Annotated in this window: 40 protein-coding genes (1 of these 40 cut by a window edge); 28 read left to right on the top strand and 12 right to left on the bottom strand. The window is 58.2% G+C overall.

Going from position 1 to position 57,671, the window contains the following annotated elements:
* The 6 genes from BM155_RS15745 to hutC form a co-directional block, all read right to left on the bottom strand.
* A protein-coding gene (locus BM155_RS15745; protein WP_067156366.1) for a 3-hydroxybutyrate dehydrogenase crosses the window boundary here: on the bottom strand, positions 1–346 show its start. The gene continues 443 nt to the left of window position 1, outside the view; the window shows 346 of its 789 coding nt (coding positions 1–346); its start codon is at positions 344–346; the stop codon falls past the left edge of the window.
* A 193-nt stretch (positions 347–539) separates the two neighbouring features.
* On the bottom strand, positions 540–935 hold the full coding sequence (locus tag BM155_RS15740) for a hypothetical protein (protein ID WP_067156362.1): 396 nt from the start codon (positions 933–935) through the stop codon (positions 540–542).
* Positions 936–1,028: 93 nt separating this feature from the next.
* On the bottom strand, positions 1,029–1,316 hold the full coding sequence (locus tag BM155_RS15735; protein WP_067156359.1) for a hypothetical protein: 288 nt from the start codon (positions 1,314–1,316) through the stop codon (positions 1,029–1,031).
* A 162-nt stretch (positions 1,317–1,478) separates the two neighbouring features.
* Positions 1,479–3,020, bottom strand: coding sequence for a histidine ammonia-lyase (hutH, locus tag BM155_RS15730; protein WP_067156356.1), 1,542 nt, complete (start codon positions 3,018–3,020; stop codon positions 1,479–1,481).
* Between the two features lie 35 nt (positions 3,021–3,055).
* A complete protein-coding gene (gene hutU / locus BM155_RS15725) occupies positions 3,056–4,732 on the bottom strand; it encodes a urocanate hydratase (RefSeq protein ID WP_074904178.1) in 1,677 nt (558 codons plus the stop codon).
* A 119-nt stretch (positions 4,733–4,851) separates the two neighbouring features.
* Positions 4,852–5,586: a histidine utilization transcriptional repressor HutC gene (gene hutC, locus BM155_RS15720; protein ID WP_074904175.1), complete on the bottom strand. Its 735-nt coding sequence runs from the start codon at positions 5,584–5,586 to the stop codon at positions 4,852–4,854.
* Between the two features lie 344 nt (positions 5,587–5,930).
* On the opposite strand from hutC, the gene hutI reads away from it, so the two are divergent.
* The 16 genes from hutI to BM155_RS15640 all read left to right on the top strand — a co-directional run bounded on the left by hutI (position 5,931) and on the right by BM155_RS15640 (position 33,751).
* Positions 5,931–7,175 carry an imidazolonepropionase gene (gene hutI, locus BM155_RS15715; protein WP_074904173.1) on the top strand — a complete coding sequence of 415 codons (1,245 nt, stop codon included), beginning with the start codon at positions 5,931–5,933 and terminating at the stop codon, positions 7,173–7,175.
* Positions 7,159–8,130: a formimidoylglutamase gene (gene hutG / locus BM155_RS15710; RefSeq protein WP_067156345.1), complete on the top strand. Its 972-nt coding sequence runs from the start codon at positions 7,159–7,161 to the stop codon at positions 8,128–8,130. Before hutI ends, hutG begins: the two co-directional genes overlap by 17 nt.
* A gap of 300 nt (positions 8,131–8,430) precedes the next feature.
* Positions 8,431–10,362 carry a TonB-dependent receptor domain-containing protein gene (locus BM155_RS15705; RefSeq protein WP_067156342.1) on the top strand — a complete coding sequence of 644 codons (1,932 nt, stop codon included), beginning with the start codon at positions 8,431–8,433 and terminating at the stop codon, positions 10,360–10,362.
* Positions 10,363–10,848: 486 nt separating this feature from the next.
* Complete coding sequence (locus BM155_RS15700) at positions 10,849–12,213, top strand: isochorismate synthase (protein WP_074904170.1); 1,365 nt, start codon at positions 10,849–10,851, stop codon at positions 12,211–12,213.
* Entirely contained in the window at positions 12,210–13,877 is a 1,668-nt protein-coding gene (locus BM155_RS15695; protein ID WP_217641557.1) for a (2,3-dihydroxybenzoyl)adenylate synthase, read from the top strand. Before BM155_RS15700 ends, BM155_RS15695 begins: the two co-directional genes overlap by 4 nt.
* A gap of 19 nt (positions 13,878–13,896) precedes the next feature.
* Positions 13,897–14,757, top strand: a complete 861-nt coding sequence (locus BM155_RS15690) for an isochorismatase (RefSeq protein ID WP_067156339.1) — start codon at positions 13,897–13,899, stop codon at positions 14,755–14,757.
* Between the two features lie 3 nt (positions 14,758–14,760).
* A complete protein-coding gene (gene dhbA, locus BM155_RS15685) occupies positions 14,761–15,564 on the top strand; it encodes a 2,3-dihydro-2,3-dihydroxybenzoate dehydrogenase (protein WP_302848373.1) in 804 nt (267 codons plus the stop codon).
* A gap of 330 nt (positions 15,565–15,894) precedes the next feature.
* Positions 15,895–17,037 carry an efflux RND transporter periplasmic adaptor subunit gene (locus BM155_RS15680; RefSeq protein WP_074904195.1) on the top strand — a complete coding sequence of 381 codons (1,143 nt, stop codon included), beginning with the start codon at positions 15,895–15,897 and terminating at the stop codon, positions 17,035–17,037.
* On the top strand, positions 17,034–20,222 hold the full coding sequence (locus BM155_RS15675) for a multidrug efflux RND transporter permease subunit (RefSeq protein ID WP_074904167.1): 3,189 nt from the start codon (positions 17,034–17,036) through the stop codon (positions 20,220–20,222). Before BM155_RS15680 ends, BM155_RS15675 begins: the two co-directional genes overlap by 4 nt.
* 246 nt (positions 20,223–20,468) lie before the next feature.
* Complete coding sequence (locus BM155_RS15670; protein ID WP_067156330.1) at positions 20,469–20,810, top strand: hypothetical protein; 342 nt, start codon at positions 20,469–20,471, stop codon at positions 20,808–20,810.
* 3 nt (positions 20,811–20,813) lie between these two features.
* Positions 20,814–22,472, top strand: a complete 1,659-nt coding sequence (locus BM155_RS15665) for a PepSY-associated TM helix domain-containing protein (RefSeq protein ID WP_067156328.1) — start codon at positions 20,814–20,816, stop codon at positions 22,470–22,472.
* Positions 22,469–23,749, top strand: coding sequence for an enterochelin esterase (gene fes / locus BM155_RS15660; protein ID WP_074904164.1), 1,281 nt, complete (start codon positions 22,469–22,471; stop codon positions 23,747–23,749). Before BM155_RS15665 ends, fes begins: the two co-directional genes overlap by 4 nt.
* Before the next feature lie 32 nt (positions 23,750–23,781).
* Positions 23,782–24,015 carry an MbtH family protein gene (locus tag BM155_RS15655; RefSeq protein ID WP_067156322.1) on the top strand — a complete coding sequence of 78 codons (234 nt, stop codon included), beginning with the start codon at positions 23,782–23,784 and terminating at the stop codon, positions 24,013–24,015.
* On the top strand, positions 24,012–31,355 hold the full coding sequence (locus tag BM155_RS15650) for a non-ribosomal peptide synthetase (protein ID WP_074904161.1): 7,344 nt from the start codon (positions 24,012–24,014) through the stop codon (positions 31,353–31,355). The genes BM155_RS15655 and BM155_RS15650 overlap by 4 nt, the downstream gene beginning before the upstream one ends.
* A 304-nt stretch (positions 31,356–31,659) precedes the next feature.
* Positions 31,660–32,952 carry an enterobactin transporter EntS gene (entS, locus tag BM155_RS15645; RefSeq protein WP_074904158.1) on the top strand — a complete coding sequence of 431 codons (1,293 nt, stop codon included), beginning with the start codon at positions 31,660–31,662 and terminating at the stop codon, positions 32,950–32,952.
* Positions 32,953–33,001: 49 nt separating this feature from the next.
* A complete protein-coding gene (locus BM155_RS15640) occupies positions 33,002–33,751 on the top strand; it encodes a 4'-phosphopantetheinyl transferase family protein (RefSeq protein WP_074904155.1) in 750 nt (249 codons plus the stop codon).
* A gap of 40 nt (positions 33,752–33,791) precedes the next feature.
* On the opposite strand, the gene BM155_RS15635 is transcribed toward BM155_RS15640, so the two are convergent.
* From BM155_RS15635 to BM155_RS15620, 3 genes are all read right to left on the bottom strand, one after another.
* Entirely contained in the window at positions 33,792–34,823 is a 1,032-nt protein-coding gene (locus tag BM155_RS15635; protein WP_074904193.1) for a lipid A deacylase LpxR family protein, read from the bottom strand.
* 444 nt (positions 34,824–35,267) lie between these two features.
* Complete coding sequence (locus BM155_RS15625) at positions 35,268–35,696, bottom strand: organic hydroperoxide resistance protein (RefSeq protein WP_074904150.1); 429 nt, start codon at positions 35,694–35,696, stop codon at positions 35,268–35,270.
* 190 nt (positions 35,697–35,886) lie between these two features.
* Complete coding sequence (locus BM155_RS15620; protein WP_067156302.1) at positions 35,887–36,348, bottom strand: MarR family winged helix-turn-helix transcriptional regulator; 462 nt, start codon at positions 36,346–36,348, stop codon at positions 35,887–35,889.
* A gap of 252 nt (positions 36,349–36,600) precedes the next feature.
* On the opposite strand from BM155_RS15620, the gene BM155_RS15615 reads away from it, so the two are divergent.
* Entirely contained in the window at positions 36,601–38,283 is a 1,683-nt protein-coding gene (locus tag BM155_RS15615; protein ID WP_074904148.1) for a phytoene desaturase family protein, read from the top strand.
* A gap of 116 nt (positions 38,284–38,399) precedes the next feature.
* Positions 38,400–39,059, top strand: coding sequence for an RluA family pseudouridine synthase (locus tag BM155_RS15610; protein WP_067156297.1), 660 nt, complete (start codon positions 38,400–38,402; stop codon positions 39,057–39,059).
* Here BM155_RS15610 and BM155_RS15605 read toward each other — a convergent pair.
* From BM155_RS15605 to BM155_RS15595, 3 genes are all read right to left on the bottom strand, one after another.
* The gene (locus BM155_RS15605) at positions 39,056–39,616 is read right to left on the bottom strand and encodes an imm11 family protein (protein ID WP_067156294.1); all 561 of its coding nucleotides are present in this window, start codon (positions 39,614–39,616) and stop codon (positions 39,056–39,058) included. The genes BM155_RS15610 and BM155_RS15605 overlap by 4 nt on opposite strands.
* Entirely contained in the window at positions 39,613–40,227 is a 615-nt protein-coding gene (locus BM155_RS15600; protein WP_074904145.1) for an AHH domain-containing protein, read from the bottom strand. Before BM155_RS15600 ends, BM155_RS15605 begins: the two co-directional genes overlap by 4 nt.
* Before the next feature lie 307 nt (positions 40,228–40,534).
* Positions 40,535–42,874 carry a Tex family protein gene (locus BM155_RS15595; protein ID WP_067156288.1) on the bottom strand — a complete coding sequence of 780 codons (2,340 nt, stop codon included), beginning with the start codon at positions 42,872–42,874 and terminating at the stop codon, positions 40,535–40,537.
* A gap of 242 nt (positions 42,875–43,116) precedes the next feature.
* Between BM155_RS15595 and BM155_RS15590 the strand changes: the two genes are divergently transcribed.
* From BM155_RS15590 to BM155_RS15545, 10 genes are all read left to right on the top strand, one after another.
* On the top strand, positions 43,117–44,325 hold the full coding sequence (locus BM155_RS15590) for an efflux RND transporter periplasmic adaptor subunit (protein ID WP_074904190.1): 1,209 nt from the start codon (positions 43,117–43,119) through the stop codon (positions 44,323–44,325).
* 2 nt (positions 44,326–44,327) lie between these two features.
* Complete coding sequence (locus tag BM155_RS15585) at positions 44,328–47,465, top strand: efflux RND transporter permease subunit (protein ID WP_074904142.1); 3,138 nt, start codon at positions 44,328–44,330, stop codon at positions 47,463–47,465.
* A gap of 203 nt (positions 47,466–47,668) precedes the next feature.
* Positions 47,669–48,784: a CRISPR-associated ring nuclease Csm6 gene (gene csm6, locus BM155_RS15580; protein ID WP_074904187.1), complete on the top strand. Its 1,116-nt coding sequence runs from the start codon at positions 47,669–47,671 to the stop codon at positions 48,782–48,784.
* A gap of 86 nt (positions 48,785–48,870) precedes the next feature.
* Positions 48,871–51,531 carry a type III-A CRISPR-associated protein Cas10/Csm1 gene (gene cas10, locus BM155_RS15575; RefSeq protein ID WP_074904138.1) on the top strand — a complete coding sequence of 887 codons (2,661 nt, stop codon included), beginning with the start codon at positions 48,871–48,873 and terminating at the stop codon, positions 51,529–51,531.
* A gap of 14 nt (positions 51,532–51,545) precedes the next feature.
* A complete protein-coding gene (csm2, locus tag BM155_RS15570; protein WP_074904135.1) occupies positions 51,546–51,983 on the top strand; it encodes a type III-A CRISPR-associated protein Csm2 in 438 nt (145 codons plus the stop codon).
* 14 nt (positions 51,984–51,997) lie between these two features.
* Complete coding sequence (csm3, locus tag BM155_RS15565; protein ID WP_074904132.1) at positions 51,998–52,717, top strand: type III-A CRISPR-associated RAMP protein Csm3; 720 nt, start codon at positions 51,998–52,000, stop codon at positions 52,715–52,717.
* A 14-nt stretch (positions 52,718–52,731) separates the two neighbouring features.
* A complete protein-coding gene (gene csm4, locus BM155_RS15560; protein WP_074904129.1) occupies positions 52,732–53,706 on the top strand; it encodes a type III-A CRISPR-associated RAMP protein Csm4 in 975 nt (324 codons plus the stop codon).
* 4 nt (positions 53,707–53,710) lie between these two features.
* Positions 53,711–55,423 (top strand): type III-A CRISPR-associated RAMP protein Csm5, encoded by a 1,713-nt coding sequence (csm5, locus tag BM155_RS15555; RefSeq protein ID WP_074904126.1) that lies wholly within the window; start codon positions 53,711–53,713, stop codon positions 55,421–55,423.
* Positions 55,420–56,346, top strand: a complete 927-nt coding sequence (gene cas6, locus BM155_RS15550; protein ID WP_074904124.1) for a CRISPR system precrRNA processing endoribonuclease RAMP protein Cas6 — start codon at positions 55,420–55,422, stop codon at positions 56,344–56,346. Before csm5 ends, cas6 begins: the two co-directional genes overlap by 4 nt.
* Positions 56,347–56,367: 21 nt before the next feature.
* Positions 56,368–57,513, top strand: a complete 1,146-nt coding sequence (locus tag BM155_RS15545) for a Card1-like endonuclease domain-containing protein (protein ID WP_074904121.1) — start codon at positions 56,368–56,370, stop codon at positions 57,511–57,513.
* Positions 57,514–57,671 lie beyond the last annotated feature (158 nt).

The following is a 57,671-nucleotide window of genomic DNA, read 5'->3' as shown; positions in this document are numbered from 1 at the left end:
TGATGGCGATAATTCTGTGCCACTGTTCGGTGGGAAAATCCTGGGCTTGGGAAGTAAATTGAACCCCGGCATTGTTGACCAGAATTGACGGCTGGCCGATGGCTTCACGAGTTTCGGCCACCAGCTGCGCGCAGCCTTCCTCTGAGGCGATATTCGCCGCGCTGAAACCGCATTCCACGGCGTATTTTTCGCGGAATTGGCGCTGTAATTGCGCGCCCTGCGCAGGTTCCATCAGCCCGTGCAACATGACAGGGTGGCCGGCTCCCGCCATGCGGTGCGCGATTGCAAGGCCAATACCACTGGTGGAGCCGCTGATTAAAACCGGTTGTTTTTGTTCCTGCTGCACTGAAAAACCCCCGCAGTTGTTTTCCGGTCCGGCCTATCCGCCGCGCACCGGCATTTAGAGTCTTGTGTTTGTTTTTAAAAATGCTAGCAGCGGTGCCGGGGCTGGTCTGTATGACCAAGGTATGAGAACAGTGATGCGATGGGCTGCCGCCGCCGGCGCGATACCGGCAGCGGCGGGAGGAAGTGTGCCCTTATCAGCGGCGATGAGACGAGCGGTGTCCGCTGGAGCGGTGTATTGACCGGCTCGGGCTGCGGTAATAGGAACGACCACTGTGATAGCTGCGGCCACGGTAATAGGAGCGGTTGTGATAGTAGGGACGGGTGCGGTAGTAGGGACGGCCGCGATATTGGTAGTGGCCGCGATAGTAGGGGCGTCCGTAGTAACGGTAGCGCGGGTGGTAGCGATAGCGGTAGTAGCGCGGAGATGAGTAATAGAGATAGACGTTACTGGATGGATAATAGTAAGGGTAAGAGTAGGGATAGGTGGAATAGTAGCCGCCGCTGTAGTAGCCGTCGGTTACACAGGCGCCTAAGGTAAGGGCGGAGCCGATGGTGGTGGCAATCAGCCCGGTTTTGAGGAGTCTGTTCATAGCACAATCTCCGAGTTGGGAAAGCTCCATTGGTTACGGCATTCCCTGCGGCACCTCTGTGTCGCTCGCCTGGGATTGGTTGGTGCCCGCCGGTTAGTAGGGGATAAGCCGCGGCGCCACCGGCGGCCAGTAGTAATAGGGCGGCCGCGGACGGTAGTAGCCCCCGCTCCAGTAGTAGTCAGGGTGGCGTGCGTTATGGCAGACGCCGTCCGGGTGGCAGTGGGAATAGGGGCCGCCGAACCGGTAATAAGCCCTGCCGGTTACAGTGGTACTGCGGGGGGAGTACCCGCTACCGCTGCAGGCGGACAGCGTCAGGACACTTGTGGCCATCACTACACAGCAGGTGGCGGACGCCAGCACCCTTTCACACAGCCTGCTCATTCAGACCTCCGCGCCGGTTGGCGGCTAAAACATCTAATAGTCAGCCTAGCAGGGATGGCGCAAATTTCATCAAATTGCGCGGATTTCGATCTCTTTTGTCGAGAGGAGGGGGAACAGAAAAGGCGCCGAGCGGATACGGCGCCTCAGAAGCGGGATGGAGATTCAGTGGCAGCTGGGCAATAGCTCGTTATTGACAAGCTGCAGGTAGAGGGCGCTTTTCAGCAGCTGTTTGGCTTCTTCGATATCCGGCGCGAAGTAGCGGTCCTTGTCGTAGAAAGCCACCCGCTCGCGCAGCATCGCCTTGGCCGCTTCCAGTGTTTCTGTGGTCTTCAAAGGCGCGCGGAAATCCAGTCCCTGACAGGCGGCCAGCAATTCCACCGCCAGAATACCGCAGGTGTTGTCGGCCATATCCCGCAGGCGGCGACCGGCGAAGGTGGCCATGGAGACATGGTCTTCCTGGTTGGCGGAAGTCGGCAGTGAGTCGACACTGGCCGGGTGGGCGAGGGTTTTGTTTTCGCTGGCCAGCGCGGCGGCGGTTACCTGAGCGATCATAAAGCCGGAGTTGACCCCGCCGTTTTCCACCAGGAAGGGCGGCAGGCCGGACAGGTTGGTGTCGATTAACAGGGCCATGCGGCGTTCGGAGAGGGCGCCAATTTCCGCCAGCGCCAGGGCCAGGTTGTCGGCGACCATGGCCACAGGCTCCGCGTGGAAGTTGCCGCCGGAAATAATGTCGGTGTCTTCCCCGTCGGCGAACACCAGCGGGTTGTCGGACACGCCGTTGGCTTCCGCCAGCAGCACTTCGGCGGCAAAGCGGATCTGTTGCAGGCAGGCGCCCATCACCTGGGGCTGGCAGCGCAGGGAATAGGGGTCTTGAACCTTTTCGCAGAATTGGTGGGAGTCGCCGATCTGGCTGCTGTCGCCGAGCAGTGCGCGGTAGGCGGCGGCCACGTCGCGTTGTGCTTTTTGTCCTCGCACCTGATGAATGCGGTCGTCGAAGGGACGGCGCGACCCCTTGGCGGCCTCCAGCGCCAGAGCACCGGTGACGACAGCGCCGGCAAACAAGTCTTCAGCCGCGAACAGCCCCTGCAGCGCAAAGGCGGTAGAGGCCTGGGTGCCGTTCAGCAGCGCCAAGCCCTCTTTGGGGGCGAGGGTTATCGGTGTCAGGCCCGCTTTTTTCAGGCCGTCTATGGCGGGGCGGCGTTCGCCGTTGATAAATACTTCGCCCTCGCCCAGCAGCACCACGCTCATATGGGCCAGGGGGGCGAGGTCGCCGGAGGCGCCCACTGAACCCTTTTCCGGAATCGCGGGGATAACACCGGCGTTGACCAGTTGGATCAGCGCGTCGATCAGTTCCGCGCGCACGCCGGAAAAGCCGCGCGCGAGGGAATTGATTTTCAGCACCATCAGCAGGCGCACTGTGGCCTCGTCCATAAAGTCGCCGGTACCGGCGGCGTGGCTCAACACGATTGCACGCTGCAGAGTTTCCAGATCTTTTTTCTCGATGCGCGTGTTTGCCAGCAGGCCGAAACCAGTGTTGATTCCGTAGACGGTGCGCCCCTCGCTGAGCACCTGGGCAACGGTTTTGGCGGCGGCCTCGATGGCTGGATAGGCACTTTTGGCCAAGGACAGGGTTACCGGCTCGCGCGCGACGCGGCGCAGTTGGGCGAGGCTCAGCTGGCCGGGGTCAATTTCCAGTTGGTACATAAAACTCTCACCAAATTGTTATTTTCGAAGCGGTTTCAGTCTTTCAGCATCGGCAAGTCCAGGCCCTGTTCCCTGGCGCATTGCTTCGCAATTTCGTAGCCCGCATCCGCGTGGCGCATCACGCCGGTGGCCGGGTCGTTCCACAGCACCCGTTCAATACGCTTGCGCGCCGCTTCGGTGCCGTCACAGACAATCACTACGCCGGCGTGCTGGGAAAAGCCCATGCCTACACCGCCGCCGTGGTGGATAGAGACCCAGGTGGCGCCGCTGGCGGTATTCAGCAGGGCGTTGAGCAGGGGCCAGTCGGATACGGCATCGCTGCCGTCCAGCATGGCTTCGGTTTCGCGGTTGGGGCTGGCGACGGAGCCGGAATCCAGGTGGTCGCGGCCGATTACCACCGGCGCCTCCAGCTCGCCGCTGGCCACCATGTCGTTAAAGGCCAGGGCCAGGCGCGCGCGGTCTTTCAGACCCACCCAGCAGATTCGCGCCGGCAGGCCCTGAAAGCGGATGCGTTCGCGGGCCATATCCAGCCAGTTGTGCAGCTGGGGATTGTCCGGGATCAGTTCTTTTACCTTGGCGTCGGTTTTGTAGATATCTTCCGGATTGCCGGACAGGGCCGCCCAGCGGAAGGGGCCTATGCCTTCGCAGAAGAGCGGGCGGATATAGGCGGGTACAAAGCCGGGGAAATCGAAGGCATTTTCTACGCCTTCTTCGAAAGCCATCTGGCGGATGTTGTTGCCGTAGTCCAGGGTGGCGGCGCCGCGCTTTTGCAGTTCCAGCATGGCCTGTACCTGGATGGCCATGGATTTTTTCGCTTCCTTTACCACCAGTGCCGGATCTTTTTGGCGCATTTCTGCGGCCTGTTGCAGGGTCCAGCCCTTGGGCAGATAGCCGTTTAACGGATCGTGGGCGGAGGTCTGGTCGGTGACTGCGTCCGGCTGGATATTGCGGGCGACGATTTCCGGAAAAATTTCCGCGGCATTGCCGAGCAGGCCGACGGAAACCGCTTCGCCTTTGTTTTTGGCCTCTTCGATAATTTGCAGCGCCTGATCCAGACTGTCGGTTTTGCGGTCCAGATAGCCGGTGCGCAGACGAAAATCGATGCGGCTTTCGTCGCACTCGACCGCGATCATGCTGAAGCCGGCCATGGTCGCCGCCAGCGGCTGGGCGCCGCCCATGCCGCCGAGACCGCCGGTGAGAATCCAGCGGCCTTTGGACTGGCCGCCGAAATGCTGGCGTGCCACTGCGGCGAAGGTTTCATAGGTGCCCTGCACAATGCCCTGAGAGCCGATATAGATCCAGGAGCCGGCGGTCATCTGGCCGTACATCATCAGCCCTTTTTTATCCAGCTCGTTGAAGTGTTCCCAGTTGGCCCAGTGGGGCACCAGATTGGAGTTGGCGATCAGTACTCGCGGCGCGTCGGCGTGGGTTTTGAATACACCCACCGGTTTGCCGGACTGCACCAGCAGGGTTTCGTCCTCCTCCAGGCGCTTTAATACCTCGACGATCTTGTCGAAGCACTCCCAGTCCCGTGCGGCGCGGCCGATGCCGCCGTAGACAACCAGTTCCTCCGGGCGCTCGGCTACGTCCGGGTGCAGGTTGTTCATCAGCATGCGCAGCGGCGCTTCGGTAAGCCAGCTTTTCGCGTTGAGCCGGGTGCCGGTGGGGGCGGTGATTTTACGGTTGGGATCGCGGCGTTTATTGGTCGTCATGGTTGCCTCGCAAGGTATTTTCTCGGAGTCGCCCGTTTGTATTTCTTTATCGGGTGTGTAGTTGTCTTAATCCGTGGGTGCGAAAGTTATTTTGGCGGTGGGGTACGCATGCCAATTCTTCAGAACCTGAGCTGCGCGCCCAACCGATAACGATTCCCCGGGTGCACCAGCCGCGCAAAACTCACGGTGCCGGCGCTGCTCTTGGTGCGGCGCCAGATCTGCAGGCATGGGCTGTTTACTTCAATTGCCAGTGCCGCGCTGATGGCCGCATCCGCGGCAATCGCCTCCACCGTGGTGTCCGCCTCGACCAGCGGTGCCACCCGGGACAGATAGGCGTTGGGGGTGGTCGCACTGAAATCCTGTTGCAAGTAGTCTGGCGCCAGCGCCGGATTGGTAAAGCGCTCTTCCCACTGAATCGGCAGCCCGTTATCGCAGTGCACAATGATCGAGTGGAAGATGAGCGCGCCCTCGGGCACGTTCAGGGCGTGGGCCACTTCGGGTGTGGCTTCCCCCCCCTGCAACAATAGAACCCGGCTGCTGTAGCTGTGGCCGCGGGCGGAGATCTCGTCGGCGATATTGCGCACTTCCAAGAGCGAGCCCGCCGGCACCGGCTCGGCGACGAAGGTGCCCAGCCCTTGGGAGCGTTTCAGCACCCCTTCGTCTGTCAACTCACTCAGCGCCCGGCGCGCCGTCATGCGGCTGACATTGAACTCCTGTGCCAGTTGGTTTTCCGAGGGCACCTGAAAGTGCACCGGCCAGTTGCCCGTCTCTATCTGGCGGCGGATATGGCGCTTGATGGCTGCATAGCGTGGCTCGCCGGTGTTGGGGCCCGAGGGCTCTCTTGCAGTATTCATAGACTTCGGTCAATTGCTACGTCAGCTTGTATATGGTTGTATATACAAGATGGTGGGTACTATGGTGCCCACTCCGAGTGCTGTCAAGCCGAGTGCGGCTTAGGTGGGATTAGTGGGTGGGGTCGGGATGCCTGTCAGGCAGAGGCCGCGCCCGCGCCGCCAGCTCGGCGAGTCTCTGATGAGTTTGCCTGAGTGCCCCGGGATTAATTTCGGCGCTCACTCGAATTAATCAGAGGTTCCTTAGAGAAACCGCTCGGTCTACCGGGCGACCGTCTATGGTTAAAAGAAGAAATTCGCGCCGTCCGTGTCATGTAAAGGCCGTTTCGGCGTTGGGAAAAGTATCTATGACAGAACGCTGTGACTTGTTGATCACCAATATCCACGCCGCCACCATGGACCCGGCGATCCGCGGGGGCTACGGTGCCGTGGAGGACGCCGCAGTGGCGGTGACCGGCGGCAAAATTGTCTGGCTGGGTTCGCGCAAAGAACTGCCGGATTGCAGTGCGGATGAAGTTGTAGATGGCGAGGGCCAGTGGCTGACACCGGGCCTGATCGACTGCCACACCCACCTGGTTTACGGCGGCCACCGCGCGTCGGAATTTGCCCGCCGCCTCGGCGGTGAAAGCTACGAGGAGGTGGCCCGGTCCGGCGGGGGGATTTTGTCGACGGTACGCGCCACCCGCGCCGCCAGTGCCGAACAGCTCTACGCCGCTGCTGTGCCACGCCTGCAGGCGCTGATGTCCGAAGGCGTGACCACCGTGGAAATCAAATCCGGCTACGGTTTGGAGTTGGACACGGAACTGAAGCAGCTGCGCACCGCCCGCCGCCTGGCTCAGCACTACCCGGTGGAGATTGTCACCAGCTGTCTTGCGGCCCATGCCCTGCCGCCGGAATACGACGGCCGCGCGGATGAATATATCGATCTGGTATGCGAGCGGATACTGCCTGCGGCGGCAGGGGAACAGTTGGCCGATGCGGTGGATATGTTCTGTGAGTCCATCGCTTTTTCTGTCGAGCAGTGCCAGCGGGTTATCGACTGTGCGAAGAAGCTCGGCCTGCCGGTGAAGGTACACGCGGAGCAGATGGCGCATACCGGTGCCACCGCCATGGCGGTCAAGGCCGGCGCTCTCTCGGTTGACCATATTGAGTACACCACTGATATGGATGTGGCGGCCTTGGCCGAAAGCGGCACCGTCGCAGTATTGTTGCCGGGGGCCTTTTACACGCTGCGTGAAACGCGTACACCCCCGGTGGAAAAGCTGCGCGCCTCTGGCGTCCCCATGGCTCTGGCCTCTGATCTCAATCCAGGCAGCTGCCCCCTGGCATCGCTGCGCCTAATGATGAACATGGGTTGTAATTTTTTCGGGCTGACGCCCGCGGAAGCCCTGGCAGGCGTCACCCGCGCCGCGGCAAGGGCGTTGGGACTCAGTTGCTCCCGTGGATCACTGCGTGTGGGACTGCGGGCGGATATGGTCCTCTGGCCAATGGATACTCCCGATCGGCTGGCTTACGAAGTAGGCGCGCTGAATCCAGCGCGGGTATTTTTTGCCGGCAAAACCGTAGGAGGCAGCGATGTTGCAGCTGGCTGATATGCGCCTGTGGCGCGGCCGCACTGACACAGAGGACGGCAGAGCCGGTGAGCGCTGGCACCAGAGGATTGCGCCCTTGCAGCTGGACAGCCCGCCAGGGGTGGCGATACTCGGTTTTGCCTCCGACGAGGGCGTGCGCCGCAACAAAGGCCGCATCGGTGCTGCCAAGGGGCCGCGCGTGTTGCGCCTGGCCATGGCCAACCTGCCCGCCACTTTTGATGCGCCCCTGTACGATGCGGGTAACGTCAGAGTTCAAAAAGACGACCTGGAGTCCGCGCAATCGCTGCTGGGCGCGCGCATCGCCGAACTGCTCTCTGGCGGCCATTTTCCGCTGGTGCTCGGTGGCGGCCACGAGATTGCCTTCGGTAGCTATTTGGGTATCGCCCGCTGGATGCGGGAACAACACAGAGATAAGACGCTCGGCATTATCAATTTTGACGCCCATCTGGACTTGCGTATCCCTGCGCCCAAGGGCTCATCGGGTACACCCTTTTATCAGATCGCCGAGCAGTGCGAGATCAATGGTCGCCCGTTTAATTATCTGTGTGTCGGCGCCGCCGACAGTGCCAATACACCCGCGCTCTACCAACGCGCCAATGAACTGGGTGTGAGGGTGATTCGCGACCGCGAAATTACCGCCTGGAACCTGGAGTCGGTGCAAGAGCGGATTCGGGAATTTATCCGCGGTGTGGACATTGTCTACCTGACCGTGTGCCTGGATGTTCTGCCAGCGGCGGTGATGCCCGCCGTCAGTGCCCCGGCGGGGCGGGGTGTGTCACTGGAGTTATTGGAACCGCTGCTGGATACGGTTTTGGCATCGAAAAAGGTGTGCCTGGCGGATATGGCGGAGTACAACCCCTATTTCGATATTGAAGATCGCGCCGCGCGCACGGCGGCGATTATCGCCTTCCTGATCGTCAACGGCATTTCCGCGCTGCCGCAATCCACAATTTGATCCCAGTCCATTCCGTTTGAGCGGCACAGGCTGGCCGCTCCCCTTCGCGTGGCAATTCTGCTGCGCACGCAAATTGTTCAACACCCAATTGCCGCCACCTGCCGTCGATTCGCGCGCTGTCACTGGCTTTCGGCTGTCGGCCCGCGCTGTGCGAAAACAAATTGACGCGAATTACCTGCCCAGCTTGGGGTTAACCATTGTTTAGTATTGTAAAGCTAAATAAGAATCTATATCATTTGCATCAATTGGACGTTACACGCGGGTGGCGTTAACTCGCAGACTGGGGGAGAGTTTTGACAAATGTTTAAAAAAAATACGCTTGCTGCACTGATCGCAATGAACCTGGCGGTACCGGTATACGCCGCTGACGCTGAGAAGGGGGATATGGAGGAAATGGTCGTGACGGCAACGCTGACCGCTCGCGATAGCGCAACCTCTCCCGCCTTTACCAGCGTCATTACCTCCGAGGAAATCACACGTACTTCCGTCAACAGTCTCGCCGATTTATTGCGGGATACGGTGGGGGTGAACAACCGCTCGGACTCACTGGGGCGGGATGAAATTCAGATCCGCGGGATGGGCGGGCGCTACACCCTGATCCTAGTGGATGGAAAGCGGGTGTCCTCCATCGGTGCCCTGTGGCGAGGCGGAGATTTTGATTACAACTCCGTACCCCTCGGCAGTATCGAGCGCGTGGAAATCGTGCGCGGTCCTATGGCTGCGCTGTATGGCTCTGATGCTATTGGGGGTGTGGTGAACATTATCACCAAGGCGCCGTCACAGGAGTGGCACGGCAATGTCAACGTGGAATTCCGCGGGGTCGACGGCGGTGAAGAGGGTGCGCAGCAACGTGTGAATGCTTCCATTTCCGGTGCGCTCAGCGATCGCGTGAGCCAATCCCTGAGCGCGGAAATTTATCAGCGCGATGCCTGGTACCGCAACGATGCCGATGATCTGACAGAGGTGCCCGGATTGGAGGAAAAAGAATCTTCCAGTTTGGTGAGTACCACCCGGATCAAGCTGACCGACAATCAAAATCTCGATGTGGACCTGGGTTATAACAATGATGAGCGCCCCTACGGCCGCTACAGTGCTGGCGATGGCTGGGCTGACTATCGGGAGCAGTCAATTGAGCGCTTTTCCTACGGCTTGACCCACGATGCCAAGTGGGGCTGGGGTAAAAGTGTTGTCTACCTGAAGCAGGAAGACAGCGAAATCGAGGACTACAACAGCCGCTACGACGATCCGCAAGATCGGATACTGGAAGAGCAGAATACCTATTTTAAAGCGTATGGCATTACCGAGCTGGGTATTAACGCCGTAACAGCCGGAATTGAGTACCGGGAACAGGAAGTCACTGACAAAGTTTCCTATGCAGATACCGGCTCTGAATCCGTCAGCACTACTTCTCTGTTCGTTCAGGATGAAATCGCCTTCACCGAGCGATTGAACCTCACTCTGGGGGGGCGCCTCGATGATCACGAGCTGTTCGGAGATCATTTCACCTCAAAGCTGTTCGTGACTTATGCATTGACGGACGCAATTGTATTGAAAGGCGGTATCAGCGAGGCATTCAAGGCGCCGGATGTTTATCAGTTCAGTGAACAATACCAACTGCTCAGCTGTGGAGGCTCTTGTTATATACCTGGAAATCCCGATCTGGAGCCGGAAACAAGCACCAATATGGAAGCGGGTATTGAGGCGCGTGAAGACGGCTGGCACCTAAGTGCGGTGGTCTTCGATAACGATGTCGAAGATAAGATAGAGGCCAGTTATATCGAGTCCCTCGGTGCCCGCGCCTGGGTGAATCTCTCCACCGCCCACACCCGGGGCATAGAGCTGGATGGCAGTGTTACGCTGACGCCAAGCGTTTTCCTTTCCGGCAATTACACCCATATGTTCGATGCGGAATACAGCTACGGCGGAGAAGATATAGACCTGGAGAATCAGCCGGAAACGCAGGCAAACCTGGCGCTGAATTGGCAGATCACCGATGCGCTAAATGGCAACGTTTCCGCTAACTATGTCGGCGAACAAGTAGATTATTACGGGGAAACCCTGCCTTCCTACACCCGCCTTGACGTAACCGGGTCCTATGAAATAACGGACGCATTCGGACTGCGATTTGGAATAAAAAATGTTACGGATGTCGACCTGGAAGAGGAAAATGAAAGCTATTACTCAAGGGAATTGGGCCGAAATTATTATCTGAGTGCCCACTATAGCTTCTAAGGATGCGCCCATGTGCATCCATCAAGCGCGGTTCTGCTTGTAACTGCATTCAGGTGCCCACTGCTGGGCACCCTGTCTTCGGCCCGATTCCGGGCTGGATAGCGCACGGATGCGTGCCGGGGCTATATGCAAAGGAGTTGCTGATACTGGTCCCGGCTTATTGCACTGATGTCCGGTGGAAACTCATTCCAAAAACTCCTCGGGTTCACTAAAGAATCTCTGTTTGATTCGCGCGAGCGCTGCAGTTGATTGAGGGGCACACAGGTAATGAAATGGATATTTCAATAATGTATGACTAGGCCGCTATAGATTCCGCCCGTACATATAACGATATTCTAAATATCCATAGCTTTAATTGAGCACCATATCTGCGTGCAGCAACGATTGCCCTGAAGCGAATTAATCAGATTCTTTTCAATATCCAATAGCGCCCGTGGGACCATTTTGGAAGTGGTCAGATGTTCCTTTACTCGCGAGGAGAATGCGATGAACGAACTGGCTGAAGCTGCAGAGTTCAAGGGGGTGGATTCTGAGCTGGCAAACGCGGAATACCTTTTTATGTCATCCCACTGCGGCATTCGTGGAAATGGGATATTTGAACAATTGCTACTGCCGGTAAAAAGCGGGGATAAAAGTCACCAATGGATTCTGGGGGGCAAGGATGGAGATTCGGACAACGATTTCTTCCATCATAAGTTGCGAGCCGCATTTCAACGGGCGCGTCAGGCAGGGATAGCCAACCCGATTGCCATTGGCGCTATTCCCTTTGATCAGACACAGCCGGCGGAGATTACAATACCGTGCAGTTATGAAATTTTCTCGCGTTCACTGCGGATTAAGCCTTTTATAGCTGTTAAAACAAAACAGGGTGAGTGTAAATCCCCCCGGTTGCTGCACCAAAAGAGCCTGCCAGAAAAACAACGCTTTAAACAGGCGGTTAAGCAGATCATTGCGAACTTTTCCCTCAGTGATATCCGAAAAGCCGTTCTTTCCCGCATGCTGGAGTTGGAATTGGATGGCCCTGTGTGCCTGAACACATTTTTTAGTCGTCTGGTTGCGCTCAACCCCTCTGCCTATCATTTCCGCTTTCCGCTATCCAGCGGTGCGCAATTGATAGGGGCAAGTCCGGAGCTGTTGCTGCGGCGCCAGGGAGCGCAAGTGTATACCAATCCCCTGGCTGGCTCGGCCAAGCGGCAGGGCGATACGGCGATGGATAAAAAGGTCAGTGAAAATCTCACCGAGTCCGCTAAAGATGCCTACGAGCACCGGCTGGTGATTGAAGATATTCGCGCGCAATTGACGCCGCTGTGCAGCGAACTAAGCATTCCCGATAGCCCTCAATTGATGCAAACCAGCACCATGTGGCATCTCTCTACGCCAATTTGTGGAACGCTGGCTAACCCGGATATGACAGTACTGCAGTTGGCCTGCCGCCTGCATCCAACGCCGGCTTTATGTGGATTCCCGACGGAAGCTGCGCAGAAACTGATTCAACTGGTGGAACCATTTGACCGGGGAATGTTCGGTGGCATCGTCGGCTGGTGTGATGCCCAGGGCAATGGCGAATGGGCGGTGGCAATTCGGTGCGGATTCTTTTCCGGACGCCGTGTACAGCTTTTTGCGGGTGCAGGCATCGTGGCGGACTCGGACCCGGAAAGTGAGTGGCAGGAAACACAGGCAAAACTTAAGACGATGTTGAATGCCCTCGGCGTTGACGCGGACATGGAAAAAGACGGGGAAAAAGCTGACGTTATCGGCGAAGACAATGTAAGGGCGAACAAAAATAACAGCGGAGAAATTGCTCGGGCCGCGCGCAAGCCGTTGGACACCAGGTCGGAGGTGTCGGCATGACTACAGAGGCTATGGGTGCGATTTCCGCAATTGAATACACGCAATGGCCCGAGGAGCTGCAACGTCGCTATCGGCAGAGTGGCTACTGGATAGACCGCCCCCTGACTGATTTGATACAGGGGAGTGACTCTGCAAAAAACGTGGCTGTAATTTGTGGCGAGCGGGCCTTTACCTACGCGGATCTTGACCGGCTGTCATCCCATTTGGCGGCAGAGCTTGGGCAGCGCGGACTGTGCCGGGGGCAGACTGCGCTGGTCCAGTTACCCAATATCGCCGAGTTTTATATTGTCTTTTTTGCCTTGCTGAAACTTGGCGTGGCGCCGGTCAATGCGCTGTTTAGCCATCAACAACTGGAACTCAATGCCTATGCGGAACAACTGCAACCGGCGCTGGTAATCGGCAGCGCGCGTCACAAGCTGTTTCGAAGTGCAGATTTCACTGAACAGCTGAAAAAGAAATTCCCCCAGGTGCACGTATTGGTGCTGGGGGCCACAGATTACACAGACGATCTGGAACAATGTCTCCACAGCCCTGAGGGCCCCGCCGGACGGGCGTTTTGTTCTCCCTCGGCGGCACATCAAGTGGCATTTTTCCAATTGTCCGGAGGCAGCACGGGAACACCAAAGCTGATCCCGCGCACACACAATGATTACTACTATAGTGTGCGCCGCAGCGCGGAGATTTGCCGCCTGAGCTCGCACACCAGATACCTCTGTGCATTGCCCGCACCGCATAATTTTCCCCTCAGCTCCCCGGGCGCTCTCGGTGTTTTTCACGCGGGGGGCACCGTGATCCTGGCCGAATCAACGGAGCCCGGGCAGTGTTTTGCACTGGTGCAGCGCCACGGCGTCACCATGGCCGCCTTGGTCCCTTCAGCGGTAAACCTCTGGCTGTCTGCAGCTGAGCGCGCGCAGGCGCGCGGAGAGAAGCCTCTGAACAGTTTGCAATTGTTACAGGTGGGCGGGGCGAATTTTGCCGAGACAGTGGCCCGCCGTGTTCCCACTGTCCTTGGGTGCCGTTTGCAACAGGTTTTCGGAATGGCCGAAGGCCTGGTGAATTACACGCGTCTGGACGATAGCGATGAAAAAATTTTCACCACTCAGGGGCGCCCGATGAGCGATGGCGATGAGGTTCGGGTGCTGGACGAAAAAGGCAACCCAGTAACCGTGGGGCAGCCCGGTCTGCTTTATACCCGTGGCCCATACACCTTTCGCGGTTATTACAAGGCACCGCAGCAAAACGCACGGGTATTCGACAAAGAGGGATTTTACTGCTCCGGAGACATAGTGCAGCAGGATGAAGACGGCTATTTAAGAGTCGTGGGGCGGGTCAAAGACCAGATCAATCGCGGTGGAGAAAAAATAGCCGCGGAAGAGGTGGAAAACCTACTGGTGAAACACGGCGACATTGAACAGGTAGGGTTGATTGCCTTGCAGGATGCCAATCTTGGGGAGAAGAGCTGCGCCTGTATCGTCACACGCAACGCAAAATTAAAACCCGTACAGCTGCGCCGTTTTCTTAGAGAGCAGGGGCTTGCCGACTACAAGATACCGGACCGGTTCCAGTTTCTCAAAGCGCTGCCGCTGACGGCGGTGGGAAAAATTGACAAGGTGGCTCTGCGTGCTCAGGTGGGGCGCCGCTTATTGGCCGAGGAAGCTATTTGAAGGAGGCTGGGAAGCAAATATGAGTATTCCATCTATCCGCTCTTATCCAATGCCACAGCAGATGCCCGAGAACAGGGTTCGGTGGAATCTGGATGCCGAAAGAGCTGTGCTTTTGATTCACGATATGCAGGAGTATTTCCTGCACTTCTATGGTGAAGAAAGTGCGCTTATCGACACTCTGCTAGCGAACCTCATCGCACTGCGTTCTTGGGCCTGGGAACATAAAGTCCCCGTGGTGTACACCGCCCAGCCACCCAGTCAGACGGCGGAAGAGCGCGCGTTGCTGACGGATCTGTGGGGGCCGGGAATAACCGCGAGTGATCCAGAAGCGGCAAAAATTGTTACGCCACTGACACCGGAGAAAAATGACACTGTGCTGGTGAAGTGGCGCTACAGTGCTTTTCAGCGTTCGCATCTTGAAGCCCTGATGCGCGATTGGGGGCGGGATCAGCTGATTATTGGTGGTGTATATGCCCACATCGGCTGTATGACTACAGCGCTCGATGCATTTATGCGGGATATTAAGCCGTTTCTCGTTGCGGATGCTGTCGCCGACTTTTCGCCCCGGGAGCATCAACAAGCACTTGATTTTGTCGCTGGTCGCTGTGGGTCGGTGACGACGGTTGAAGAGATTTTAAATCCAGTAGCGAAAGTGGACTTTCCCTGGCTGACCGCGCAAATCACCCCCTTGTTAGAGGAGGATGCCGGAACACCGGACCCCGAAGACAACCTTCTGGATTATGGGCTCGACTCTATTCAGGTAATGCAGCTGATCGGTCGCTGGCAGCAGCTAGGTATACATCTTAGTTTCGAAGAGCTTGCAGGTGAGCCTACCCTGGCCAATTGGTGGAAATTGATTGAGCAAAAACAGGCAGCTTGATTAGTGAATATCGTCGATAACAGTAGCGGTTACAGTTTCCAGCAACAAACTGTCTGGGTCACCGGTGCCGCGCGCGGGATTGGGCGCGTAGTCGCAGATCGCTTTGTGCATCTCGGCGCCCGGGTACTGGGGTTGGATTGTCGTTTTGAAGGCAGGGGATATGCCTTTACAACCCGTCACCTGGACGTATCTGATCCGGAGCAGGTCCGTGTATTAGTTGAGGAAATGCTTCACGAGGGGATGGGCCCAAGAGTTCTTGTTAATGCCGCCGGTGTATTGCGGCTCGGAGATATCGACAAGACAAGTCGCAACGCCATGTCGCTGAAAGATTGGGAAAAATGCATGGATGTGAACGTCAGTGGCGTTTTTTATTTGCTACGCGAATTGTCGCACCATTTCAAAACACAACGGCAGGGCGCCATTGTTAATATCGCTTCCAACGCGTCCAGGGTGCCGCGCATGTGCATGGGGGGCTATTGTGCTTCCAAGGCGGCTTTGCAAAGCCTGAGTCACTGTGCCGCTTTGGAGCTTGCGGAATTTGGCGTGCGTTGCAATCTGGTTTCTCCCGGCTCTACGGATACAGAGATGTTGCAATCCATGCTGATGGATAAGCGTGGAAATGTTGAGGATGGCTACCAAAGAACAATTGCCGGAATTCCGGAGCAATACAAATTGGGAATACCTTTGAAAAAGATTGCAAAGCCAGAGGAAATTGCCAATACGGTGATTTTTCTTGCTTCCGATCAGGCGAGTCACATCACCATGCAGAATATCGTTGTCGATGGTGGAGCGACATTATCTGCCTGAGAAAAATAGATAAATTAAAGCAGGTCTTTTATCGGGTGACTAAAGATTTATCCATGTGCCATGTCAGAGAAGGGTTGTGGAACCTCTGATTAATTTGCATGAGCGCTGTAGTTGATTGCGTAATACGTATCTGGATGAAAATAATCTTTGTCATCAAGTAGAAAACTATTCAGAGGTTCGGCAATTCAAATTAGTTGAGTTTTTAATGTTGTTGGGAAATGGATTTGGCTTCAGGCGGGTGGGAACCTGGAGAATGCTATTGACTGGATTAAAAATAGGAAAACAGTAGTGAAAAATAAAATATTAGTAAAACTTATCGTTCTATTTTTCATGCTGTTTGGCTGTGCAGAAAGCATGCCGGATCGAGAGATAGATGGAAAAAAATCTCCACAAGTTGCCGTGACAAAGGTATCCGTTGGTCCTATGCCTGTGGAGTATACGCTGCCAGCCCGGGTTGCTCCTTTGAGAATTGCGGAAGTTCGCCCGCAGGTTAGCGGCATATTGGAGAAGCGCTTGTTCAAAGAGGGGGCCTTTGTCAATGCCGGTGACCTGCTCTACATCATTAACTCAGACGATTACCAGATACAGGTTGCGCGGGCCAGGGCGGAGGTAATGGCTGCGAAGGCAGAACTGGAAACATTAAAAAATGAAGCTTCGCGCCTGAAGAAATTGTCCGAAGATGACGCAATCAGCCGGCAATTAAGTGAACGTGCGCAAGCGGAGTATTTGCAGGGACTGGCCCGTGTGCAGGTGGCTGAGGCAGCACTGAACCAGGCTGAACTGGATTTAAAGCGCACAGAAATCAGGGCTCCTATCGCAGGTGTGATCAGCCGGGCATGGATTACTGAAGGTGCACTTGTCGCAGCGGACCAGAACCAGCCCCTGGCCAGTATTCAGCAGTTAGATCCCATTTATATCGATATAGTCCAATCGGGAGAGCAAATGCTCTTGGTCCAGCAGAAACTGGCCAGCGGTTGGATGAAACCCGGTAATCGAGAAGTAGAGCTTATTATCGGTGATCAAGTTTATCCGCATACCGGTCAGATTAAGGCCACGGAGCGGAATATTGATCTTCAGACTGGTGTACTCACTCTGCGCGCAGAAATCCCCAATCCCGACGGATTGTTGCTGCCGGGTATGTTTGTGCGTGCCCGGGTGCAGCTGGGTGTGGCCAGAGCAGTAGCTCTGGTACCACAACAGGCTGTGCATTTTAACGGTCGTGGCGAGGCGCAGGTGTGGGTTGTCGGAGATGATCAGAGCGTATCTCTGCGCCGCGTGGAGCTGCTGGCCAGCAAGGAGCATCAGTGGGTTTTGGGTGAGGGATTGGCCGAGGGCGAGCGTGTACTGGTAGAGGGAAGTTTGCGCGTATATCCAGGATTGGTGGTGGACGCTGTGCCGTGGACGAATACGGGTGAAGCCTCAGAGCGCACAGCCTTGGTCAGGGTGGAGAATGCAACGGAGGCGCAACCTTGAACACCAAGCGCGGTACCAGCGCAACCTTAGCGCACTTTTTTCTCGCACGGCCGGTACTCAGCTGGGTTTTGATCCTTGTGATGATACTCTGCGGGGCAGTGGCTTTGCGTCAACTCCCCGTTGCGCAATACCCTCCTGTCTCTCCGCCTACGGTCAATGTATCCGCTGTTTATTCCGGTGCCTCCGCGGAAGTGGTCGAGGCCAGTGTGACTCAGGTATTGGAGCAAGCGCTGAAAAACCTGGATCACCTGTTGTATTTTTCATCCAGTAGCAGCTCAGCTGGTGAAGCGCGGCTACGTCTCACTTTTGCCCAGGGCACAGATCCGGAGGTAGCACAGATGCAGGTGCAGAATCGGGTCAATGAAGTGAGCTACCGCTTGCCGCCGGCGGTGCGCCAGGCCGGGCTTAATGTTTCGGCTCAGCAGGGCAGCTTTTTGATGGTGGCTGTTTTTTATGATGAGAGCGGTGTGCGCAATGATTCCGACCTCTCCGACTGGATCAACAGCCAAGTCGCTGATGCAATTAGTCGCGTACCCGGAGTCGGGCAAATCGAACCCTTTGGTTCACCTTACGCGATGCGTATCTGGTTGCAGCCGGAAAAGCTAACCGCCTATGGCCTGATGCCCGAGGATGTATCCCGGGCAATAGAGGCTCAGAACACAGAAGTTCCGGTGGGAGAATTGGGGGCGCGGCCATCCAGACCCGGACAACAGTTGAACGTCTCAGTAACCGCGCTATCGCGTCTGCGCACTGTAGAGCAGTTCCGCAATATTGTGCTCAAATCGTCTGTGGATGGTGCTGTCGTGCGCCTGGCGGACGTGGCCAGAGTGGAGATCGGCAGCGAGGATTACACCACCACTTCCCGTTTTAATGGCAAGCCGGCATCTGGACTTGCCATTAATCTCGCACCCGGCGCGAATGCCGTAGCGACTGCAGATGCGGTGCGTGCACGCATTGCCCAGTTACAGCCCAGTTTTCCGCCTGGTGTGAAAGTATTTTACCCGGAGGATGCGTCCCGTTTCGTAAAGCGCTCCATAGGAGAGGTGGTAAAAACCTTATTGGAAGCGGTGCTGCTGGTTATTCTGGTGATGCTCGCCTTCCTGCGCGATTGGCGCGCCACGCTGATTCCGGCCGTTACCATTCCCGTAGTGGTACTGGGAACTTTCGCCATCCTCGCTTCGGCCGGTTATTCCATCAATACATTGACCTTATTCGGGTTGGTGCTCGCCATAGGCCTGTTGGTTGACGATGCTATTGTGGTGGTTGAAAACGCCGCGCGGATCATGGCGGAACGCGGACTGGATGCCGCGGCGGCTACCCGCCAATCAATGGAGGAAATTACCCCGGCACTGGTGGGAATCACTATGGTACTGGGTGCGGTATTTTTGCCTATGGCATTCTTCCCCGGATCTGTGGGGGTTATTTACCGTCAATTTTCTATCACCTTGGTATCAGCAATGGCGCTTTCGGCTCTAGTGGCGATTGCATTGACGCCAGTGTTGTGCGCGCAACTGCTCAGATCCGCCCCACGAAATCAGCGGTGGAAAACCCGGGGAGACGGGCTTGTCGTCACCGGGCTCAATTATGTGCTGTCACGTCCGGGCCGCTTTGCTCTGATTTATGCAGTCTTGATTGGGACTGTATTTTGGGGATATCAACGTTTGCCGGATTCGCTGGTGCCGGTGGATGATCAGGGAACGGTAATGGTCCGCTACACACTGCCGCCTGGAGCGACCTATACCCGCACCGCCGGATTGGTGGAAGGCATTGAGAAATATTTCCTCGAAGAAGAGGCCGATAACGTCGCAGGGATTTATACCGTTTCCGGATTCAGTTTTGGTGGCGCCGGGCAAAATGCCGGCATCGCATTTATACCCTTGGTGGATTGGGAGTTGCGCTCGAGCGAAGAGAATAGCGCTCAGGCTATTGCCGCGAGGGCCACAGAAGCGCTCAGCCACTTAATGGATGCGCGAGTCTTTGCCACCGTGCTACCCCCAATCGACGGTCTGGGGGAGAGTGACGGGTTTGAGTTCTGGCTGCAGGACGGGACCGGGGAAGGTCAGCAGGCGCTCGCCGAACGCGCGCGAAACCTGGTTCAGGCACTCAATGAGAAACCGGAAATTTTATTTGCCGATAGTGATGCCTTAGAGCCAGGTCCAGTGCTGCGAATTGATATAGATCGTCCCAAAGCGGCGGCGCTGGGGCTGGATCTTGACAGTGTTAATTCAACGCTCAGCACTGCATGGGGCAGTGCTTATATCAACGATTTCGTGCACCAGGGGCGTTTGAAGAAAGTGATACTCCAGGCGGATGCCGGAGCCCGGGCTGTACCGGAAGACCTGCAGCGGTGGTACGTGCGCAACCGACAAGGTGAAATGACACCATTCGCCGCCTTTGCCTCTAGCCGCTGGGATACGGCGCCCGTTGAGCTGGCCCGATTCAACGGTATGCCGGCAATCCGTATTAGCGGTGTCGCCGCACCGGGGGTGAGTTCCGGTGCGGCGCTCGCCGCAGTGGAACAGCAGGCAGAGGCGCAGGGGGAGGCTCACTACGCGTGGAGCGGCCTGTCTTATCAGGAGAAAATATCCAGCGGCCAGGCGCCGATGATGTATGCGGTATCCATTCTGTTTATTTTTCTTTGTCTGGCCGTTTTATATGAGCGCTGGACTATCCCTCTCTCTGTATTGCTGGTTATTCCCGTAGGGCTTTCAGGAGCGGTACTGGCAGCCAATTTGTTGGGCCTGGCTCACGATATTTATTTCCAGGTCGGTGTAATTGCCACCATTGGCCTCACAGCAAAAAACGCCATTCTGATCGTGGAGTTTACAGAGCAGGCGCGTGTCAATGGCGAACCTCTACTTACAGCGATTTGTTCGTCTGTGCAAAAACGCCTGCGTCCTATTCTTATGACTTCACTAACATTTGGTGCCGGCGTGATTCCACTGGTATTGGCTTCAGGTCCAGGCTCTGCCGCGCAGCGAGCGATTGGCACAAGTGTACTTGGTGGTGTGGCCTCCGCGACAGCAATGATTTTATTTTTGACGCCTTTGTGCCATCTGTTGCTGGTGCGGTGTGAGGTTCTTGTGAAAGAACGAATCGAAAAGTCCACAAGATTGAAGAGGTACACTGTAAGTGGCGGGAAAACCCCTTCTGATTCGCTGAGAGAGGCCAGCCCGGAATGCTAATACTCCTAGTCATTTTTTTTCATATCGGCGCAACGCTGATGTATCTGGGTCATCGGAACCAGTGCTGGATAAGTCGCTCTTTGTCTCCAAAGTGGGGTTGGTGCGGTACCACATTAACAGTGGCCACGTTGCTGGTTGCCTGCAATGTATATCCGGTCAATACCGCTATTTTCACCTGGTTATCGGGACTAATGCTGTTATGGGGACTTTTGCCTTTTGTGTCACTGCTATGGAAAACCGGAAATCATGACTAACCAAAGCCCAGGGAATGCGATACGCCGGAAAAACCGTGCGTCGACAAAACTTCAACCTGATTGGTGGAGCAAGAGCTTCGCAGGTGCTGTTCTCGGTTTGACGCTGGCGTTGGCGCTGGCGGGGCTGTTTGCGTGGGTTGGTCCCGGCGGTTTGTATGCGCCGGACAAGCGGCAGTTTGTGATGTGGATGATCGCTCCGCTATGGGTGACCGTATTCAGCTTGGTTTATCTCATTCCAACCGGAAAGCGGGCGCTGTTGATTCTTGGCGGGCTTAACCTGCTGGCATTTGGTTTGTTGTTTCTTGTGCGATTTATTTCTGAGGGGAGGGTGTAAAACATGAAAGTTCGCAGTGATATTTTGCGAATTTACCGCAGCCTCCATACCTGGGTCGGTATAACTTCTGGACTTTTATTGCTGGTTGGTTTTTTCGCCGGTGCTTTGACCATGTTCAAACAGCCGATGGACCGCTGGATAAATCCGCCTGAGAAACGCATGCCATGGATTCAGGAGTCTTCTCTAGATCAACTTGTGGCGCAGGTCATGGAGCAGTATCCCAGTGCGCGAAGGGAATTCACGCTTTATCCCATCGAGCGCGAGGATCTGTCCGCTCCTATGGTGTGGACGGAAACCAGTGGTGGAAGAGAGCTCGACCTTTCCGCTGAGCAGCGCATTGCCAGTCTCGACAGCAACGGCAATCTTAAAACCGATATACAAATGCCCTCCCGGTTTGGAGACTTGGTTGATATGTTGCACCGCACTGGCGGAATACCGGGCTTTACGGGTGATGAATACCTGGGTGTCTATATTTTAGGTATTGCCGGCGTGCTCTATTTTCTCGCTCTGATATCCGGTGTCATTTTGTTGTTGCCAACCCTGGTTAAAGATTTTTTTGCACTTCGGTACGGAAAGAATAAAAAACGTTTTTGGCTTGATTCCCATAACGTTGTTGGTATCACCAGCCTGCCTTTTCACATCGTCATCAGCCTTACCGTTATCGTGTTCGCTTTTCATGGAGAATTTTACGAGGCGCTCAAAGAGGTGGTTTACCCGAATCAGGAGCGGGCGCAAGAAATGGGCGAGTCACAGCATCGGAACCCGCAGGACATTCTCCCGCCCTCCCAACTTTTGCAGAAAGTGCGTGCGGAGGCTCCCGGCTTTGACGTCACGGAAATGTTGTATATGCGCCTCGATTCGCCGAGACCACTGGTGCGGATTGCGGTCTATAAGCCGGAAGAGCTCGTCCACGGGCCAGTAACCGGCTACGTTGGCGTCGATCCTTATAGCGGAGAATTCCTCCTAACAGCCATGTTGCCGGGCAAGGCCGAAGGCTGGGGCGCTATCGTTAACTATTTCTTTGCCCTCCACTTTGGCAGTTTTGGCGGAAGCCTGGTGCGCTGGATTTATTTCTTTTTAGGGCTGAGTGGTGCCTTCTTGTTTTATTCCGGTAATCTGCTTTGGATTGAAAGCCGGAGGAAAAAGCTGCGCAAAAACGCAGCGCCGGATACATTGGTCACGCAGCCTAGGAACTTGCAGTGGATGGCCGCAATTACCGTAGGCGCTACCTTTGGCTGTGTAATCGGTGTGTGCCTGGCCATGGTATCCGGTAAGTGGATGCACGCGGTTAGCGATAATATCAATTACACCTATGTAAACATCTACTACATCTGTTTTGCGGTAGCGATTGCATACGCGCTATGGATTGGGGTGGGGCGGGCCACCTGGCACTTGTTGCTTGCTTCTTCACTGAGCTGCGCGCTTATTCCGCTCACTTCCTTCGCTTCATGGTTGATTCCCGGGCTCGGCTTGTGGGCATATACCAGCCTGCCAGTGTTGATGGTGGACCTTACCGCCGCCGCCTTTGCCGTTGTGTTGATGTTTGCTGCCGTGCGCAGCCGACGCCGTGCTTTTTCCGGCAACACAGATAGTGTTTGGTCCGCTTACAAAGACAAGAAAAGCCAGGCGCCGGGGTTGGATCGCAAGGAGTTTCCAATATGACGTCTGTAAAGGAGTCCACACTTCCAGAAGTATTTTTTGCCGATGGAGAACAGCCAGGGAGCGAGGCGTGGTGGCTAGGCATGGCTCACCGGGGGCTGCCTATGGTGATCTCAGAAAGTAACGGCCTGAAACATACTCTGTTTCTATGGCGGGAACGGCCGCAACAAAAGCTCAGAACAGTATATATCGATGTGTATTCACACACCCCGCATCCGGTACGCGAAGCGCCTACACAGATGCAGCGAGTGGGAAACACCGATATCTGGTACTGGCAGACGGCGCTGCCGAAGAACTGGTGTGGAAGTTATTTTTTTATGCCGCTAGAGGAGTCGGATGCTCCGATGCCGACTTCTTCGGGCGAGCGGCGCCGATGGTGGAAAGACATGATAAAACACCGCGCAAGTGCCGATCCCTTCAATCCCATACCGCCGCACAACGGTGCCTGGGTGGAGCCGCTTTCCGGTATCTATCCCGATAACGTGCACTGGCTGCACCTGGAGCCACAGGGTGCATTGCGCAAGATAAGGTGGTCTAGCCCCCGACTGGGAAATACGCGTGACATATGGCTGTACCGTACTGGTGATGATCAATCATCAGAAGCGGAAAACTTACCTTTGGTTATTCTTTTGGACGGCAATTACTGGTCTACCCAGGATCATTTATTCGGCGAGTTGGATATTCGTACCAGGGCCGGCGATCTGCCCGCTGCCCTTTACTTGTTGATCGATAGTGTGGCCCCGGAAACCAGAGATAGAGAATTGCCGTGTAATCCTGAATTTTGGTTAGCGTTGCAGGAGGAGCTTTTACCCGAGGTTTCCGCGCTGGAGCCTGTCACTGATAAAGGGGAATTGACTTTGCTTGCCGGCCAGTCTTACGGCGGTCTTTCCGCTTTGTGGGCCGCGTTGCGCTGGCCACATCGTTTCGGTCTCGCCCTCAGTCAATCGGGCGCTTTCTGGTGGCCTGTGGCGGCGGTGGCGAACAGTTCCCGAGAAAGTGAGCAAGGAAACCGCAGGGAAAAAAGACTTTCCGACTGGGTGCAGAATAGTTTTCGCGGCGATCCGCAAAGCCGTAAGCAGCCGCGTTTTCTGGTGGAAGTCGGGAGTTATGAAGACCTGCTTATAGACGATAACCGGGCGACGCGGGATGTACTGCTTCAGCAAGGTTTCTCTGTTGAATATCGAGAATTTCCAGGCGGTCACGACTGGCTTTGTTGGAGACGATCCCTAGTGGAGGGCATTGTCGCGTTAATTGGAAATACAGCTGTACCCCACCATTGATATTCAGGATATGTGCATTCACGGAGGCCCCGATGAGAGAAGACGAGTATAACAATCCATTCGACAGCGAGGATAAGGATTTCCTGGTGCTTAAGAATGCATACGGGCAATACAGCTTATGGCCAGACTTCATGGCGATACCCACGGGCTGGGAGTCTGTGTATGGGCCGGAAGCTCGCCGGGCCTGCGATGAATTTATCGAAGCGCATTGGCAGGCCATAAATCCTTTTTCTGTCTCCGGTAAACAACCGGAGGCGCAATCATGAGTGAAGTGGAAAATTGGATACCGCTAACTCACGCACAAGAAGGCATCTGGTACGCGGATAAGGTATCGGAAAGCAAGAGCCGCTATGTGATCGCTCACTGCGTGGAATTGACCGGTGAGGTTGATATGGAAGTATTGCGGTCCGCTATCCGCATGGGGCTGAGCGAGGTGGACACGGTATCCGCACACTATTGCAGTGAACAACCGCGGCAGTCGCTGCGGAATTTATCTGCAGACTGTGTGCCAGAAGTGGAATACACGGATTATCTGCATGATCCTCAGGGGTGGGAAAAAGCGTGGAACACAATTTGGCACGCGACGGAAAGCCCCGCGGCCAGTGTTGATCCAGTTAGCGGATATCAAGCATGGATATGCCAGAAATTGTTTCGGGTAAAAAACGGCCGTGGCGAATCCCGGATTCTCTGGTACCAGCGATTTCACCATATTATGCTGGATGGATTCAGCTTCGTTTCGCTTACCCGGCGGATAGCGGCTATCTATACCGCATGGGTTCGCAACGAGGATTTACCGCCTGCAAACCTTACCAGTGTAGAGGCGGTGGTTGCGGAGCAGCGTGCCTATCGAGCGTCCGAAAAATGGGAAAAAAGCCGCATTTTCTGGCAAAAAACACTAAACGCCTGCCCGCGCCCGGCGCCGCTAGCGCCGCCTTTGCAACAGGACTCTGAGCAGAATGTTTTGCGCCACCATTTTTGTCTCGCTGCAGAGACGCTCAAGCGTATGCAGATAGTGGCGGAGTCGAATAACCAAGTGAGTGCGCCGGATCTTGTCCTCGGAATGCTGGCTGCATATTTAAGTCGTGTCAGTGGTCGGAGTCACCAGCTAATCGGCGTGCCTTTTATGGGGCGCATGGGATCGGTAGCGATATCCTCTGCTGCGCCAGTCGTCAATGTGCTGCCAGTACCGGTTCAATTGGGGGGAGAGATGCCCCTTGCTGCCTGTGCGAGGGCATTTAAGCAGGCATTGGCACGGGTTCGCCCATATCAGCGTTACCCGGCGGAGCAGATCCAGCGCGACCGGGGACAACTGGCGGCGGAAAACCCACTCTACGGTCCTGTCATTAACTACAAACCGTTTGATTTCGCGCTCGATTTTGCCGGCACTCCCGGCATTACCCATCAGCTGGCGACGGGGCCGGTGGATGACATTGAAATCGGTTTGTTATTTGCTGCGGATGATACAGGTGAGCAGACAGTTCAGTTCGACTTGCGCGCCAATGGGAGCCGCTATTCAGAACGGGATCTGATTCGTCACGCTGAGCGGATTTCGGCTCTCCTGGAGCGCTGGCTGGCGGCGCCGGAAACGCCGCTTGGGCAAGTGGATGTGCGCGCACCGGGGGAAATTGCTGAAATCGCGCGCTGGTCAAAGGGCCGGCAGATTTATCGGGATGCCAGCCGCAATACCATCGCGGACTGGTTGCACTTTCAGGCGGAAATAAATCCGCGCAGAAGAGCGTTGATTTGGGGCGATGACGCTGCGCAGAAGTCCCTGGATTTTCAGGGGCTGTCGGCTTCGGTGGCACAGCTGAGCCGGCTGTTAATCGACGAAGGTGTGGGCCCCGGCACGGTGGTGGCGCTGGCACTGCCCCGCACAGTTGATGCGGTAGTGTCCATCTTCGCAGTACTCAACAGCGGGGCGGCGTTGTTGCCCATAGACCTGGATTATCCGGCGGAGCGCATCGCGCAGATGTGTGAGGACGCCAGCCCTAGCATTCTCCTCAGCAGGAGCGAGGTTAAATTGTTATGGCCAGCGTCCGTCAGGCGCCTGGACTTGGATAAATTGGACGAGCGCTTGCGGTCATTTTCCAGTGCGCCGCTGCAGGTGGGAGAAAGGTTGGGTGAAATTGGTAACGACGCCATTGCCTATGTGATCTTTACCTCCGGAAGTACCGGGCGTCCCAAAGGTGTGATGAACACCCACGGTGCTTTGCTGAACCTTTTCCAGTCACACCGGGAACAGCTTTTTCTGCCGGTGCTGGAGAAAGTGCAAAAGCAGCATCCGGGGCGTAGTCTGCGCGCCGCTCACACACATTCCTTCTCGTTTGATTCCTCCTGGGTTCAGTTTTTCTGGCTGCTGCTAGGCCAGGAATTACATATTTTTGACGAAGAAGCGCGGCGGGATGCCTGGGGATTGGTGCAGTCCATACAACGGCGTCAAATCGATGCCCTGGATCTACCGCCTTCGCTGTTGGCACAGATGATCGGCAATGGACTTTTCGCCGCCGGCCGCCACCACCCCGCTTATATCGCCATCGGCGGTGAGGCGGCGCCGGAAGCGCTGTGGAGGATACTGCGCGCACAACCGGGGCTCTTTGCGCAAAACCTCTACGGGCCTACGGAATATACCGTCGATGCGCTCGGTGCATCTCTGTCCGCCTGTGAAATACCAGTGATAGGGCGCCCCATTGGCAACACCCGCGTTTATGTACTGGACGCTTTTCTGCAGCCGGTGCCCCAGGGAACCGCGGGCGAGCTGTACCTGAGCGGTGCCGGGTTGGCACTGGGATATCTGGGCCGGGGCGCTCTGACCGCCAGTCGCTTTGTGGCCGACCCCTTCACCGCGGACGGCGGGCGTATGTACCGCACCGGGGATTTGGTGCGGTGGAATTCTGCCGGGCAGCTGGAATTTCTCGGCCGCAGTGATCATCAGGTAAAAGTCCGCGGTCACCGGGTAGAGTTGGGGGAGATCGAAAATGCGCTTTCGATGTTGCCAGCGGTGGAGGCCGCGGCGGTTATTACCCGTCAGGTCAATGGCAGTGCCCGTTTGATTGGCTGTGTGGCTATACCCGGATTGGGAGAGGCGGAAAAGCGTGAGCGGCCAGTGGACCTGCTGGCGCAGCTGCGCCACCGCTTGCCGGATTACATGGTGCCCGCGCAACTGCTGGTACTCGACAGCCTGCCGCAGAATATGAGCGGCAAAATAGACCGCAGAGCACTGGCGGAACTGGCGCAGCAAGCATTACAAGAAGCGCCTGCGCAGGGGACTGAACGCCCCCGCAATGCGCGGGAGGAACTGCTCTGCCAGGCGATGGGCGAAGTGCTTCAACTGTCCGCCGCCGTAGGAGCCGCAGATGATTTTTTTGCCCTCGGCGGTGACTCTATCAGTGCCATCATGCTGTGCACACGGATGCGCGAAAGCGGCTATGGGTTGAAACCCAGCCAGGTATTTGCCCACCGCAGCCCGCGCCAACTCGCCCCTCTTTTGACGGAGACTCACGCTGCTCCTGTAGCTTCCGGGACCTGGTCGCTGCCGCCGGCGCAGCGGGAAGCTCTGCGCGAGCGCCACGGCGAATTTGCCGCGGCAGCGCCGGTGCTGCCGCTGCAGCAGGGAATGCTGTTCCATATTCAGGCCCATACCCGTGCGGTCGCTTCCGCGGGGGACGCCGGGGACAGTTACAACGCCTTTACCCGCCTGCGGATTTGCGGTGCCCTGGATGAAGACAGGTTACGGCGGGCGCTCAATCGCGTACTGGAGCGTTATCCCCAGCTGGGCGGACTGTTTGACAGCGACGGTGGGGACGGTACCGCACCGGTCTTCCTGCTGCCGCAAAAGGGCAGTGTGCACTGGCCCTGGCGCAGCCTGGATCTGAGCGACCTGCCGGAAAAAAAGCGCGCAGATAAAGTCGTACAGCTGGAGCGGGAAATGCTCCAGCGCAATTATCCCACCGACCGTTTCGGCGGCATGCTGGGCGCGGCACTGGTGCGTGTGGGCGTGCGGGAATACCGCTTGTTACTGGTCACCCATCACCTGGTGATCGATGGCTGGTCCACGCCATTGCTGCTGCGGGATCTGTTGACGGCCTATCGGCAAGATCCCCAGCCTCTGCCTGCACAGCGCGTGGATTACCCGCAGGTGGTGCGCGCCCTGGTGGGGCGGGATCTGTCCGCCAGCCGCGACCTGTGGCGACAAGTGCTTACGGATGTGCGGCCCTGCGTCTTGTTTGGCGGAGGACAGAGCGAGCAGGCCCCGGTTTCTGAGGCGGAGTTGCGTCTGCCGGCGGCACTGACTGCCCGTTTGAATAGCGAGATCCGGCGTCGGGGATACACCCTTAACGCAGTGATGCAAGGCGTGTGGGCACAAGTTTTGTCGGGTATCAGCGGTCGCCGGGATCTGGTGTTCGGCACGCCGGTATCCGGCCGCACCGCCGCCATTCCCGGTATAGAGGAACAGGTTGGCCTGTTCCTGAATACACTGCCGATACCGGTTTCCCTGTGCCCGGAGCAAAGCCTCTGGCAACAGTTGCCGGAAATCCAGGCCCGCCACAGCCAGCTACTGGAAAACGACGGCTTGGGGTTGGCGGAAATTCAGCAGCTGTCTGGCGGTGAGCCTTTGTTCGATACGCTGCTGGTTGTGGAAAATTATCCGGACAGTGCTTATCTGGAACAGCAGCTCACCGGTACCGATGGTGAGCCACTGGTTTTCGGAGATATTCACAACCGTGGTTACAGCCACTACCCGCTGGCGCTGCTGGTGATTCCCGGCGAAGCCTTAACGCTGCTGGTGGAGAACCGCGGCGCTGTGGCGGACCCGCGCTGGATCGCAGAACGGGTGGCTGAGGCGCTGCGGGATCTATTGGAGATGCCGGAGCGCCCCCTGTGCCGAGCGCCGCTGTTGTCAAAACCGGAAGCTCAGTTGATCGCTTCAGTAAACGACACGGCGCATTCGCTCGGACAGCAGCAGGCCGCAACACTGCAATCCCTGCTGGCGGCGCAGGCCGCGCGTACACCGGCGGTGCCCGCGCTTTTGGACAGCCGCGATACATTGGACTATCGCCAGCTGCGCGCACAAGTACAGGCCCTGGCACAGGAGATCATCGAGGCCGGCGTAGTGCCCGGTGCTATCGTAGCGGTGGCACTGCCGCGTTCCGTGCGTCTGAGTCTTGCGCTGATGGCGGTCATCGAAGCGGGGGCCGCCTATCTGCCGCTGGATCTCGGTTATCCGGACGAGCGACTCGGATTGATGCTCACCGATGCGGCACCGCAACTGTTAATTACCGACAGCGATCACCGCGCGCGCTTTGCCGCGCTGGCGGATACCAAGCTGCTGGCATTCGACCGGCTCGCGGATAGCGCTGCGCTGCCATCACCCGGCGCCGCGCCACTGCGCCCGGTGACACCGGAACACCCGGCCTATGTGATTTATACCTCTGGTACAACCGGCCGCCCCAAGGGCGTACTGGTCTCCCACCGCGCGATTGTGAACCGCATTCTGTGGATGCAGCACGAATACGCTTTGTGCGCCAGCGATGTGGTACTGCAGAAAACCCCCTGCAGTTTCGATGTGTCCGTATGGGAATTTTTCTGGCCGCTCATTGTGGGCGCGCGGCTGGTGATGGCGGAGCCGGAAGCACATCGGGATCCGCAGCAACTGGTGGAGGCCATCGAGCAATTCGGTGTGACCTGTCTGCACTTCGTGCCCTCAATGCTGGCGCTCTTTACCGAGCACGCAAACACCCAATACCCGCAAGAGCGCAACCTGTGTCCGAGTCTGCGCCTGGTGTTCTGCAGCGGAGAGGCGCTTTCCCAAGTGCAGGTAAACGATTTCTCTACGCGTTTTAACGCCTGTTTGCACAACCTCTACGGGCCCACTGAAGCCGCGGTGGACGTATCCTATTTCCCCGCGTCGAGCGGTGATCTGCGTTGTGCCGGGGACGGCGTGCCCATCGGGCGCCCGGTGTGGAATACCCAACTGCGCATATTGGACGACCGGCTGCGGCAGGTGCCTGTCGGTGCTACCGGCGAGTTGTACATAAGCGGAGTGCAGCTGGCCATGGGCTACCTCGGCCGCGCAGCGCTGACCGCATCCCGTTTTGTGGCCGACCCCTACGCTTCCGAACCGGGAGCGCGCATGTACCGCACCGGAGACCTGGTGCGCTGGCTGCCGGACGGCAATATCGAATATCTCGGCCGCGCCGACGACCAAATCAAAATTCGCGGCCAGCGGGTGGAACTGGGGGAAATCGAAAGCCAGCTGCGCCAGTTGCCCGGCGTGGCCAATGCGGCAGTCTGCGCTATGACACTGGGAGTGGAAAATCCCGCATCGCAGATGGACAGCCGCCAGCTGGTGGCTTACCTGATCGCGGCCGAAGGCGCGGACCTGGATACCCGATCCATCGCCGAAAGTCTCGCCGCCCATCTGCCCGCGCATATGCTGCCGGTGGCCTATGTCACCATGGAGGCTTTTCCCTTAAGCGCCAACGGCAAACTGGACCGGCGCGCTCTGCCGAAACCCGATTGTGTGCGCGCAGAAGGGGGTAGGGCTAACGAGCGGCGGTTGCCGGCGCGGGGGCTGGAGTCGCGTTTGGCGGCAGTCTTTGCGCGGTTATTGCAGCGCGAACAGGTATTCGCAGACGACGACTTTTTTGCTCTCGGCGGCCATTCACTGCTGGCCATGCGCCTGGCGGCTGAAATCCGCCGCGAGATTAAGCGTCCGGTGAGCGTGGGGCAGATTATTACCGCTCCCACCGTCGCTCAGCTGGCCGCGGTACTGAACCGAGCAGGCATGCTGAATGATTTCGGCAGCGAGGGCTTCGATGAAGTGCTGCCCCTGCGCGGCGGCGAGGGCGCGCCGCTGATCTGTTTCTACCCCGGCTCCGGCTTCGCCTGGCAGTACTCGGTGCTCTCCCGTTATCTCAGCGGCGGTCGGCCGATCATCGGTTTGCAATCCCCCCGCCCCAATGGGCTTATCGCCACCAGCGCGGACATGGAAACCCTGATCGAACGGCAGCTGGCGGTACTGCGCCGCATCCAGCCTGCGGGCCCCTATTACTTGCTGGGGTATTCCCTGGGCGGTTCCGTGGCGTATGGCGTGGCGGCGGCGCTGCGAAAAGCCGGCGAGGAGGTGGCCTTTCTGGGGCTGCTGGATACCTACCCGTCGGAAGTGCACGACTGGGATGACCCGGATGGCGCCGAGGCGGCGCTGGGTGCGGAACAGGAGCAGACCCGGCTGTTAAACGAGGCATTTACCGCAGGGGGCGAAGCGCGGGAAGACGAGCTGATGCGGCGGGAGCGGGAAGCCATGCTGGCGCAGATTTTTGCCAACTACCAGGATGCGGTGCGGCTGCTGTCCAGTGCCCAGACGCCGGTTTACGAGGGACGGGTGACGCTGTTTGTCGCCGAGCGATCGCTGCCGGACTACGTGGACCCGGTGGGGGATTGGTCGCCTCTGGTTGGCGAGCTGGATGTCCACCGGCTGCCGGAGCGCGCGCACGATGACATCCTTGCGCCGGAATCACTGGAAACACTGGGGCCCTTGATTGATCGGTTGCTCCTTGCGGCAGATGGGGTTGAGGCCGACGGTGCCGAGCTTTCCGAGACCGCTTAAAGGGAAGAATCTCTAATGGCGGTAAAGAAACTGCGCGGCTAGATAAGAAGCTCAGGTAATGGGGTTGGTATTTCGAAACCGCCGGATACAGGGAGATATCCGGCGTAGTTACAGGGAATTTTTCGTGTATTTTCGCAATGCCGGCCCGATTGCCTGAGCGCCCCGCAATCGGCGATTTTTCAATGTACTTCTGAGCCAGTCGCTTCGAAGCCGAAAAATCATTCCAAACCTGAAACCAGCAACTTTTCGTTTTAATCGCGCCCGGGCGCGGCTTTGCCCGGGAGCCACAACCGATTAAAAAACTATGTCTAAAAAATCCCTTTTTGTGGATTTCAGTATCCTGAAGTCCAACCGTCACTTTCGCCATGTATTTATCGCGCGCACCATCTCTCTGCTCGGGCTCGGTATCCTCTCGGTGGCGATTCCGCTGCAGACATACGAACTGACAGGAGACAGTTTTCATGTGGGCTCGGTAATGGCTGTGGAGGGCGCAGGGTTATTTGTGGGGCTATTGTGGGGCGGTGTTTTGGCGGACCGCTACGACCGCAAAAAACTGATTCTGTTTGCCCGCACTATTTGTGGTGTCGGTTTTCTGGGCATGGCGATCAACGCCTGGCTGCCGCAGCCATCGCTGGCGGTTGTTTACGGATTGGCGCTATGGGATGGCTTTTTCGGTGCCTTGGGTGTGACAGCACTGCTGGCCGCGATGCCGTTTATTGTGGGGCGGGAGCATTTAATCCAGGCGCGCGCGGTGTCTATGGTGAGCATGCGCCTTGCGTCGGTGATTTCTCCGGCCTTGGGCGGCGTGATTATCGCGTTCGGCAATCTCGGCTGGAGTTATATGCTTGCGGCGCTGGGAACCGGGCTGACTTTAATACCTCTGCTCGGCTTGCCCACCATGAAGCCGGATACGGCACAGGACGGTGGCCAGAAGCCGTTGTGGGCACTGGCGGAAGGATTCGCTTTTGTATTTTCCAACCCATTGATTCTCGGCGTGGTGGGGGTCGGTATCTTGGTCACGCTGGCAACAGGCGTGCGGGTACTGTTCCCGGCCCTGAATGCATCGCAGTTTGGTGGAGGTGCCTTCGAACTGGGACTACTGTATTCGGCGGTTCCGGTCGGCGCGGCGCTGGGGGCGCTGCTGAGTGGCTGGGCGTCGCACCTGCGGCAGCCGGGGCTGGTCATGGCGGGAGTGAGCTTGGGGGCCTTTACCTGTCTGATGTTGTTCAGTTTGAGTAACGCCCTGCCAATAGCCTTGTTCATTCTGGCGGTGTTCGGTTATCTGGTTGCCATAGCCGGACTGCTGGAGTACGGCCTGGTTCAGGATGCAACCCCAGACCATTACCTGGGGCGGGTAAACGCTATCTGGACGGCGCAAGATGCCTGTGGGGATTCGGTGGGCACATTGGGGGCGGGGCTATTGGGTAAATGGCTCTCCGCCACCGGTGCTGTGTTCGCTGTCGGCGCGGGCAGTTTTGCCGCCGGGTTGTTGCTGTTGTTGGGGTGCCGCTCTCTGCGCGATGTATCAGGGCGAAGGCAAGGGGAGGAAGCTGCAGTGGAAAAAGAAGGCGCAGAAGGGGATTGCGCCTCCACATAATCGCTGGTGTCTGGTGGTGATTGCAGTGACGAACCCAGGGTTTTCCAGTATGACGGACAGCGCGGCGCCGGCATTCATTTCTGATGTCCACAAGGCGTTCGACGTGGACACACAGATTGTTACTGTGTCGTGCAAATTCGATGTCTCCTTATTTCAGCCGGCGGATTACGCTGTCCTGAACTTGCTTATGCCGGCGTCCATCGCCGCTTCGGTGCGCAAGCGTCAGGCGGAGTTTCTGGCCGGCAGATATGCGGCATCCCTGGCATTGGCCGCCCTCGATATTGATGTTCGGGCCTGCGGGCCGGTCGGCATTGGCCCGCGGCGCAATCCGGTTTGGCCGCAAGGGGTTGTCGCCTCCATTTCCCATGCCGCGGGGCGGGCTGTCTGTGCCGCCAGCCGCCGTGCGCACAATGATTTTCTCGGTGTGGATATAGAGTTGCTCTCACCTGAAATGGATTGTGCGGATGTGCAGCAGGCCGTCATGGGGGAAAGGGAGTTGGCGCTTTTGGTTGATGCCGGTTTGGCGCCGTCTCAGGCCGTGTTCCTGACCTTTTCCGCCAAGGAAAGTTTGTTTAAGGCACTGTACCCAACCGTGGGTGATTATTTCGGGTTTGAGGTGGCCTCGGTGACTGGCTGCAATCCCCGGGCCGGGAGACTCAGCTTGACGCTGGCGGGGTGGTTCGCGGACAAACACCAGCTGCCTGTGCACTATCAGTGCCGCTACTGGCTCGAAGCGGATGGCGGGTCCGCAGCGCGGATAAAAACCTTAATTGCCAGCTGTTATTCCACCACTGCTTGATCTTCCGGAAGCGTAGGCCGCGCTCACGCGCAGACGCGCCCTAAAAATTGCGTTGGATAGTCACGCTGCCCAGCTGCGGCTTTTCCGATTGGCCTGCAAATTCCCGCGTGCGTACAAAGCGGGCAAAGGCGAATTGCCACATGCCGTAACTGCCCGCCACACCCACGCCCAGTTGTGCGACAAAGGGTTCCCGGTCGACACTGTGGCTGTCTTTCCACAGGTTGCCGTCGAGGGTGATGTCATGGGCGATCAGCTGCAAGTCCAAGCTGACGAAGCCGTGTAGTTTCAACCTGCGGGAATAGTCCGCTGATCGCTCCGGCGCCGTGTTCAGGGCCGCGGGCAGCAGTGGCGCGCTGCCGAAGTTGTCCGGCAGCTGGGGGCCGAAGCGCCATTCCACGCCGGTGTTGGCGGAAGTCAGCAGGTTGCCGATGTTGCCGCCGCCGTGCAGGATCAGGTCTGATTTCCAGTTTTCGCGCGGCGCGCGGCGCAGCTGATAGCGGTGCAGCCAATGGGAGTGCAGGCGGAAGACCACCTCATCCGACAGCTGATTGTCCCAGCCGCGGAAGCGGTCTGATCCCAGCAGACTGTGCACTGCTCGCTGCAGCTCCTCCGCCTGTGCGGAAGGGCCGACAATACCCAGCGAGATGCCGGTGGCTCGCATCGTATTGTCATTGCGGCCATTGTAGTTGGCTTCAAAAATCAGCGCCCCGGCATAGGGTCTGTCGTCTTCGATCAGCGCTTCCTCCTCCCAGTCCGTAGGGGTGAATATGCCGTGGCTTACGCTTACCGTCATGTTGTAATCGGTATACCCCTGCGGCTGCAGCCAGCCCGTGACGCGGTTTAGCAGGCGGTAGCTGGATGGCAGGCGTGCATCCTGAAAGCTGTCGACTGTTTGCGACACGAATCCAACCTCGACGCCGTTTGAATAACCCCGGTCCCTGCCGGCAAAAAAATCGTTGTCGATACGCACGGTGATGGCCTGCAGGGATGTATCCGCCGGTTCCGCCTCCGCCGCCGGCGCCGCGCCAGAGAAAGAGACTGCACCTGCGAACAGCAGGCTGCACCAGGTCATACCCATCCGGCGGCGAGACGGCTGATGTGCGGGAAACTCAAGGAAAGAGGACTGCTTACTGCGGCGATACATTGCTTTTTCGGCTACTGCTGCTGTTATTGGGGGGCACAATTTGCCAGCTTGATGCGCAATCATCCGGATGGGGCCGGGTTATCTGCGCACTGAGCGGCTCGCGCTGAAGGCGGATTTTATGATTGGGATAAAGATTTCGGGTATCGGCAGACTGCGCAATAATTGCCGGATTCTGTGGGGCTTTTATTGTGACTGTATTTTATTTTTAAGTCCCTTATTGAGATATCTATTTTGTATGAATTGCGCGAGTTCCGGCGCTGCGTTTGCGATCGGAGCGGGTGCAGAAAGCATTCCTGGCGGGCACCTGGCCCCAGCGGGGCCGGGTGCTATGCGTTGCTGGGCACATTGTGCCCGGGCGGTGCGGCGTCTTGATTAGGTCTCCAAATGCAGGCGTACATCCACATTGCCGCGGGTGGCGTTGGAATACGGGCAGACTTCCTCGTGGGCGCGTTGGATCAGTTTTTCCGCACTCTCCCTCTCCAGCCCCGGTAGGCTGATAAACAGATCGATGTCCAGACCGAAGCCCTTGCCACCATTGATCGGGCCTATGCCGATCTCGGCGCGCACTCGGATATCGTCCGGCAGTTTGACCTTCTCCTGTCCGGCGACGAACTTGATGGCGCCAATAAAGCAGGCGGAGTAACCGGCGGCAAACAGCTGCTCCGGATTGGTGGCATCGCCGCCGGGGCCGCCCAACTCCTTGGGAATGGCGAGTTTGACATCCAGGATGCCGTCGGAGGATTTGGCTTGGCCGTCTCGGCCTCCGGTGGCGGTGGCCACGGCTTTATAAAGTACTTGCATGATGGTGTCCTCGGTTGTTTTGCTGCAAAAGTCTAGGGAACCTCTGGATACTTCGCTTCCCGGTGGTGGTGCATTCGCCAGAGGTGTCTTGCCTTGTGGGCGAAAATAAAGTTATCGCGATAACTGTTATTGCGATAATTAGTTTTATCTATGGCGGTAATAGCCATGGGGGGAGACCGCTGGGTGAGTCTTATTGGTCGCCGGTGTCTGCGGGGGTGTCCAGTGAGCGGCGCAGGGCGTCAATTTGCGCTTTCAGTTGCTGCGCGGATTTGCGGTCCAGGCCGCCGGCGCACAGAACCTGCCGGGGGATAGATTCCGCCTTGCGGCGCAGGCTTTTTCCCTCGGTTGTGAGCTGCAGGTGAACCCGGCGCTCGTCATTGGCGTCGCGCCGGCGTTCGATCAACCCCTGGGCCTCCAGGCGTTTGATGACTGGGCTCAAAGCGCCTTTGTCCTGCCTCAGGCGGTGGCCGAGCTCCGTGGCGGTGATACCGTCTTCTTCCCAGAGCACCAACATCATCAGGTACTGCGGATAGGTAAGCCCCAGTTTCTCCAGCAGGGGCTTGTAGGTCTTGCTCATCGCCAGGGAGGTGGAATAGAGGCTGAAGCAGAGCTGATTGTCGAGTTTCAGGTCTTCGATGTTGGATTTTGCCATGGGCTCGCTCAATAACAGGCTGGCGAATGTGCGCAGTTTAACGCAACAGTGAAGCTGGGTTTATCGCGGCTTGCCAACTCCTTGCCTGAGTGAATGAACCAGAGGCGCCCGGGATTCCGTCAAACGTCACTCGAAGCGGCGCCGGCTTGTCGGAGTGAACACAGAGCTGCATATGCAACTAGTTGCATATAGGGGCGTTCGAGGCTAAGGTTGCGTTACAACAATAATTAATCACCTATTGAGAGGCTCGATATGGCGGAAGCAACCGCGAGCGCGCGCAAGGCGCCCCAACCCAGCCGGCTCCGAATTGGGCGGCGCTACAGACCCGGCCGCCTGCAAGGGCCTTACGATGCCGTTGTGATCGGCTCGGGAATGGGCGGTCTCACCACGGCGGCCCTGTTGAGTGCGGCGGGCAAGAAAGTACTGGTGCTGGAGCAGCACTACACTGCCGGCGGTTTCACTCACGCCTACGACCGCAACGGCTATGAGTGGGATGTGGGGGTGCACTATATCGGCGATGTGGGCCATCACCCGACGGTAACGAAAAAACTGTTCGACTTTCTCACTGCCGGGAATTTGCACTGGGCGCCGATGGATAACTGCTATGACCGCATTTGTATCGGCGACGAGCAGTTCGACCTGTGTGCGGGGCGGGAGCAATTCGCCGCCGAAATCCTGAAACATTTCCCCGGGGAAGAGAAAACCATCGAGGCCTATCTGCAGCGGGTATCCGTGGCGGGCAGGGCCATGCGCCTGTTGGCGATGGAGAAACTGCTGCCGCAGTGGTGCGGTCCGCTGCTGGCACTGTGGAAGAAATTCACCTGGCCGGATTACCTGAACAAAACCACTTACGAGGCCCTGCGCGAGCTGACCGACAACGAAAAGTTGATCGCCGTGCTCACCGGACAGTGGGGCGACAACGGTATGACGCCGCAGACCGGCAGCTTTATCATGCACGCCCTTATCGCCAGGCACTATCTCTACGGCGGTTACTATCCCGTGGGCGGTGCCAGCAAGATCGCGGAGACGATCATCCCGCAGATCCAAAAAGGCGGCGGCGAGGTGTTCACCTATGCGAAGGTGGAAACCATTCTGCTCGACGGAAAGCGCGTGCGCGGTGTGCGCATGGCGGACGGCACGGAGATAGCGGCCCCGCTGGTGATCTCCGCTGCGGGCGTATTTAATACTTTCGAGCGCCTGCTGCCACGCAGCGCCAGCGAGCAGGCCGGTTACTGCCGCGATCTGCGGCGCGTGCGGCCCTCCATGGCCCACCTCTGCCTCTATATCGGCCTGCGCAAAACCGCCGCCGAGCTGGGGCTGCCGAAGACCAACTACTGGCTCTACCCCGGAACGGATTACGAAGGTGCGGTGCGCGAATTCACCGCTGACAGCGAGGCGGAAATACCACTGGTATACATCTCCTTTCCATCCGCCAAGGACCCGAGTTTCAACCAGCGCTATCCAGGCCGCGCCACCATAGAAATTGTCGCGCCGGCCAAATACGAGTGGTTCCAGCAGTGGCACGATAAGCCCTGGGGTAAGCGCGGAGAAGACTATGAAGCACTGAAGGAAAAATTCAGCCAGCGGTTGCTGGAGCACCTGTACAAACACTTCCCACAACTGCGCGGGCAGATCGATTACTGCGAGCTATCCACACCCCTGTCCACCGATTATTTCTGCTGTTATTCCCGCGGCGAAATCTATGGTCTCGAACACGACCCGGCGCGCTTCAAGGAATCTTGGCTGCGGCCGCAAACCCGAATCAAAGGGTTGTATCTGACAGGGCAGGATATTTTGATCTGCGGTGTTACCGGGGCCATGATCGGCGGCGTGGTCACAGCCCAGAGTGTGCTCGGCTGGCGCAGGGGCCTGGGCATAATGCGGCGTATAATGGCGGCACCGCGCGAGCGTGTCCGCGAACTGCCGGCGGACTAGGGAGGCTCTGAATCCTCCGCTTCTCGGTACAGACTCCTGGGGGTCGATATTGACCACAAGGCTCGCGCAAATGACACAGAGACCGCCCCCCATTGTCAGATAGCGGGAGAGAGAAATTGCGCGCATACCGCCCGCCCGCCGAGCCCTTCCTCAGCGTGGTGTACGAGGACGAAGCACTTCTGGTGCTGGACAAACCCAGCGGCCTGCTCAGCGTGCCCGGGCGCGACCCGGCGCACCGCGACAGCCTGGCTTCTCGCGCCCAGGCGCGTTATCCGGGGGCGCTGACTGTGCACCGGCTGGATATGGACACCTCTGGGCTGGTGGTGATGGCGCGGAATCCGCAGGCGCATCGCAAGCTCAGCGCGCAGTTTCAAAACCGTCAGGTGGAGAAGGTCTACTGTGCGAAGGTGTGGGGAGAGCTGGCGGACAATTCCGGTGAAATCGATTTGCCCCTGATCTGCGACTGGCCCAACCGGCCCCGGCAGAAGGTGGATTTCGAACTGGGCAAGCCATCTTTGACCCGCTGGGAAAAAATCTCCGCATGTGCCGGTTTCAGCCTAGTGTGCCTGCGCCCGGTAACCGGGCGCTCCCATCAGCTGCGGGTGCATCTGCAGGCCATAGACCATCCGATTCTCGGCGATCCCTTCTACGCCCACCCGCAGGCCCGGACCGCCGCACCGCGACTGTTGCTGCATGCGACGGAGCTGGCATTTACCCATCCGGAGAGCGGGGAGCAGCTGCGGTTTAGCAGTGCGCCGGAAACGCAGTTTTTTTAAAAAATTGATGCGAGGTCCATGGAAAACCTTAATCCTTTTAGGTTGGAGGACTCTATTAACGCTTTAAACCTTTCCGTACAGTAGATATTTTTATAACCACTGAACTCGGTTTTGAATATCAATATGTCTTTTAGCCGATCTTCCAGAAATTTCAGATTATGTACATCAATGAACCCGCCTTCCTCCACTGTGCGCTTGCTATTTTCAAGATCTACGGTATCCATGCCCGTTTTTTGTGTAACGTGTAAAACCCAATAAGGTATTCCCTCACACGTTGCAGGTAAAAGCTCTCCATAGGGTTCAATTTCATGACCAATTTTATTGACAGCTAATTCGTTGAGGATTAAGTCATCAGTAAACCAACAGGTGATGTCTGGGGGATTGGTAACATTCTTTTTGTCGCTTTCGTCTGTGAAGACAATTTCTGGGGGGCGCCAGATTTCAGACCAGCAATCTCTGTCCAGTGCAAAATAATCTCCCATCTTAGCTTTTATTTCGTCTAGGGATATATCGCCTACCAGGTAATTTTCTCGATCAAATCCAAGTCTATATATCATTGTGGAAACCTCGCGCCGCTGGGAAGGCCAGCTCCTTTTTTCAGCATGACATATTCGGGGATATTTCCTTCTTGTAGATATTTGGCTATTAATTGCAGGTTTTTTCTGAATATTTGACTGCTTCTTATTCCTCTAAGCCGGGAGAATAACCAGAAAAAGTAATTGAATCTATGGATTCTGCTGTGTGGTATAGCAGCAGGGAACGCGGGGTGAGGCGTTGCAGCTGTGTTTTCCGGAAGCCAGCATACATTGTCAGGATCATCAATACGTATTTTAAGTGCGGCCATAATGATTCTTAGCTGAGCTGCGTATTTGTGATTTCCAGAAATTATGGCATGTGCATGGCAACGCGGTGGTCGAGGCTTTCCAATCTCTTCAAGGTGACGTGCGAGTCGAGTTGAGTTATGTTTCTCGTTGCGTAATTGCTCTTCGCTCATTTCGCTTGCTTGCAGACGATAGGTGTCAATACCTATTTGAATTTGAGCTGCTACGCTAACTCGGTTCAAATCGCTTTGAGTGAGCTCACCTCCTTTGTTCTTCAGTACGTCATCGATTACACGCTCCAATAGGTTTTTCTCGTGATACTGTTTTTCTTCTTCATATATCGACATGGCAACAACTCCTTGTCTCACAGATCCTTGATATGCAAGTATAGAATTATAAATAGTCGAAGATTAAGTGCCTAGATTAAAGTTCATTGCTTTGCTTTATTCGTGAGAGTGCTACGGATGGTTTCTGTCTCTCTACTAATAAAATTTATTTAAAAATTCGGGTGGCTGCCGGTGTTTGGCGATTTCGAGATGGTAGTCTTGTTATCTAAGACTTTCGTTTGGCTTCGTGTTATCTTTACGTCTCGGGTCTAGATTAATCAGGGGCCTTATAAATAAAAGGGCGATCGGCTGATCGCCCTTTTTACTTTTATTTTTTGTTTTTCATCGCCGCCATCAGCAGGTCGCCCATACTGCCGCGCCCGCCGCCCTGTTGCTGGCGGTTTCTGTTGTTGTGGCGCTGGGCCTGGCGGCTTTCGCGGTGGTCGCCTTTTTTGACGCCGCCGCTGCCCTGTTCGCCCGGCTCATCGGAAAGGCGCATGGACAGTCCGATACGCTTGCGCGCTACGTCCACTTCCATCACTTTCACTTTGACGATATCGCCGGCCTTGACCACTTCGTGGGGGTCCTTGACGAATTTCTCCGACAGGGCGGAGATATGCACCAAGCCGTCCTGGTGAACGCCGATATCCACAAAGGCGCCGAAGTTGGTAACGTTGGTGACGGTGCCTTCGAGCACCATGCCCGGGCGCAGGTCTTTGATTTCTTCGACGCCCTCTTCAAATTTCGCCGTGCGGAATTCCGGGCGCGGGTCGCGGCCGGGTTTTTCCAGTTCGGCGATGATGTCGGTGACCGTCGGCAGGCCGAACTTTTCATCGGTGTAGTCCGCCGGGTTCAGGCTGCGCAGGAAGGCGGTGTCACCGATGATGCTGTTGATTTCGCGGCCGTTTTTCTCCGCGATGCGGCGCACCACGATATAGGCCTCGGGGTGGACGCCGGACTTATCCAGCGGGTTTTCGCCACTGTTGATACGCAGGAAGCCGGCGGCTTGCTCGAAGGCCTTGGGCCCGAGGCGCGGTACTTCCATCAGTTGTTCGCGGTTTTTGAAGGCACCGTTCTGGTCGCGGTAGGTCACGATGTTGTTGGCGATGGACTGGCTCAGACCCGACACTCGCGCCAGCAGCGGCGCAGAGGCGGAGTTCAGTTCCACGCCGACGCCGTTCACACAGTCTTCCACCACCGCGTCTAGGGAGCGGGCCAGCATGGTCTGGCTGACATCGTGCTGGTATTGGCCCACACCGATGGATTTAGGTTCGATTTTCACCAGCTCCGCCAGCGGGTCCTGCAGGCGGCGGGCGATGGAGATGGCACCGCGGATGGTGACGTCCAGATCCGGGAACTCTCGCGCGGCGAATTCGGATGCGGAGTAAACGGAGGCCCCGGCCTCGTTCACCATCACCTTCTGCACTTTGAGCTTGTACTGTTTGATGGTATCGCCGACGAATTTGTCCGTCTCGCGGCTGGCGGTGCCGTTGCCGATGGCGATCAGGCCCACGTTGTATTTTTCACACAGGGCGGCGATCACCGCGGCGGACTCCTGTACGCGGTTTTGCGGCGGGTTGGGGAAAATCGCCGTGTGGTCCAGCAGTTTGCCGGTGGCGTCCACCACCGCCACTTTGACACCGGTGCGCAGGCCCGGGTCCAGGCCGATGGTGGCCTTCTGGCCCGCCGGGGCCGCCAGCAGCAGGTCCTTGAGGTTGCGGGAGAATACTTTGATGGCTTCTTCTTCTGCGCGCTCGCGCAGCTCGCCGAGCAGGTCTGTTTCCAGGGCGGTAAGCAGTTTGATGCGCCAGGTCCAGCGCACCACCTCGCCCAGCCATTTATCCGCCGGGCGCCCCTGGTCGGAAATTTCGAAGTGCTTGGCAATCATCGCCTCGCAGGGGTGGGCCTGTGTCGGTGCGCGCTCCTCGTCGCCTTCGAGTCCGATACTGATGGCCAGTATGCCCTCGTTGCGGCCGCGGAATATCGCCAGGGCGCGGTGGGACGGGACCTTGGCCCAGTCTTCGCTGTACTCGAAATAGTCGCGGAATTTGGCGCCTTCTTCTTCTTTGCCGTCGAGTACCTTGGATTTCACCTGGCCGTCGCGTTTGAGGAAGTCGCGCAGCTTGCCGAGCAGTTCGGCATTTTCAGCGAAGCGTTCCATCAGGATGAACTTGGCTCCGTCGAGTGCGGCTTTGATGTCCTTGACGTGCAGCGCGCTGTCTTCGTGCTCGGTGTTGAGATACTTCTGCGCTTCTTCTTCGGGGTTCAGGGATGGGTCGGCGAAGAGTGCGTCTGCCAGCGGCTCGAGGCCGGCTTCAATGGCGATCTGGCCCTTGGTACGGCGTTTGGGCTTATAGGGCAGGTAGAGGTCTTCGAGGCGGTTCTTGGTATCGGCGGCTTCGATTTGTTGTGCCAGTTCCGGGGTCAGTTTGCCCTGCTCTTCTATGCTCTTGAGGATGGTTGCGCGGCGCTCTTCCAGTTCGCGCAAGTAGCGCAGCCGTTCTTCCAAGGTGCGCAGCTGGGTGTCGTCCAGCCCGCCGGTAACTTCTTTCCGGTAGCGGGAGATAAAGGGCACTGTGGCCCCTTCGTCCAACAGTGCCACCGCGGCGGCCACTTGTTGCGAGCGTACGTTGAGTTCTTCAGCTATTCGGGCGTTGATATCCAGCATCTTCGTTTTACATCCGTATGACGGGATTGTTTCTTCACAGAGGCGGCCTGCGGCCATCCCTGAGGGGCCAATTGGGTGGGGCATTATGCGTGACCTGGGCGCGGTGAGAAAGGTTTGCGGCAAAGCGCAGTGCTTTGCGGTGACCTGCATCCGAAGTGGCATCTTTCGTCGTCGAACTCCAGTAGAATTCACCGCTAGTTAATTTTTGAACAACTGTGATCCAATTCCGGGTTGAGGGTATTGTGGAAAATTCTAAGAAAAACAAGCTGCTGGTGATTGTTCTGTTGGTTGGCATCGCCGCTATTGCTTTGGTGTTGGGGCTTGCGCCGAAGCCTGAGGAAAAGGCTGCGGAGGCGACACCGCCACCAGTAGCCGATGTGCTCTACGCTGACCCCGGGCGCCAAACTCTGCTGGTGCCCAGTCAGGGTACGGTACAGGCGCGCTACGAGATCGAAGTGGTGGCCCGTGTCGGCGGTGTGATCGAGCGGGTGAGCGACGCCTTCGTGGCCGGGGGCTTCTTTGATGCCGGGGATTCGCTCTTGCAGATAGAGGCCGCTGACTACGAGCACCAACTCACCCGCACCGAGGCGCAGCTGGCCGAAGCCATTTCCGCACTGGCCCAGGAACAGGGCCGCGCCAAGCAGGCCAAGCGGGAGTGGCGCGACCTGGGGTCCCCCGCCGCCAACGAACTTTTCCTGCGCAAGCCGCAGTTGGCCGCCGCCGAGGCCGCGGTGGCTGCGGCCCGCGCCGAGCGCGATCAGGCCAAACTGGATCTGGCGCGCACAAAAGTGCTGGCGCCTTTCGCCGGTCGCGTAGTCGAGACTTATGTGGACCTGGGGCAGTACGTAGCGCCGGGCACGCGCCTGGCCAAGATTCACAGTACCGGCATCGCCGAGGTGCGCCTGCCGCTGACCGACCGCCAGTTGGCTCTGCTGGATCTGCCTTTGGGGCAGTCCGTTGAAAACGGTCCCGCGGTGCGCCTGTCCGCACAGATCGCCGGGCATGAGCGCGAGTGGCGCGGTGAGATAGTGCGCACCGAGGCGAGCATTGATCCGAACAGCCGCTTCGTTTACGCCGTTGCCCAGGTGCGCGATCCCTATAAAGGTGAGGCCCCTCTGCTGAACGGTCTTTTCGTGGAGGCGGATATCGTCGGCAAAACTTTCGACAACGTCACCCGCTTGCCGCGCCAGGCGCTGCACGAGGGCGACCATCTGCTGGTGCTCGACGCGGAAAACCGCCTGCATTTCAAAGAGGTGGAACTGCTGCAGGCGGTGGGCGAGGAAGTCTGGCTGCGCGGCGACATCGCTTCCGGCGAGAAAGTCATTGTCTCCAGCCTCGGTTATTCCCGTGAAGGCATGGTGATCACCGCCAACCCGCTGAATGAAAAACCCACCGGCCTGCCGCTCGGCGATGACGGCGGGGCCGCGGCAACTGCGCAGGAGGCGCTCTGACTATGCAGGGCATTATTGGATGGTTCGTACGCAACAGTAAGGCCGCCAACCTGCTGATGATCATGATTATCATCGGCGGTCTATTCGGTGTTCTCCATATCGGCCGCGAAGTCTTTCCCGCGATCAACCCGGGCATAGTGCGGGTGGATATCAGCTATCCCGGCGCCGGTCCGCGGGAGGTGGAACAGCAGGTCACGCTGCGGGTGGAGCAGGCCATTTCCGACGTCAAGGGCATCAAGGAGGTGAACTCCTTCTCTCGCCGCAGCCACAGCACCGTACAGGTGGAAGCGGCGGAGGGCTACGACCAGCTGCGCTTGCTTAACGATATCAAGGTGCAGGTGGATTCCATCAGTACCTTCCCGGCGGATATCGAGCGCCCGGTGGTTTCGCTGGAAGAGTGGTCGACGCAAATCATGCACATCGCCATCGGGGGGCCGGTTTCGCCGCGCCAGCTGAAGGACACGGCGTTGGATTTGCGCGATAAGCTGCTTCTCCTCCCCGGTGTGCGCCAAGTGGATGTCTGGGGGGACCGCGCCGACGAAGTCTCCATTGAAGTTTCCGAACTGGATCTGCGCCGCTACAACCTGAGCTTCGACGATGTCGCCAACGCGGTGCGCCGTTCCTCCCTGGACCTACCTGCGGGCATGGTGCGCTCCGACCGCGGTGATATTCAGGTGCAGACCCGCGGCCAGGCCTACACCGCGGATGACTTCGCGCGCATACCGCTGCTGAGCCGCGCTGACGGCACCCAGCTGCTGCTCGGTGACGTGGCGACAATCGAAGATGGCTTCGAGGAAGAGGGTTCGATAATCCGTTTCAACGGCAACCCAGCCATGAACCTGCGTGTGCTGCAGGGCGATCCGCTGGACGTGGTGGCCACCGCCGACGCCATCAAGGCGTTTATGGAAGAGGCCCGCAAACAACTGCCGCCGGGGATGGAGTTCGATATCTGGTTTGACTTCTCCAAAGCCTATGAGGGGCGCATGAACCTTTTGCTCAGCAACGCGCTGGGCGGTCTGGTGCTGGTGTTTGTGTTGCTGATGCTGTTTCTGCGCCCACTGCTCGCCATCTGGGTTACCGTGGGCATCGCCACTGCCTTTATGGGCGCCCTGTGGTTGCTGCCGGTGACCGGTGTCACCCTGAATATGCTTTCGCTGTTCGCGTTCCTGCTAATTCTGGGGATCGTCGTCGATGACGCCATCATTGTGGGCGAGGCGGTGCACGCGGCCCACGACCGGGGCATAACGGGATTGGCAGCGGCGGAGGAAGGCGTCAAGCAGGTTTCCTCGCCGGTGATATTCGCCGTGGTCTCCACCATGGTGTTCTTTATTCCCATGTTGTTCCTGCCCGGCTATACCGCGCAAATGATGCTGTCGCTGCCGGTGGTGGTACTGCTGGCACTTTCCTTCTCTCTGATCGAATCCCTGTTGATTCTGCCCGCACACCTGGTGGGCCTGAAGCCGGAGCGCAAGGCGACATCCGGTTTCGGCCACTGGCTGCAGAACCTGCGCGGCAAATTCGCCGGTGGCATGCAGACGGCCTGCGACAACTACTATATGCCGCTGCTGGGGAAATCTCTCAGCAACAGCCGCACTACAGTGATGGCCTTCCTTGTGGCACTGCTGCTGTCCTTCGCTGTGTTTAAGGGCGGTTATATCGGTTTTTCTTTCTCACCCAAGGTGCCTTCCGACTTGCTGCAGCTCACTACTGTGATGGCACCGGGCGAATCCTTTGAGGAAGCCAAACGGGTTATGGAGCAGTTCGAGCGCGCCGGCGAACAACTCGCGCAAGATGAGGAAATGCTGGCACTTAACAACGGTGAGCCGTTTGTGGCGAACACCATGGTGTTCCTGTGGCGGGGCAATGTGACGGTACTGTTGCAGCTGACCGATGGTGAACTGCGAGACGTCACTTCCGAGCAGCTGGCGCTGCGCTGGCGCGAGTATATTGGCGAGCTGCCCGCCAGTGTGGAGGAGATGAACATCTCTTCCACCATCGGCGACGACGGCGCGGGCATGAGCCTGAACCTGAGCACCGCCTCCGGCGACATGGATGAATTGCGTGTGGCGGCGGATGCGGTAAAGGCGGCACTGAACAGCTATGCCGGTGTCTACGACGTGCGCGACAACCTCACCAGTGCCCGCCGGGATATCGAAATCCAGCTCAAACCCTACGCCACTAATTTGGGAATTGGGCTGGCCGATGTGGCCAAGCAGGTGCGCCAGGGCTTTTACGGTGAAGAAGTACAGCGCATCCCCCGCGGGCGCGAAGATGTGCGCGTGATGGTGCGCTATCCCGAAGAGGAGCGTGCGAGCGAAGAACAGATAGACCGAATCCGCATCCGCACCAATCAGGGCGAAATTCCCTTCAGCGCGGTGGCGGACGCCGTCTATGTGCCCGGCTACACCACCATCCGCCGCCACGACCGCGAGCGCACCGTGCAGATCACCGCGGAATTGACGCCGGGCTCCGCCAGCGCCCACGAAATTCTCAAACAGATCCGAGAAAAAAATGTGCCCGAGTGGGAAAAACAATTCCCCGGCTTTTCTCTGAAGACCGCCGGTGAAATGCAGGAGGAGCAGGAATTCAACGGCGCCATCATCGCTTTCTTTGTGCTGTCGCTGTTCGCGATCTATGCGCTGTTGGCAATCGCTTTCCGCTCCTACTCGCAGCCGCTGCTGATTCTCACTGCGGTGCCTTTCGGCTTCTTCGGTGCCATTCTCGGCCACCTGTTGCTGGGTTACGAAATCAGCATTATGTCTATGCTCGGTTTCCTCGCCGCCGCCGGTGTTGTGGTGAACGATAACCTGGTACTAATGGATCGTATCAACCAGTTGCGCGCTGGCGGCATGGCGATTATGGATGCGGTGGTGCAGGCGGGCCGCGATCGCTTCCGCCCCATTATTCTCACCTCGCTCACCACGTTTATTGGCCTGGTGCCGATTATGTTCGAGCGCTCCATCCAGGCGCAGTTCTTGATCCCGATGGTGGTCAGCCTCGCCTTCGGCGTCCTCTGCGCCACCTTTGTGACCCTGCTGCTGGTGCCCAACCTGTACAAGGTGATCGAAGTGCTGCGTCTGAAAATGCATGGACGCAAAGGCAGTGAAACAGAACTGCCCGTTTCCCTGGAAAATTCCTGATCCCCGCCCCCTCTCCCGTTCTGGGGGAGGGGTATTTTTTTTAGCAGCTGCGGGCGTTATAGACGTCCGTGTGGACAGTTACCCTTCCGTTTAGGCAGAATCAAAAAATTGGGCAAAGATCGCAAGCTTGCGATTTCTGAAAGCGCTCATCAGGGCGTGCATAATGCGCGTGCAAAAGCAAATAGAAAAACCTGATGTACGGAATGGAACCAAAAAACTGCAAACGCCGGATTTTACTGGCGGTAAGCGGCATGTCGCCGCAGATACTCACCGAAACGCTCTATGCACTTGCCTGCGTTCAGCGCCCCGCGTTCATACCCACTGAAATTCACTTGTTAACCACCGCCAGTGGTGCCCGCAGCGCACGCCACAAGCTTCTTCATGGAGGCAATTTTGTACGCTTGTGCAAGGAATATGGGTTGGACCCGGAGCTGTTTAAAGAACAGAACATTCACTTACTTTGCGATGCGCAAGGCCAGCCTCTGGAAGACATTCGCACTGCGCGGGAAAACGAAATAGCCGCGGACCAGATTGTGGACTGGGTGCGCCGTTTCACCTCCGACCCGTGCGCCGCCCTGCACCTCTCCCTCGCGGGTGGACGAAAAACCATGGGCTACTTTGCTGGCTACGCATTGTCGCTGTTCGGCCGCGCGCAGGACCGTCTTTCTCACGTATTGGTATCGTCCGGTTACGAAAGCCACCCGGAGTTTTTCTTCCCCACCCGAGAAAGCCACCTGATAGAGGTCGGTAACGGCCGTGTATTGGATGCCCGGGACGCACGAGTGGAACTGGCGGATATCCCCTTTGTTCGATTGCGTACGGAAATTCCCCAGCCGCTGCTGGAGGGTGGTGCCGGTTTTAGTGAGACCATCCGCCATATTCAGCGTATCGATGAACCGCCCCGGCTTGAGTTGGACTTGACCTGTCGGCAGCTCCGCGCCAGTGGATTAGCGGTGGAGCTCCCCCCTATGCTATTCGCATTCTACGCGTGGATCGTTCAGCGCCACCTGAGGGACGATTCACGTCCTTGCGCTGCGGATTTGCGTGAACCTAATGGCCTGTTCGCGGATGAACTGATGACTCTGGTGCGCTCCGTTGAAGGTGAAATGGGACGCGATAGAGAATTGACTGAACGCAGTTTAAAAAACGGCATGGACAAGGCTTATTTCGAAGAGAAGAAAAGCCGCGTAAACAAAATACTCGAAAGCCAGCTGGGCAAGGCGCTGGCGCGTAACTACCAGATAACCCGTTTTGGTAAAAGGCCCAATACCAGTTACGGCCTGGCGTTGGAAAAGGAAAACATAGACTGGCGCGATTAATGCGGAAGCTGACTTACTGCGTCCACATACGCGCCCTGAATGAAGTCAGATATAAAGGAAAAAAGCACCCTCGGGAGTAACCCAATATGGAAAAACACCCGTTAGCCCAGGCCAGCGCCCGCGTGTCGCTCGCCGCCTATTTACACGACCTGGGCAAGTTCGCCGAGCGCGCTGGCATTGCCGAAGCGGAGCGCCAGGCTGACGACAGAGGTAATAGTCTGCGAGACCTGAACGTCCAGCAGTACTGTCCTCAGTTCAAAGGCCGCTACAGCCACATCCACGCCGCCTACACCGCCATCGCAATGGATCTGCTGGAAGAACATCTGCCGGATATCAAATCCGGTGACTGTTCGCCTTTCGCGTCCTGGTCCAGCGGCAGCGAACTGGCCGATGGCGACTCACTGATCAACGCCGCCGCCCGCCACCACAAACCGGAAACCTTTTTGCAGTGGGTGGTGGCCAGTGCCGACCGCCTGGCCTCCGGGTTTGAGCGCAGCGAGTTCGAGGAATACAACCGAGCGGAAGAGGGGCTGGAGAACCGCAGTCACCTGAGTGCGCGCATGGAAGTGCTGCTGGAAAAAATCCGCCTGTCGGAGCGCTCGGGCGGGCAAAAAGCCGGGAGTCACCGTTACCCGCTGCGCCCGCTTTCTCCCCAGGCACTGATGCCGGAGGGAGCGAGAGACTGCGAGCCTCAAGACAAGGCGAGCGCGCGGGCGGAATACGCCCGGCTGTGGGAACAGTTTAAAAAGGCGCTGTCCGAAAACCCCATTCCCCCTTCTCACAAAGGGGATTTGAACCTGTGGCTGGACCATTTCGACAGCCTGTGGCTCACCTTTACCCACGCCATCCCCTCCGCCACCGCGGCCAAGGTGGACGGGCGCTTTGTGCCGGTTCCCGCGGATGTCTCCCTCTACGATCACTCGCGCACCACCGCCGCTCTGGCCACCGCACTCTGGCGCTGGCACCGGGAAACCGGCCGTGAAGACAGTGCCGCAGCGGCGCGCCTGCGCGACGGTAGTGACGATGAAGAGCAAAAGTTTCTGCTCGTTCAGGGCGATATGACCGGCATCCAGGACTTTATCTTCGCCGCCGGCAGTCAGACGCAGAAATACGCCGCCAAACTGCTGCGGGGCCGCTCTTTTATGGTGTCCCTGCTCACCGAGTGCGTCGCGCTCTATCTGCTGGAAAGTCTCGGTCTGCCACCCACCAGTCAGGTCATCAACGCCGCCGGAAAATTCCTGCTGGTGGCGCCCAATACGCCGGAGACAACAGTGGCGCTGGAAGAGGCCCGTTCAGTGATCAACCGCTGGTTTATGGACCACAGTCAGGGGCGCGCCGGTCTTACTCTGACCTGGTTGCCCGCCTGCGCCGCTGACTTCCGCGGCGGTCAGGACGGTTTCCGCCGCCTTGTCGAACGCCTGTTCAAACAGCTGGAAGTAGAAAAATTCAAGCGCCTGGACCTGTGCAGCGAGGAAACCCCGGCGGTATTTGAAGGCTATCTGGAGCGCTTTGCAGACGGCGAGTGCCCCTTGGACGAATACAGTCCGGCAGAGATCTCGCATCGCGACGTTAGAATGAGCCGCCAGGCCCGCGACCAGATCCGCATCGGCGAGGCCCTGGCGAAGTACGACCGCCTGCTGGTCACCTGGGAACCAGTGAATAACCGCACCCTGGACACAGATATTTTCGGTTACCGCATCACTTTCGCCGACACCGGAGAGACGGGATCGGACCCGGTGCGCCTGTGGGATTTCTCGCTGCCCCAAGACGGAGAGGCCCCCCTCTGGAACGGCTGTGCCCGGCGCTTTATCAACGCCTATGTGCCGCGTTTTGAACTTGCCGATATCGCGGACCTGACGCGCTACGAACAGCTGGGTGAAGAACCGCCCAACCGCGACGAAATAAAAAGCCTCAACCATCTCGCCTGCGAAGACCGCCGCAAAGACAGCGAAGGCGGCAGGCAGGGAGTTACCGCGTTGCACAGCCTTAAGGGGGACGTAGACAACCTGGGCCAGATATTTCAGCGCGGACTGGAAAAACCCAGTTTTGCCAAAATGGCCGCCCTGTCCCGGCAGATGAACTTCTTCTTCGCCCTTTGGCTGCCCTGGCGCTGCCGCGAGCGATTCCGCAACAGCTACACCGTTTTCGCCGGCGGCGACGACTTCTTCCTGATCGGCCCCTGGTACAGCCAGCTGAAACTGGCTGAGGCCATGCGCAAAGACTTCGCCAACTACGTGGCCGGCAATCCGGACATCCACTTTTCCGCAGGCTTCCACTTGGGCAAACCCGGCCTGCCGGTGCGCCGCCGCGGGCAGGCCGCGGAAGAAGCCCTGGATGCGAGCAAGGCGCGGGAGGGAAAAGACAGTGTCACCTGCTATGGGGAAACCGTCAGTTGGAGCGACTTTTGCGCCCTACTGGCAGAAAGCGAAGAGCTGCGTCAATTGAAAGAGGAATTCAGTTTGAGCGGCAGCTTCGTCTACAGCCTTTTACAACTGGTGGATATGGCCGGGGAAGAAAAAGCCGGTAATCCCCGCGGTGCCCTGTGGCGTTCGCGCCTCGCATACAAGGTACAGCGTCATATCGGCGACCGCCTCCAGCGGCGGACGGACGAAACCCGGGAAGCCTTTGAAGCGCGCCGCGGGCAGTGGGTTGAAAGTCTGAACTGCAAGCTTGCGAATGCCATCAGCACCTGGCAGAGCGGTTATCGTATCGCTCTCTGCACACACCTTTACCAGTACCGGCACTAACAGAGGGGGGAGGTATGATCAAGGAAAACAGCGCGGAACCTGAAGTACAACTGCAGGCACTCACAGCGGAACTGCTCAGCACCACCGCCGACCAATGGGCGCAGATTATTGCTGATGAGGCCAAGAGCGAGGCTGATGACAACAACAGGAACGGCAAAAATAAAAGGAAAGGTAAAAAAGATATTAATAAATCCACTCAGTTGCGCCGTTTCTACGACGAAATCTGCCGGCTGCACGACAAGGGCGAGCGGGACTTCGAGCGCAGACTGCCGTTTGTGCACATGATCCTGTCCAAGGTGGCCTACGCCAAAAGCCGTGATTTGGTGGGCGAGAAATTTTATCAATTAATGCAGACCTGTCTTCGCCAAGTGGAGAACTGGCAGACCTTCGACAATTTCAAACACTTTATGGAAGCCTTTATGGGCTTTTACAGAATGTACCGGCCGCAATAGGGAGGAGAGGCATCGTGAAACTGCAAAAAATTATCGACGTTAAAGGCAAGATCCAACTGCTCTCCGGTCTGCATATCGGCGGCGGCGATGAAGAAATGCATATCGGCGGCACCGACAACCCGGTAATCAAGAATCCGCACACCAATAAGCCCTATATTCCCGGCAGCAGCCTCAAAGGCAAGCTGCGCAGCCTGCTGGAGTGGCGCCTGGGACTGGTGGGCATCAGCGGCGGCAAACCCTTCGGGCTGAGCCACCTGGAAAGAGCCCCCAAGCGCGAACCGGCGCTGGCACTGCTGCAGCTGTTCGGCGTCTCCGGTGGCGACAAGCTCACCGAAGAAGAAGCCGAACAATACGGCCTGGGCTTCACCCGCCTGGCGTTTCGCGACTGCGAGCCCTGCGCCGAGTGGCTGGCCGCTGTCGAGAACAGAAACCTGCCCCTCACTGAAACCAAATACGAAAACTGCATCAACCGCATCAGCGGCACCGCCGAAAATCCGCGCAACTTCGAGCGGGTGCCCGCCGGCGCCGAATTCGACTTCAGCCTCAGTCTGCGCCTGCTGGAAGGAGACGACGAAGCGCGGCTCACCAATCTGCTGCTCACCGGCCTGCGCCTGCTGGAACTGGATGCCCTTGGCGGTTCCGGTTCGCGGGGCTATGGGAGAGTGCGATTTGTTCTCGAGGGGCAGCTGCAGCAACAACTTGAAGTCCTGGACCCCTTCGGTGAAACCGCTTGAACAGGAGACCGGTTATGCAAAGCTGGCGATTCCGCATCCGCCCGCTGTCCGCCTTCGCCACCCCGCTGCGCGGCGACACCCTCTTCGGTCAGCTCTGCTGGGCGCTGCGCCTGGCGAACGGGGAAGAGGCGCTGGTACGACAGCTTGAGGGTTATACCCAGGGCGCACCTTTTTGCGTGCTCTCCGACGCCTTTCCGGCCGGCTATCTGCCGCGCCCGCAGCTGCCCCTCTTCGCCCTGAGCGCGGACACTGAAGACACAGCGCCGGAAAAACGCAAACAGTACAAAAACCGCCTGTGGCTGCCCCTGGAAAAATTCCAGCAGCCGGTGGAAGAGTGGCTGCACCACTGTGTCAGCGCCTCCGATATCGCCGGCCGCGCCGCCTGGCAGAAAGCCCGGGCCCGCGTGCACAACACCATCAACCGCCGCACCGGCACCACCGGCGAAGGAGCATTTGCTCCCTACACAGTCGAGGAGCAGTGGTACAACCCCGGCGCGCAACTGGATATCTACGCCCTGGTGGACGAAAGCCGCTTCAGCGGTGAAATGCTGGAGCAGCTGCTGCGAAATATTGGGGACAGCGGCTATGGCAAAGATGCCGGCATCGGCCGCGGGCGCTTTCACCTGGAACTGTCAGAGCTGTACCAGTTGCCCGAACAGGGGGACAGCGACACCTGGATGGCGCTGGCACCCTGCGCGCCCCAGGGACTGGGCTACAAGCCGGAGGCGAGTTACTGGAAACCCTTCACCCGCTACGGGCGCCACGGCGCCCTGGCTGCAGTGAGCGGGCACCCCTTCAAAAACCCGGTACTGCTTGCCGATACCGGCAGTGTATTTGCACCGGGCGCCGGGCCGGTCCAGCCCCTGGGGCGGGGGCTGGGCGGCGACGGGCGCCTTTCCGTTGCCGTTGCGGATTCGGTGCACCAGGGCTATGCGCCGGCGGTGGGGCTCAACCTGCGGCGGGTGCGGGCGCGCATTGAAAGGAGTTAGGGCCATGAAACAAAGCGCGGAGTTTCTCGCCGGCCACCAGCTGGTTTTCAGCACCCTGGGGCCGCTGCATATCGGCTGCGGTATCGACTACGAGCCCACCAACTATGTGATGGATGGGGAGACACTGTTCGGGTTCGATATCGAAGATCTGGATGCGGTACTGACTGAAAAGGACCGGAACAAGTTGAGCACTATTGTCCTCGGTCCAAGCGCAGGTGCTGGCGGAGTCGGCACCCCTTCCTCCGGGTCCAACCATGGTGATCACGGCTATAAGGCCCTGCTGAGTCTGCGCCGGTTTATTTACAAGAGGCGCGAACTGCTGCTGGCCCGCGCCCGTCATATAGTATCAGTGGCTCCCCAGGTGGCGGAGGAATACCACGAGGGTATCGGCCGGGTGGCCCAGGTGAAATCCGAGAAAAATGTGCTGAACCAATTTCACTTGCAGCGCACCTGTTTCAATCCCCACAGCCAGGAGCCGCTGCTGCCCGGTTCCAGTGTCAAAGGCGCCATCCGCACGGGGGTGCTTAACGGCCTCAACGGGGGAAAGCGCAGAAAAGTATTAAAAAGTTCCCGCTTGGAGAGGGAACTGCTCGGCGGCGGTTTTCAATCTGACCCCATGCGCATGGTCAAAATCGGCGACGGCCAGTGGCAGAAAAGCAGCGACAACCCCGGCCCGCGGATTATTTATGACCACAACCTGTACAAAAAGCCTCACAAGGCGGACAAGAAAACCAGAGCCGAGGGAAAATCCAATCTTCGGGTGATGCGCGAAGTGCTGCCGGCCATGGCCAGCCGCTTGTTCCGCGCCCCACTGTCTCTGCTGCGGGCCGCGCCGGAACTGGGCGACGGGCAGCCGAAAAATACGCTGGCCCTCGCCGATATAGTGCGCCACTGCAACCGCTTTTACCGCGAACAGTGGGAGCGGGAAATGGACATACTGCTTAAGCTGGGCTGTCTCGATCCCCGCTGGCAGCGGCTTGTGGAAGAACTGTTCCGCGGCGAGCTGGGCGAACTGCTGGATGAGGGGCGCGCACTCTTGCTGCGGGTGGGCCGTCACTCCGGCGCCGAGTGCGTCACCATAGAGGGCGTCCGCAGTATCAGAATTATGGGCAAGAAAATTGAGGGGTCGCGTTACGAGTCAGAAGCCACCACCCTCTGGCTGGCCGGCGAGCGGGAAGACGCCCGCGAGAGCCTGATACCTTTCGGCTGGCTGGTTGCGGAAATCGACCCGGAGCCGGAGGATCTCCGCAGCCGCGCGCTGGCGGAAAAGCTGCGCGACTACAACCGCGATCTGTGCCGCCGGGAAGCGGAGCGGCGCGCGGACATAGAACGAAAGCGCGCAGCGGCGGAGGAAGAATTGCGCGAGCGGCAGCGCAAAGAGGAAGAGGCGCGCCGCGAAAGAGAGCGCCAGGAGCGGGAAGCGCGCGAGCGGGAGGCGCGCCTGGCCGCCCTGCCCCCCGAGCGCCGCGCCATGCAGGAATACCGCGATATGCTGGAACAGGAAAAACAGCGCTTCCCGCAGCCGCGCCAGACCGGCCTCGGCAGCCCGGTGGGGCAGGCCCTGGCGCAGCTGGTGAACCGGGCGCAGAGCTGGGACGGGGAACTCAGGGAAGAACTGCGCGAGCTGGTGGACAAAGCCTTCGAGTACCTGAAAGTGAACCGCAAGAAAAAGGGCGCCGGCAGAGACCTGTGGAAAAAACTGGGGGACGGCCAATGAGCGCGGAAATCGGCCTGCCCCTGTGCCGCTACCGTTTGCAGGTGCGGGCGGAAGACGCCCTGCAGCTGCCGCCCTATGCCGGCTCCATGCTGCGCGGCGCCTTCGGCCACGCCCTGCGCCGCCTCGCCTGCATGACCAAAAGGCGCGACTGCAACGGCTGCCCGCTGCAGGACACCTGCCCCTATGCGCAGCTGTTCGAGGCGCCGCCCGTATCCGGCCACAGCCTGCAGAAATTCAGCCGCATGCCCAACCCCTATGTGATAGAGCCGCCCCTGGGCCTGCGCACTGTGGAAGCCGGGCGGACATTTGATTTTCACCTGGTGCTGATCGGCCGCGCCCTGCACCAGCTGCCCCTGGTGGTACTGGCCTGGGAGCGCGCCCTGGCGCGGGGGCTGGGGGTGGCGCGCAAGCGCTGCCGCCTGCTCGCCGTCTACCCGGAAGGGGAAACAGAGCCGATATACCGGCCGGGAGAGGAAAGCCTGCGCCGGCACCCGCCGGTGAAGCCGCGGGCAGTGGCGGCCTCCAGTGTGGAGCTGGAATTTCTCACGCCCCTGCGGCTGCAGAACAACGGCCGCCCCCTGGGCGCCGAAGCGCTCAGCCCCCGCGCGCTGTTAATGGCGCTGGCCCGGCGCCACCAACTGCTGTGCGACAGCAATCTGCAACAGCCGCCGCAGACGGACTTCCCCGCGCTCGCCCGCGCGGCGGAAACCATTGATATGCACAGCCAGCTGCGCTGGTATGACTGGAAGCGCTACTCCAACCGCCAGCAGAGGAAAATGGCCCTCGGCGGTCTGGTAGGGCGCATTCGCCTGAGCGGCGATTTGGCCCCTTTTTCGCAGCTGCTGGCACTGGGCCAGTGGCTGCACCTGGGAAAAAATGCCACCTTCGGACTCGGCCACTATCGGCTGTCGGCAACCGCATAACACAAAAAGGAGGAAACCCCCATGGCCCGCGAAGTGCATTTTTGTCTGCTCTCGGAACAGCCCAGCCCCAATATCTGCCCGCTGCTGGACAGCCGCCTGAAGCCCGATGAGGTGGTATTTGTCGTCAGTCCCCAGCAGCGCCACCGGATCAGCTGGCTGAAAGATATTCTTCAGCCGACGGGTATTGCCGTGAGCGAACTGGCCATTGAAGACGCCTTCGACTACGCGGGGATACAGGAGAAGCTGGACAGCGAAATCGCGCAGCGCAGAGAAAAGGGAGAAAAAGTCCTGGTCAACGCCACCGGCGGCACCAAGCCAATGTCCATCGCCGCCTATATGGCCGGCTATCAGCAGGAGGTGCCGGTTTTCTATGTGCACAACGACCGCGTCCACTGGCTGGAGCAGGGCGGCCGCGATGAGAAGCTCTTTGATATCGAAGACCGGCTGAAGCTGAAACAGTTCTTCCTCGCCCACGGCTATGACCTGACAGAGGCAAAATCCCCACAGGTCAAGCCCGGGCACCGGGAACTGTTTCTGGAGTGGATTGGTAAAGGCAGCTATGCCGAGTCTATCCGCACCCTCAACTGGCTGGCACACCGGGCGGCGCAGCACCCGGAGCTGATCGCGGAGCTGAACCCGGCGCAGCAAAATGACCAGAAGCTGCAAGCCATGTTCGACAAACTGGGACAGGAGGGCCTGCTGCTGCCGGAGCGCAGCCGGGTGCGCTTCAGCAGCGAGGAGGCCCGCGCTCTGTGCAACGGACTCTGGCTGGAGGACCACTGCCTGCTGGAGGCGAAGGAAGTGCGCAAAAAACTGCCGCGCCTGCAGGACCTGGGCCGGGGGCTAACCCTTGTGTCCCGCCGGGAAGGCGTGAAAAACGAACTGGACCTGGCGCTGCTGTACGACAACCGCCTGCATATTATCGAGTGCAAAACCCGCCACTACAATGCGGAGGAGGAAGACGCGGCCGAAGCCCTCTACAAGCTCGCCACCCTGGTGCGTCAGCTGGGCGGCATCCGCGCCCGCGCCATGCTGGTGAGCCATTACCTGCTGAACAAAGCGGACCGCCGCCGCGCGGAGGTACTCGATATACAAGTGGTAGACGGGCGGAACGTCAGGGATTTCCGCAGCCGGCTGTGTCAGTGGCTGGGTGTTGACACCGTTTAAGGTGGAGAGGGCGGCTAGAGTGCGAAAATTTGTTTAAATTTCATACAACTTTTCTGGGAGAGACCGTCTTGCCAAGCCCCCTTTGTAACTTATTGAAAATAAAGGGAAAATTGATGGGGGTCGTTTGAAAGATGCCCTGATTTGAAAGGGATTAAGAC

Source organism: Microbulbifer thermotolerans, assembly GCF_900112305.1.
In the GTDB taxonomy this organism is placed as follows: domain Bacteria; phylum Pseudomonadota; class Gammaproteobacteria; order Pseudomonadales; family Cellvibrionaceae; genus Microbulbifer; species Microbulbifer thermotolerans.
The sequence above is the reverse complement of the archived record's forward strand: the minus strand, read 5'-3'. Positions and strand labels throughout refer to the sequence as shown.

Excerpts from the sequence above, each read along its gene's own strand:
- csm4 (WP_074904129.1), top strand. The coding sequence starts at position 52,732 with ATGCAAAGCTGGCGATTCCGCATCCGCCCGCTGTCCGCCTTCGCCACC.
- BM155_RS15655 (WP_067156322.1), top strand. The coding sequence starts at position 23,782 with ATGAGAGAAGACGAGTATAACAATCCATTCGACAGCGAGGATAAGGAT.
- BM155_RS15625 (WP_074904150.1), bottom strand. The coding sequence starts at position 35,696 with ATGCAAGTACTTTATAAAGCCGTGGCCACCGCCACCGGAGGCCGAGAC.
- BM155_RS15670 (WP_067156330.1), top strand. The coding sequence starts at position 20,469 with ATGACTAACCAAAGCCCAGGGAATGCGATACGCCGGAAAAACCGTGCG.
- BM155_RS15735 (WP_067156359.1), bottom strand. The coding sequence starts at position 1,316 with ATGAGCAGGCTGTGTGAAAGGGTGCTGGCGTCCGCCACCTGCTGTGTA.
- csm5 (WP_074904126.1), top strand. The coding sequence starts at position 53,711 with ATGAAACAAAGCGCGGAGTTTCTCGCCGGCCACCAGCTGGTTTTCAGC.
- cas10 (WP_074904138.1), top strand. The coding sequence starts at position 48,871 with ATGGAAAAACACCCGTTAGCCCAGGCCAGCGCCCGCGTGTCGCTCGCC.
- hutI (WP_074904173.1), top strand. The coding sequence starts at position 5,931 with ATGACAGAACGCTGTGACTTGTTGATCACCAATATCCACGCCGCCACC.
- BM155_RS15665 (WP_067156328.1), top strand. The coding sequence starts at position 20,814 with ATGAAAGTTCGCAGTGATATTTTGCGAATTTACCGCAGCCTCCATACC.
- csm2 (WP_074904135.1), top strand. The coding sequence starts at position 51,546 with ATGATCAAGGAAAACAGCGCGGAACCTGAAGTACAACTGCAGGCACTC.
- BM155_RS15600 (WP_074904145.1), bottom strand. The coding sequence starts at position 40,227 with ATGTCGATATATGAAGAAGAAAAACAGTATCACGAGAAAAACCTATTG.
- BM155_RS15680 (WP_074904195.1), top strand. The coding sequence starts at position 15,895 with ATGCTGTTTGGCTGTGCAGAAAGCATGCCGGATCGAGAGATAGATGGA.
- BM155_RS15620 (WP_067156302.1), bottom strand. The coding sequence starts at position 36,348 with ATGGCAAAATCCAACATCGAAGACCTGAAACTCGACAATCAGCTCTGC.
- cas6 (WP_074904124.1), top strand. The coding sequence starts at position 55,420 with ATGAGCGCGGAAATCGGCCTGCCCCTGTGCCGCTACCGTTTGCAGGTG.
- BM155_RS15740 (WP_067156362.1), bottom strand. The coding sequence starts at position 935 with ATGAACAGACTCCTCAAAACCGGGCTGATTGCCACCACCATCGGCTCC.
- BM155_RS15585 (WP_074904142.1), top strand. The coding sequence starts at position 44,328 with ATGCAGGGCATTATTGGATGGTTCGTACGCAACAGTAAGGCCGCCAAC.
- BM155_RS15595 (WP_067156288.1), bottom strand. The coding sequence starts at position 42,874 with ATGCTGGATATCAACGCCCGAATAGCTGAAGAACTCAACGTACGCTCG.
- BM155_RS15545 (WP_074904121.1), top strand. The coding sequence starts at position 56,368 with ATGGCCCGCGAAGTGCATTTTTGTCTGCTCTCGGAACAGCCCAGCCCC.
- BM155_RS15695 (WP_217641557.1), top strand. The coding sequence starts at position 12,210 with ATGACTACAGAGGCTATGGGTGCGATTTCCGCAATTGAATACACGCAA.
- hutU (WP_074904178.1), bottom strand. The coding sequence starts at position 4,732 with ATGACGACCAATAAACGCCGCGATCCCAACCGTAAAATCACCGCCCCC.
- BM155_RS15700 (WP_074904170.1), top strand. The coding sequence starts at position 10,849 with ATGAACGAACTGGCTGAAGCTGCAGAGTTCAAGGGGGTGGATTCTGAG.
- BM155_RS15615 (WP_074904148.1), top strand. The coding sequence starts at position 36,601 with ATGGCGGAAGCAACCGCGAGCGCGCGCAAGGCGCCCCAACCCAGCCGG.
- csm6 (WP_074904187.1), top strand. The coding sequence starts at position 47,669 with ATGGAACCAAAAAACTGCAAACGCCGGATTTTACTGGCGGTAAGCGGC.
- hutC (WP_074904175.1), bottom strand. The coding sequence starts at position 5,586 with ATGAATACTGCAAGAGAGCCCTCGGGCCCCAACACCGGCGAGCCACGC.
- fes (WP_074904164.1), top strand. The coding sequence starts at position 22,469 with ATGACGTCTGTAAAGGAGTCCACACTTCCAGAAGTATTTTTTGCCGAT.
- entS (WP_074904158.1), top strand. The coding sequence starts at position 31,660 with ATGTCTAAAAAATCCCTTTTTGTGGATTTCAGTATCCTGAAGTCCAAC.
- BM155_RS15705 (WP_067156342.1), top strand. The coding sequence starts at position 8,431 with ATGTTTAAAAAAAATACGCTTGCTGCACTGATCGCAATGAACCTGGCG.
- BM155_RS15690 (WP_067156339.1), top strand. The coding sequence starts at position 13,897 with ATGAGTATTCCATCTATCCGCTCTTATCCAATGCCACAGCAGATGCCC.
- BM155_RS15605 (WP_067156294.1), bottom strand. The coding sequence starts at position 39,616 with ATGATATATAGACTTGGATTTGATCGAGAAAATTACCTGGTAGGCGAT.
- BM155_RS15635 (WP_074904193.1), bottom strand. The coding sequence starts at position 34,823 with ATGACCTGGTGCAGCCTGCTGTTCGCAGGTGCAGTCTCTTTCTCTGGC.
- hutH (WP_067156356.1), bottom strand. The coding sequence starts at position 3,020 with ATGTACCAACTGGAAATTGACCCCGGCCAGCTGAGCCTCGCCCAACTG.
- hutG (WP_067156345.1), top strand. The coding sequence starts at position 7,159 with ATGTTGCAGCTGGCTGATATGCGCCTGTGGCGCGGCCGCACTGACACA.
- BM155_RS15640 (WP_074904155.1), top strand. The coding sequence starts at position 33,002 with ATGACGGACAGCGCGGCGCCGGCATTCATTTCTGATGTCCACAAGGCG.
- BM155_RS15650 (WP_074904161.1), top strand. The coding sequence starts at position 24,012 with ATGAGTGAAGTGGAAAATTGGATACCGCTAACTCACGCACAAGAAGGC.